The organism is Burkholderia metallica, assembly GCF_001718555.1.
Classification (GTDB): domain Bacteria; phylum Pseudomonadota; class Gammaproteobacteria; order Burkholderiales; family Burkholderiaceae; genus Burkholderia; species Burkholderia metallica.
This window is the reverse complement of record NZ_CP013401.1, coordinates 3,127,307-3,183,554: the sequence shown is the minus strand read 5'-3', so window position 1 is coordinate 3,183,554 and position 56,248 is coordinate 3,127,307. Positions and strand designations below refer to the sequence as shown.

At 66.8% G+C, this 56,248-nt stretch carries 56 protein-coding genes and 1 tRNA gene (2 of these 57 cut by a window edge); 27 read left to right on the top strand and 30 right to left on the bottom strand.

Going from position 1 to position 56,248, the window contains the following annotated elements; all coding sequences use genetic code 11:
- The 6 genes from WJ16_RS14385 to rpoH form a co-directional block, all read right to left on the bottom strand.
- A protein-coding gene (locus tag WJ16_RS14385) for a family 20 glycosylhydrolase (RefSeq protein WP_069257626.1) crosses the window boundary here: on the bottom strand, positions 1-1,197 show its 5' portion. The gene continues 1,299 nt to the left of window position 1, outside the view; 1,197 of the gene's 2,496 nt are visible here — the first part of the coding sequence; the start codon lies at positions 1,195-1,197; its stop codon lies off the left edge, out of view.
- A 618-nt stretch (positions 1,198-1,815) separates the two neighbouring features.
- On the bottom strand, positions 1,816-1,938 hold the full coding sequence (gene cydX, locus WJ16_RS14380; protein ID WP_069257625.1) for a cytochrome bd-I oxidase subunit CydX: 123 nt from the start codon (positions 1,936-1,938) through the stop codon (positions 1,816-1,818).
- Positions 1,939-2,001: 63 nt separating this feature from the next.
- On the bottom strand, positions 2,002-3,138 hold the full coding sequence (gene cydB / locus WJ16_RS14375; RefSeq protein ID WP_069257624.1) for a cytochrome d ubiquinol oxidase subunit II: 1,137 nt from the start codon (positions 3,136-3,138) through the stop codon (positions 2,002-2,004).
- A gap of 31 nt (positions 3,139-3,169) precedes the next feature.
- On the bottom strand, positions 3,170-4,750 hold the full coding sequence (locus tag WJ16_RS14370) for a cytochrome ubiquinol oxidase subunit I (protein WP_069257623.1): 1,581 nt from the start codon (positions 4,748-4,750) through the stop codon (positions 3,170-3,172).
- Positions 4,740-5,021 carry a cytochrome oxidase putative small subunit CydP gene (cydP, locus tag WJ16_RS14365; protein WP_175913802.1) on the bottom strand — a complete coding sequence of 94 codons (282 nt, stop codon included), beginning with the start codon at positions 5,019-5,021 and terminating at the stop codon, positions 4,740-4,742. Before cydP ends, WJ16_RS14370 begins: the two co-directional genes overlap by 11 nt.
- Before the next feature lie 363 nt (positions 5,022-5,384).
- Complete coding sequence (gene rpoH, locus WJ16_RS14360) at positions 5,385-6,320, bottom strand: RNA polymerase sigma factor RpoH (protein ID WP_069257621.1); 936 nt, start codon at positions 6,318-6,320, stop codon at positions 5,385-5,387.
- Between the two features lie 358 nt (positions 6,321-6,678).
- Between rpoH and WJ16_RS14355 the strand changes: the two genes are divergently transcribed.
- Positions 6,679-7,248 (top strand): acyloxyacyl hydrolase, encoded by a 570-nt coding sequence (locus WJ16_RS14355; protein ID WP_069257620.1) that lies wholly within the window; start codon positions 6,679-6,681, stop codon positions 7,246-7,248.
- A 45-nt stretch (positions 7,249-7,293) separates the two neighbouring features.
- Positions 7,294-7,677: a nuclear transport factor 2 family protein gene (locus WJ16_RS14350; RefSeq protein WP_069257619.1), complete on the top strand. Its 384-nt coding sequence runs from the start codon at positions 7,294-7,296 to the stop codon at positions 7,675-7,677.
- A gap of 143 nt (positions 7,678-7,820) precedes the next feature.
- Here the strand turns inward: WJ16_RS14350 and leuA are convergent, their stop codons facing one another.
- Positions 7,821-9,470, bottom strand: coding sequence for a 2-isopropylmalate synthase (leuA, locus tag WJ16_RS14345; protein WP_069257618.1), 1,650 nt, complete (start codon positions 9,468-9,470; stop codon positions 7,821-7,823).
- Positions 9,471-9,850: 380 nt separating this feature from the next.
- On the bottom strand, positions 9,851-10,825 hold the full coding sequence (gene ybiB, locus WJ16_RS14340; RefSeq protein ID WP_069258074.1) for a DNA-binding protein YbiB: 975 nt from the start codon (positions 10,823-10,825) through the stop codon (positions 9,851-9,853).
- A 194-nt stretch (positions 10,826-11,019) separates the two neighbouring features.
- On the opposite strand from ybiB, the gene maiA reads away from it, so the two are divergent.
- On the top strand, positions 11,020-11,664 hold the full coding sequence (maiA, locus tag WJ16_RS14335; RefSeq protein WP_069258073.1) for a maleylacetoacetate isomerase: 645 nt from the start codon (positions 11,020-11,022) through the stop codon (positions 11,662-11,664).
- Positions 11,665-11,749: 85 nt separating this feature from the next.
- Here the strand turns inward: maiA and ftsY are convergent, their stop codons facing one another.
- A complete protein-coding gene (gene ftsY / locus WJ16_RS14330; RefSeq protein ID WP_069257617.1) occupies positions 11,750-12,901 on the bottom strand; it encodes a signal recognition particle-docking protein FtsY in 1,152 nt (383 codons plus the stop codon).
- Positions 12,902-13,115: 214 nt separating this feature from the next.
- On the opposite strand from ftsY, the gene rsmD reads away from it, so the two are divergent.
- From rsmD to WJ16_RS14315, 3 genes are all read left to right on the top strand, one after another.
- The gene (gene rsmD / locus WJ16_RS14325) at positions 13,116-13,730 is read left to right on the top strand and encodes a 16S rRNA (guanine(966)-N(2))-methyltransferase RsmD (protein WP_069257616.1); all 615 of its coding nucleotides are present in this window, start codon (positions 13,116-13,118) and stop codon (positions 13,728-13,730) included.
- A 111-nt stretch (positions 13,731-13,841) separates the two neighbouring features.
- Positions 13,842-14,339: a pantetheine-phosphate adenylyltransferase gene (gene coaD, locus WJ16_RS14320; RefSeq protein WP_039346084.1), complete on the top strand. Its 498-nt coding sequence runs from the start codon at positions 13,842-13,844 to the stop codon at positions 14,337-14,339.
- A gap of 59 nt (positions 14,340-14,398) precedes the next feature.
- Positions 14,399-14,665, top strand: a complete 267-nt coding sequence (locus WJ16_RS14315) for a YfhL family 4Fe-4S dicluster ferredoxin (RefSeq protein WP_069257615.1) — start codon at positions 14,399-14,401, stop codon at positions 14,663-14,665.
- 82 nt (positions 14,666-14,747) lie between these two features.
- Here the strand turns inward: WJ16_RS14315 and hisC are convergent, their stop codons facing one another.
- The 8 genes from hisC to WJ16_RS14275 all read right to left on the bottom strand — a co-directional run bounded on the left by hisC (position 14,748) and on the right by WJ16_RS14275 (position 21,904).
- Positions 14,748-15,815 carry a histidinol-phosphate transaminase gene (gene hisC / locus WJ16_RS14310; protein WP_069257614.1) on the bottom strand — a complete coding sequence of 356 codons (1,068 nt, stop codon included), beginning with the start codon at positions 15,813-15,815 and terminating at the stop codon, positions 14,748-14,750.
- Positions 15,816-15,923: 108 nt separating this feature from the next.
- The gene (gene pth / locus WJ16_RS14305; protein WP_006477776.1) at positions 15,924-16,523 is read right to left on the bottom strand and encodes an aminoacyl-tRNA hydrolase; all 600 of its coding nucleotides are present in this window, start codon (positions 16,521-16,523) and stop codon (positions 15,924-15,926) included.
- Positions 16,524-16,644: 121 nt separating this feature from the next.
- A complete protein-coding gene (locus tag WJ16_RS14300; protein ID WP_069257613.1) occupies positions 16,645-17,250 on the bottom strand; it encodes a 50S ribosomal protein L25/general stress protein Ctc in 606 nt (201 codons plus the stop codon).
- A gap of 161 nt (positions 17,251-17,411) precedes the next feature.
- Entirely contained in the window at positions 17,412-18,374 is a 963-nt protein-coding gene (locus WJ16_RS14295) for a ribose-phosphate pyrophosphokinase (protein WP_069257612.1), read from the bottom strand.
- Positions 18,375-18,419: 45 nt separating this feature from the next.
- Positions 18,420-18,496, bottom strand: a tRNA-Gln gene (locus WJ16_RS14290).
- Between the two features lie 55 nt (positions 18,497-18,551).
- Positions 18,552-19,433 (bottom strand): 4-(cytidine 5'-diphospho)-2-C-methyl-D-erythritol kinase, encoded by an 882-nt coding sequence (gene ispE / locus WJ16_RS14285; protein ID WP_069257611.1) that lies wholly within the window; start codon positions 19,431-19,433, stop codon positions 18,552-18,554.
- Positions 19,434-19,460: 27 nt separating this feature from the next.
- Complete coding sequence (gene lolB, locus WJ16_RS14280; RefSeq protein WP_069257610.1) at positions 19,461-20,081, bottom strand: lipoprotein insertase outer membrane protein LolB; 621 nt, start codon at positions 20,079-20,081, stop codon at positions 19,461-19,463.
- Positions 20,081-21,904, bottom strand: a complete 1,824-nt coding sequence (locus WJ16_RS14275) for a tetratricopeptide repeat protein (protein ID WP_069257609.1) — start codon at positions 21,902-21,904, stop codon at positions 20,081-20,083. Before WJ16_RS14275 ends, lolB begins: the two co-directional genes overlap by 1 nt.
- 86 nt (positions 21,905-21,990) lie before the next feature.
- On the opposite strand from WJ16_RS14275, the gene mutM reads away from it, so the two are divergent.
- Together mutM and mutY are read left to right on the top strand one after the other, a co-directional pair.
- Positions 21,991-22,818 carry a bifunctional DNA-formamidopyrimidine glycosylase/DNA-(apurinic or apyrimidinic site) lyase gene (gene mutM / locus WJ16_RS14270; protein ID WP_069257608.1) on the top strand — a complete coding sequence of 276 codons (828 nt, stop codon included), beginning with the start codon at positions 21,991-21,993 and terminating at the stop codon, positions 22,816-22,818.
- Positions 22,819-22,842: 24 nt separating this feature from the next.
- Complete coding sequence (mutY, locus tag WJ16_RS14265; protein WP_069257607.1) at positions 22,843-23,949, top strand: A/G-specific adenine glycosylase; 1,107 nt, start codon at positions 22,843-22,845, stop codon at positions 23,947-23,949.
- A gap of 223 nt (positions 23,950-24,172) precedes the next feature.
- Here mutY and WJ16_RS14260 read toward each other — a convergent pair whose 3' ends face one another.
- The 11 genes from WJ16_RS14260 to kdsD form a co-directional block, all read right to left on the bottom strand.
- On the bottom strand, positions 24,173-24,811 hold the full coding sequence (locus WJ16_RS14260) for an LON peptidase substrate-binding domain-containing protein (protein ID WP_069257606.1): 639 nt from the start codon (positions 24,809-24,811) through the stop codon (positions 24,173-24,175).
- Between the two features lie 27 nt (positions 24,812-24,838).
- Positions 24,839-25,747, bottom strand: coding sequence for an RNase adapter RapZ (gene rapZ / locus WJ16_RS14255; protein WP_069257605.1), 909 nt, complete (start codon positions 25,745-25,747; stop codon positions 24,839-24,841).
- A 75-nt stretch (positions 25,748-25,822) separates the two neighbouring features.
- Entirely contained in the window at positions 25,823-26,791 is a 969-nt protein-coding gene (hprK, locus tag WJ16_RS14250) for an HPr(Ser) kinase/phosphatase (RefSeq protein ID WP_011353227.1), read from the bottom strand.
- Positions 26,792-26,920: 129 nt separating this feature from the next.
- Positions 26,921-27,433: a PTS sugar transporter subunit IIA gene (locus WJ16_RS14245; RefSeq protein WP_069257604.1), complete on the bottom strand. Its 513-nt coding sequence runs from the start codon at positions 27,431-27,433 to the stop codon at positions 26,921-26,923.
- A 195-nt stretch (positions 27,434-27,628) separates the two neighbouring features.
- Positions 27,629-27,988, bottom strand: coding sequence for a ribosome hibernation-promoting factor, HPF/YfiA family (hpf, locus tag WJ16_RS14240; protein WP_006477786.1), 360 nt, complete (start codon positions 27,986-27,988; stop codon positions 27,629-27,631).
- A gap of 158 nt (positions 27,989-28,146) precedes the next feature.
- Positions 28,147-29,652, bottom strand: coding sequence for an RNA polymerase factor sigma-54 (locus WJ16_RS14235; RefSeq protein WP_069257603.1), 1,506 nt, complete (start codon positions 29,650-29,652; stop codon positions 28,147-28,149).
- A 159-nt stretch (positions 29,653-29,811) separates the two neighbouring features.
- Entirely contained in the window at positions 29,812-30,588 is a 777-nt protein-coding gene (gene lptB, locus WJ16_RS14230; RefSeq protein WP_069257602.1) for an LPS export ABC transporter ATP-binding protein, read from the bottom strand.
- Positions 30,585-31,250, bottom strand: a complete 666-nt coding sequence (lptA, locus tag WJ16_RS14225; RefSeq protein WP_069257601.1) for a lipopolysaccharide transport periplasmic protein LptA — start codon at positions 31,248-31,250, stop codon at positions 30,585-30,587. The genes lptB and lptA overlap by 4 nt, the downstream gene beginning before the upstream one ends.
- A gap of 20 nt (positions 31,251-31,270) precedes the next feature.
- Positions 31,271-31,885, bottom strand: a complete 615-nt coding sequence (gene lptC, locus WJ16_RS14220; protein WP_069257600.1) for an LPS export ABC transporter periplasmic protein LptC — start codon at positions 31,883-31,885, stop codon at positions 31,271-31,273.
- A gap of 3 nt (positions 31,886-31,888) precedes the next feature.
- Entirely contained in the window at positions 31,889-32,425 is a 537-nt protein-coding gene (locus tag WJ16_RS14215; RefSeq protein ID WP_069257599.1) for a KdsC family phosphatase, read from the bottom strand.
- Positions 32,425-33,408 carry an arabinose 5-phosphate isomerase KdsD gene (gene kdsD, locus WJ16_RS14210; protein WP_069257598.1) on the bottom strand — a complete coding sequence of 328 codons (984 nt, stop codon included), beginning with the start codon at positions 33,406-33,408 and terminating at the stop codon, positions 32,425-32,427. Before kdsD ends, WJ16_RS14215 begins: the two co-directional genes overlap by 1 nt.
- 124 nt (positions 33,409-33,532) lie before the next feature.
- Between kdsD and WJ16_RS14205 the strand changes: the two genes are divergently transcribed.
- The 5 genes from WJ16_RS14205 (at position 33,533) to purU (ending at position 38,684) form a co-directional block, all read left to right on the top strand.
- The gene (locus tag WJ16_RS14205) at positions 33,533-35,539 is read left to right on the top strand and encodes a monovalent cation:proton antiporter family protein (RefSeq protein WP_069257597.1); all 2,007 of its coding nucleotides are present in this window, start codon (positions 33,533-33,535) and stop codon (positions 35,537-35,539) included.
- A 76-nt stretch (positions 35,540-35,615) separates the two neighbouring features.
- On the top strand, positions 35,616-36,182 hold the full coding sequence (locus WJ16_RS14200) for an adenine phosphoribosyltransferase (protein WP_069257596.1): 567 nt from the start codon (positions 35,616-35,618) through the stop codon (positions 36,180-36,182).
- A gap of 50 nt (positions 36,183-36,232) precedes the next feature.
- Entirely contained in the window at positions 36,233-36,847 is a 615-nt protein-coding gene (locus WJ16_RS14195) for a LysE family translocator (protein WP_069257595.1), read from the top strand.
- 5 nt (positions 36,848-36,852) lie between these two features.
- On the top strand, positions 36,853-37,719 hold the full coding sequence (locus WJ16_RS14190; protein ID WP_069257594.1) for an NUDIX hydrolase: 867 nt from the start codon (positions 36,853-36,855) through the stop codon (positions 37,717-37,719).
- A gap of 80 nt (positions 37,720-37,799) precedes the next feature.
- Positions 37,800-38,684 carry a formyltetrahydrofolate deformylase gene (gene purU / locus WJ16_RS14185; RefSeq protein ID WP_069258072.1) on the top strand — a complete coding sequence of 295 codons (885 nt, stop codon included), beginning with the start codon at positions 37,800-37,802 and terminating at the stop codon, positions 38,682-38,684.
- 90 nt (positions 38,685-38,774) lie between these two features.
- Here the strand turns inward: purU and WJ16_RS14180 are convergent, their stop codons facing one another.
- Both WJ16_RS14180 and uvrA read right to left on the bottom strand, forming a co-directional pair.
- Entirely contained in the window at positions 38,775-39,860 is a 1,086-nt protein-coding gene (locus tag WJ16_RS14180; RefSeq protein ID WP_069257593.1) for an AI-2E family transporter, read from the bottom strand.
- Between the two features lie 252 nt (positions 39,861-40,112).
- Positions 40,113-42,998 (bottom strand): excinuclease ABC subunit UvrA, encoded by a 2,886-nt coding sequence (gene uvrA, locus WJ16_RS14175; RefSeq protein ID WP_069257592.1) that lies wholly within the window; start codon positions 42,996-42,998, stop codon positions 40,113-40,115.
- Positions 42,999-43,261: 263 nt separating this feature from the next.
- Between uvrA and WJ16_RS14170 the strand changes: the two genes are divergently transcribed.
- The 14 genes from WJ16_RS14170 to WJ16_RS14095 form a co-directional block, all read left to right on the top strand.
- Positions 43,262-44,449 carry an MFS transporter gene (locus tag WJ16_RS14170; RefSeq protein ID WP_006483141.1) on the top strand — a complete coding sequence of 396 codons (1,188 nt, stop codon included), beginning with the start codon at positions 43,262-43,264 and terminating at the stop codon, positions 44,447-44,449.
- 100 nt (positions 44,450-44,549) lie between these two features.
- On the top strand, positions 44,550-45,107 hold the full coding sequence (locus WJ16_RS14165; RefSeq protein WP_021162583.1) for a single-stranded DNA-binding protein: 558 nt from the start codon (positions 44,550-44,552) through the stop codon (positions 45,105-45,107).
- 120 nt (positions 45,108-45,227) lie between these two features.
- The gene (gene mug, locus WJ16_RS14160) at positions 45,228-45,776 is read left to right on the top strand and encodes a G/U mismatch-specific DNA glycosylase (protein ID WP_069257591.1); all 549 of its coding nucleotides are present in this window, start codon (positions 45,228-45,230) and stop codon (positions 45,774-45,776) included.
- Entirely contained in the window at positions 45,763-46,386 is a 624-nt protein-coding gene (locus WJ16_RS14155; RefSeq protein ID WP_069257590.1) for a DNA-3-methyladenine glycosylase, read from the top strand. Before mug ends, WJ16_RS14155 begins: the two co-directional genes overlap by 14 nt.
- A 102-nt stretch (positions 46,387-46,488) precedes the next feature.
- Positions 46,489-47,253, top strand: a complete 765-nt coding sequence (locus tag WJ16_RS14150; protein ID WP_069257589.1) for a ParA family protein — start codon at positions 46,489-46,491, stop codon at positions 47,251-47,253.
- 508 nt (positions 47,254-47,761) lie between these two features.
- A complete protein-coding gene (phaP, locus tag WJ16_RS14145) occupies positions 47,762-48,346 on the top strand; it encodes a TIGR01841 family phasin (RefSeq protein WP_069257588.1) in 585 nt (194 codons plus the stop codon).
- Between the two features lie 289 nt (positions 48,347-48,635).
- The gene (locus WJ16_RS14135; RefSeq protein ID WP_069258071.1) at positions 48,636-49,817 is read left to right on the top strand and encodes an acetyl-CoA C-acetyltransferase; all 1,182 of its coding nucleotides are present in this window, start codon (positions 48,636-48,638) and stop codon (positions 49,815-49,817) included.
- A gap of 217 nt (positions 49,818-50,034) precedes the next feature.
- Complete coding sequence (gene phbB, locus WJ16_RS14130; RefSeq protein ID WP_069257586.1) at positions 50,035-50,778, top strand: acetoacetyl-CoA reductase; 744 nt, start codon at positions 50,035-50,037, stop codon at positions 50,776-50,778.
- Between the two features lie 109 nt (positions 50,779-50,887).
- Positions 50,888-51,094: a hypothetical protein gene (locus WJ16_RS14125; RefSeq protein ID WP_069257585.1), complete on the top strand. Its 207-nt coding sequence runs from the start codon at positions 50,888-50,890 to the stop codon at positions 51,092-51,094.
- Between the two features lie 285 nt (positions 51,095-51,379).
- Positions 51,380-52,141 carry a metalloprotease LoiP gene (loiP, locus tag WJ16_RS14120; RefSeq protein WP_069257584.1) on the top strand — a complete coding sequence of 254 codons (762 nt, stop codon included), beginning with the start codon at positions 51,380-51,382 and terminating at the stop codon, positions 52,139-52,141.
- A 349-nt stretch (positions 52,142-52,490) separates the two neighbouring features.
- The gene (locus tag WJ16_RS14110; RefSeq protein WP_157126764.1) at positions 52,491-54,116 is read left to right on the top strand and encodes a phospholipase D family protein; all 1,626 of its coding nucleotides are present in this window, start codon (positions 52,491-52,493) and stop codon (positions 54,114-54,116) included.
- A gap of 145 nt (positions 54,117-54,261) precedes the next feature.
- Complete coding sequence (locus tag WJ16_RS14105; protein WP_069257581.1) at positions 54,262-55,035, top strand: class II aldolase/adducin family protein; 774 nt, start codon at positions 54,262-54,264, stop codon at positions 55,033-55,035.
- A gap of 387 nt (positions 55,036-55,422) precedes the next feature.
- Complete coding sequence (locus WJ16_RS14100) at positions 55,423-55,857, top strand: CHRD domain-containing protein (RefSeq protein WP_069257580.1); 435 nt, start codon at positions 55,423-55,425, stop codon at positions 55,855-55,857.
- Between the two features lie 89 nt (positions 55,858-55,946).
- Positions 55,947-56,248, top strand: partial view of an alpha/beta hydrolase gene (locus WJ16_RS14095; protein ID WP_069257579.1) — the start only. 661 nt of this gene lie beyond the right edge of the window; the window shows 302 of its 963 coding nt (coding positions 1-302); it begins with the start codon at positions 55,947-55,949; its stop codon lies off the right edge, out of view.

Here is a 56,248-nt window from a genome sequence, read left to right as displayed (position 1 = left end):
TCCGCCGATCTCGGTCAGCTCGGGCAGGCCCGGAATCTCGATGCGCCACCCTTCGTCGTCGGACAGGTGCAGGTGCAGGCGGTTGAGCTTGTATGCGCTCATCTGGTCGATCAGGCGGCGCAGCGTCGCCGGATGCTTGAAGTTGCGGGCGAGATCGACGTGCATCCCGCGATGCGTGAAGCGCGGTGCATCCTCGACGAGCATCGCCGGGATCGGGCCGCCGCCGGCTGGCGCGAGCGAGTAGAGCGTCTGCACGCCGTAGTAGAGGCCGGCGCGATCGTAGCCTTCGATCAGCACGCCGCGCGGCCCGATCGCGAGCCGGTAGCCGCCCGGCGTCGCGATGTCGGCCGGCAGCCGGCGTGGCGCGACGACGCCGCGCACCGGCACGGGCGCGCCGTCGAGCCCGAGTGTCGTCGCGCGATCGCGCAGCGCCGCGACCTGCGCGTCCCGCAGATCGGGCAGCGCGAGCTCGACGCCGCGCAGGTCGAGCGCACCGGGCAGCGGCAGCTCGCGCTTCACGCTCGGCAGCGCGCGGCGTGCATCGGGCCGGGCGGCCACGGGCGGCGCATTGCCGGTCGAGTTGTTCTGCGCGTCGGCCGGCAGCGATTCGACATAGCGCAGCTCGTCGTCGGTGTCGTTGTAACGGAGCACGGCGGGCGGCGCGCCATCGACGACCACGTACGGGCGCGGGATCACGTCGCTGTAGCGCAGCAGCCAGTATTCGGCGACGAACGGCAGCTCGATGCGCTCGCCAGGGGCGAGCCGCACCGAGCCCGGCTGCGGCGTCAATTCGTACAGGTCGCCGGTGAGCCGCCGCAGCGCGAAGCCGGGGCGGTCGATCCGCAGCAGGCGGCGGATGCTGTGCAGATAGAGCTTCCAGCCGCCGTCGGCGATCACCTGATGGCCGCGGTTCTGCAGGATCAGGCGACCCGTCGCGCAGGCCGCGCCGTCGGCGCCGAGATCGGCGCACGGCACGCCGGCCGCGGCCGCGTGGTTGTTGTCGACGGCGACGCGCAGTGCGAGGCCGTTGGACAGCTGCGCCGCGAGACTGGCCGCCTGCGCGGCCGATTGCGTGGCTGATTGCGCGGTGCCGACGGGGGCGGCGGCGGTGACCGACGTCGGCTGCGCGGCGATCGCAGCGGGCGACAGCACCGCTACCAGCAGGCCGGCAACGAGGGAAGGCAGGGTACGCTTCATTCGAACTCCTGAGAAAAAAGGGGGCATGGCGGCGTCGTGAGGCGACGTCGCTGCGAGCGGGTCTTTCAGTGGAGCTGCGGGAGATACCGGCACGCAGGGCGATGCGGCCGCACTGCGCGCAATCTGCACGCCGGGGCGTGCGCTATGGAACGGGAGGCGGGCACGCGTGCCGGTCGGATCGGCGCGGGCGGGTGCGCGTCTTCATCGGCGGTGCACGGCGGCGAATGCAACGGCGCTTGCGGATGCAGCGGCGCTCGCAAGTGCTGCGGGCGAGGCGGCATGGCCAGCGGCACAGGCGCTCGCCCGACCGGCGCGAACGATTGCGGCACCGCGCGTCGGCCACGCGCAACCGGCCGCCGCGCGCCGACGGCGAAACGGCGCGCGCACGCGCGCCACAGACGGGATTCGCATGTCTCCCCCACCCAGAAGGAATCGGCCTGTCAGCGGCCGTGTCCAACGATCTTATGAAACCTTTTATTGGTATTCAAGTGGTATCAATCTGGCGCTAAATTGGCATCGACATGAAGCGCCTGCCGCGGGCGCCCGGGACGAAAAAAAACCTCGCGCGAGGCGAGGTTCGTTCCGGCCGGCGGCGCGATCGGCCGCGCGTGCCGCGCGTCAGTCGCGGCGTGCGCGTACGGGTGCCTGTTGCGTCTTCTGCCGCGCTTCGAGCCACATCGCGTTGACGATGCCGAACGACAGCGCGACGCCGATACCGAGAATCCAGCTGAAATACCACATGATCCGACTCCTTGCGAAACGGTGGGCGAGGGCGCATGCGCGCCCCGGCCCGGGTTCAATGCATCAATACATCGAATGCTTGTTCTCTTCGAGCACCTCGTGCGTGACCTTGCCGCGCATCACGCGATACACCCAGCTCGTGTAGAGCAGGATGATCGGCAGGAACACGATCACCGCGAACAGCATCACCTGCAGCGTCATGTGGCTCGACGTCGAATCCCACACGGTGAGGCTGCTGCGCGGGTCGAGCGACGACGGCATGATGAACGGGAACATCGAGAAGCCGGCGGTGAGGATCACGCCGACGATCATCAGGCCTGTGCAGAAGAACGCCGTCTTTTCCTGCTTCGAGCCCGCGAGCAGCAGCGCGAGCAGGCCGCCCGCGATCCCGACGACGGGCGCCGCGATCATCCACGGATACTCGCCGTAGTTCGCGAGCCACAGGCCTGAGCCGGCGGCGACGTCCTTGAGCAGCGGGTTCGCGACCGTATCGGTCGGCGCGGCGTGCGTGATGTGGAAGCCGCCGATGGTGAACGCGATCAGCACGCCGGCCAGCACGAATAGCACGACCGCGAGGAACGACGCCACGCGCAGCGCGACCGACGCGCGGCGTGCGATCACGCCTTCCGTCTTCATCTTGATGAAGGCCGCGCCGTGCGCGACGAGCATCGTGAGGCTGACGAGCCCGCACAGCAGCGCGAACGGGTTCAGCAGCGCCCAGAAGCCGCCGTAGTAGGTCACGCGCAGGTCGCTGTCGAACTTGAACGGCACGCCTTGCAGCAGGTTGCCGAACGCGACGCCGAACACGAGCGCCGGCACGAAGCCGCCGACGAACAGGCCCCAGTCCCAGCCCGCGCGCCAGCGCGGGTCGGGCCGCTTGCTGCGGTAGTCGAAGCCCACCGGCCGGAAGAACAGCGCGAACAGCACGAGCAGCATCGCGAAGTAGAAGCCGGAGAACGATGCCGCGTAGACGAGCGGCCAGGCCGCGAACATCGCGCCGCCGGCCGTGATCAGCCACACCTGGTTGCCTTCCCACGTCGCGCCGACCGTGTTGACGATGATGCGGCGTTCCTCGTCGGTCTTGCCGAGGAACGGCAGCAGCGCGGTCGCGCCCATGTCGAAGCCGTCGGTGACGGCGAAGCCGATCAGCAGCACGCCGACGAGCAGCCACCAGATCAGCTTGAGAGTTGCGTAGTCCATAGCGATTCCTTGTTCCGTTTCGGGTGCGTGCTCACGCCGGGGCGCGCTCGCTGGCGGCCGCGAGTTCGTGGTGATAGCGGCCGGTATGCAGCGACGACGGGCCGAGGCGCGCGTACTTGAACATCAGCTTGATCTCGATGACGAACAGCACCGTGTAGAAGGCAATGAAACCGGCGAGGCTCAGGTACAGATCGGTGGGCGTCAGGCTCGACGCGGAGAGATGCGTCGGCAGGATGCCTGCGATCGTCCACGGCTGGCGGCCGAGCTCGGCGACGACCCAGCCGAATTCCGCGGCGAGCCACGGCAGCGGGATCGCCCACACCGCATAGCGCAGGAACCAGCGGCGGTTGTCCTGCAGCAGTTCGCGGCGCGCGCAGAACCAGAACGCGGCAATGAAGGTCGCGAGGAACAGGATGCCGAGGAACACCATGATCCGGAACGAGAAGAACACGGGCGCGACCGGCGGGATCGTCTTCCTCGCGGCGGCCTTGATCTGCTCGGGCGTCGCGTCGACCACGTTCGGCGTGAACTGCTTGAGCATCAGCCCGTAGCCGAGATACTGCTTGTGCTGGTCGAACAGTTCGCGCGTGGCCGCGCTCGTGTCGCCTTCCTTCATCTTCTGCAGCGCGCCGTACGCGACCATCCCGCTCTGGATGTGCTCCTCGCTGTGCTTCGCGAGTTCGCGCAGGCCGACCACGGGTTCGTCGAGCGAGCGCGTCGCGATCAGGCCGAGCGCGTACGGAATCTTGATCGCGTAGTCGGTACGCTGTTCTTCCTGGTTCGGCAGGCCGATCAGCGTGAACGACGCGGGGGCCGGCTGCGTTTCCCATTCGGACTCGATCGCGGCGAGCTTCATCTTCTGCACTTCGCCGGTCGTGTAGCCCGACTCGTCGCCGAGCACGATCACGCACAGCGTCGACGCGAGGCCGAAGCCGGCCGCGACCGCGAACGAGCGCAGCGCGAAATCGGTGTCGCGCTTTTTCAGCAGATACCACGACGAGATGCCGAGCACGAACATCGCGGCTGTCACGTAGCCGGCCGACACCGTGTGCACGAATTTCACCTGCGCGACCGGGTTGAACAGCACGTCGAACAGGTTCGTCAGCTCCATGCGCATCGTCTGATAGTTGAACTCGGCGCCGACCGGGTTGTTCATCCAGCCGTTCGCGACGAGGATCCACAGCGCGGACAGGTTCGAGCCCAGCGCGACGAGGAACGTGACCATCAGGTGCTTGACCTTCGACAGTCGGTTCCAGCCGAAGAAGAACAGGCCGACGAACGTCGATTCGAGGAAGAACGCCATCAGCCCTTCGACCGCGAGCGGCACGCCGAAGATGTCGCCGACATAGTGCGAGTAGTACGACCAGTTCGTGCCGAACTGGAATTCGAGCGTGATGCCGGTCGTCACGCCCATCGCGAAGTTGATCCCGAACAGCTTGCCCCAGAACTGGGTCATGTCCTTGTAGACCTGTTTGCCGGTCATCACGTACACGGCTTCCATGATGACGAGCAGCCAGGACAGGCCGAGCGTCAGCGGCACGAACAGGAAGTGGTAGAGCGCCGTGATGCCGAACTGCAGACGCGACAGATCGACGACTTCGCTACTTATCATGGTGGTCTCCCTCGGTGGGTGCAGGCGCCGGTACCGAGAGCAGCTTCTCGGCGACGGCGGCAGGCGCAAGCGCCATGTGCTCGGCCTGCGGATGATTGAAGAATGCGTATTTGAGCGACATCAGGAGGATCAGCTTGACGATCAGCACCAGGGTGATGTCGCGGGCGAGGGTCGGGCCGCGTGCCCACGCGGCGATGCGCGCGCGCCAGCCGATCGTGCCGGCCGGCCGCGGGGGAGGCGCAGGCTCTTTATTGATCGAGATCAAGGCGATTATCCTGAATCGATTAGGTCGGGATTTTGGGGCGACTTTACGTCGGATTGGTGACGGCCGTGAAGCTGTTTTAATCCTTTTGCGCCTGACATGCCAATTTTAAAAGGATGGCTTTCCGATGCCGAGTGCTGCGCTGCGGCAGACCGTCGCGAAACGCGGGCCGAAACTTGAGGCAGATCAATGTTTTGCGGAAGGGGCCGGAAAACGACCGATTACCTGACGAATCAGGTCAATCAATCGGCGCGGAAACGGCCGTTGAAGCGAATGGAGAATTCAGGGATATACGGCGGATAAAACGGGCGAAAAAAAACCGCTGCCGGTCAGGCAGCGGTTTTCGATGAGGCGCTCTGAATCGTTACCGATTTACGCGTATTCGGCGAGGGCGGTGCGCATCTTTTTCATCGCGCTCGCTTCGATCTGGCGGATGCGTTCGGCCGACACGCCGAATTCGGCCGCGAGATCGTGCAGCGTCGAGCCGCCCGAGCCGTCGTCGTCGACGTGCAGCCAGCGCGCCTCGATGATGCGGCGGCTGCGTGCGTCGAGCGCGTCGAGCGCCTGCGCGATACCGTCCGTCTGCAGCGTATCGCGCTGACGCGCGGCGAGCACGGCGGTCGGTTCGTTGTGCGAGTCGGCCAGGTAGGCGATCGGCGCGTACGACTCCTCGCCGTCTTCGACCTGCCCTTCGAGCGCGACGTCGCCGCCCGACAGGCGCGTTTCCATTTCGGTCACGTCTTCGCGCTTGACGTTGAGCTCTTGCGCGAGGCCGTCGATTTCCTCGGGCGTCATCGCCTGCATGCTCTTCTTGTGGCTGCGCAGGTTGAAGAACAGCTTGCGCTGCGCCTTCGTCGTCGCGACCTTCACCATGCGCCAGTTGCGCAGGATGTACTCGTGGATCTCGGCCTTGATCCAGTGGATCGCATACGACACCAGGCGCACGTTTTGCGCCGGATCGAAACGCTTCACCGCTTTCATCAGGCCGATGTTGCCTTCCTGGATCAGGTCGCCGTGCGGCAGGCCGTAGCCGAGATAGTTGCGCGCGATCGACACGACGAGCCGCAGGTGCGACAGCACGAGGCGGCGTGCCGCGTCGAGGTTGTTGTCCTCGCGGAATTCGGTTGCGTACCGGCGTTCCTCTTCGGCGGTCAGCAGCGGAATGCGGTTGACGGCCTGGATGTACGCGTCGATGTTGCCGAGCTGGCCGGGCAACATCGAGTGGGCGGAGAGCGCCAGCGAGCCTGCCGATTCGGCCTTGGCCGGCGTCGGGCTCAGGGTGTTCGGGAGGGTCAGGGCGTTGCTCACTAAAAACTCCTTTGGAATCAGGGACAAACCCCCGGTCTCGAATGAGATTCCGTGGGCCATCTTAGCACTCCCGCAAGACGAGTGCTAATTCCTTAGAGCACGCGTGGGCATCGGAGTTCCCGTTTTTTCTATCGGGCTTGTCGAATCGATAGTCTAATCTGCGACACGGCGGGCGACACGAAGTTCCGTAAGTCATTGTTTCTGATGGTAATCAGTAGACGATTTCCATTTTTGTCGTTTTGGAAGCACGCTATTTCCCTTTGTGATGCCGATCCGAAAAGTCCTTTACCATACCATTCAGTTCGCTTGAGCCGGCGGGAGCGCGGGCTCCATTCAACCCCCCAAGTTGGAGTGTCAGATGAACAATAAGAAGAATCGCCGGCCCCGCAGCCGGCTTGTGCTGCAAGCGATGCTGGTTGCGTCCCTGCTGGGCGGATCGGGGGCGGCATGTGCGGATCGATGGGGCATTCAGGCGGGCGGCGGCTTTTCGGATCGCCGCGGGGTCGACAAGGCCGATCTGGGCGTGGTGTGGGATCCGGGCTGGAACTGGTGGGAAATCGGCGGCTGGCACTTCGCGTTCGTCGTCGAAGGGCACGCCGCTTACTGGCACACGGGCGGCAACGTCCACGGCAACATCGGCGAATTCGGCGTGACGCCGATGTTCCGCTTCATCAAGAGCGCCGGCGAGATCCGCCCGTTCATCGAGGCCGGCGGCGGCGTGCGGCTGCTGACGCACCCGACGATCTCGGATCATTTCTCGATGGGGACCGCGTTCCAGTTCGCGCCGACCGCGGGAGTAGGCGTGCAGTTCGGCCAACGGCAACAGTATCAGGTCGGCTACCGTTTTGAACATGTGTCTAACGCGGGTATCAAAGAGCCGAATCCTGGTATAAATTTCCACCAGTTCTACGTGCAGTACAACTTCTGATCCGCATGCCCGCGCACGGCGTGCGCGTTGCCGAGGAGTCAGGCGATGGCGAAGGTGGTCGATGCGATCCGCGCGCTCGAGCGCGATCGGTTCCGGGCGATGGTGGACGGGGACGGCGAAGCGCTCGACGCGCTGTTGTCGGACAAGGTGTTCTTCGTGCACACCAACGGCAAACGCGAAACCAAGCAGCAGTTCATCGACGCCATCGTCGCCGGCCGCCGCCGCTATCGCCAGATCGAAATCCAGTCGCAGGACGTGCTGCCCGTCGGCGGCGAAACCTGCGTCGTCACCGGGCGCGCGTTGATCGAGATGGAAACGAACAACGGCGGCCTGGTCTTCCCGATTGCCTATACGTCCGTCCATACCCACGAACAGGGCCGCTGGAGCCTGTTCGCGTGGCAGGCGACGCGGTGCGCGACCGAGACATGAGCGCGCGTGGCGCCCCTTTTCATGTCCCGACCGAAGCGGCCTTCTGAGCCGCTTTTTGCTGCCTCGTGCGGCGCGGATCGCGCGGCGCACGGGCGGTCACGCACCGCTCGCTGACGTTTGAACCCCGAGTCGAAGGCCGTCGGTCACGCTGCCGCGCGGCGGTCCGCGCAGTGCCAGGCCGAGCGGTTGATCGCGCTGACGACCGCATCGAGCGCCGCGCTCGCCGCATCGGCGTGCAGGCCGACGCCGTGCCGCAGCGGCGCATCGCCGATCCGGCAGCCGACCGATACCGCGATCCGGCCGTCCGTCGTGCGTGCGTGTTCGCACGACGCGACGTCGATCGCGGCGCCGGCGGCCGCTGCGAATGCCGCGGCGAAACGTCGCACGGCGTCCTCGGGCGCCGCATCGGCGTCGGGCGCGGCCGCCGCGATCTCGCGGTTCCGCCAACGCGCGCCGTGGCCGTGGCGCGCTGCCGGCCCGTCGGTCTCGAAGAATTCGCGCGCGAACAGTGCGCAGATCGCGTCGCCGGTCACTTCCTCGCCCGATGCGTCGGCCAGCGTCTGCACCGCATGGCTGAATTCGATCTGCACGCGGCGCGTCGGCGTGAAACCCATCCCGCGTTCGAGCAGGAACGTCGCGCCGCCCTTGCCGGACTGGCTGTTCACGCGGATCACCGCGTCATAGCTGCGGCCGAGGTCGGCCGGGTCGATCGGCAGGTACGGCACTTCCCAGACCGCGTCGGGGCGCTGCTGCGCGAAGCCCTTGCGGATCGCGTCCTGGTGCGAGCCCGAGAATGCGGTGAACACGAGGTCGCCCGCATACGGATGGCGCGGATGCACGGGAATCTGGTTGCAGCGTTCGACGACGCGGCGCACGGCGTCGATGTCGGAGAAGTCGAGGCCCGGATCGATGCCCTGCGTGTAGAGATTCAGCGCGAGCGTGACGAGATCGACGTTGCCGGTGCGCTCGCCGTTGCCGAACAGGCAGCCCTCGATGCGGTCGGCGCCCGCGAGCAGCGCGAGTTCGGCCGCGGCGACCGCGGTGCCGCGGTCGTTGTGCGGATGCACGGACAACACGATGCTGTCGCGGTACGCGAGGTTGCGGTCCATCCACTCGATCTGGTCGGCGAACACGTTCGGGCTCGCGGCTTCGACGGTGGCGGGCAGGTTGACGATCATCTTGTGATCGCGGGTCGGACGCCAGGTCTGCGCGACCGCGTCGCAGATCTCGCGCGCGAACGTCAGCTCGGTCATGCTGAAGGTTTCAGGCGAGTACTGGAAGGTCCACTGCGTGTCGGGGCGCGCGGCGGCGTGTTCCTTGATCATGCGCGTGCCGTCGATCGCGAGCGCCTTCACGTCGGCCTTCGACATTCCGAACACGATACGGCGGAACGACGGGCAGACCGCGTTGTACAGGTGCACGATCGCGCGCGGCACGCCCTTGAGCGCGTCGAACGTGCGGGCGATCAGGTCTTCGCGCGCCTGCACGAGCACCTCGATCGTCACGTCGTCGGGAATCCGCTTGTCGTCGATCAGCTTGCGGACGAAATCGAAGTCGGTTTGCGACGCCGACGGAAAACCGACTTCGATCTCCTTGAACCCGATCGCCACCAGCATCTCGAAGAATTCGAGCTTCTGCTCGATGCTCATCGGCTCGATCAGCGACTGGTTGCCGTCGCGCAGGTCGGTGCTCATCCAGACGGGCGCGCGCTCGATGGTGCGCGACGGCCATTTGCGGCCATTGAGGCGGACGGGCTCGAACGGGCGGTACTTGTCTTGCGGATTGCGCTGCATCTTCTGGACCTCGGGTCTCAAGTCGCGAGCGAAGACGGGCGGCATGGCGACGGTTGGCGCTGCCTCGCTCCGCGGCACGTACGCGCGCTGCGGATGCGGATGATCTTCGCGAATCGGCCGACGGATAGACGGACGAGTGCTGACGACTTCGGGTTGTAAAAACTACGAGAGGGGTACTGCGAGGAACTGCTGGGAGGGACCGTGCGGACAGCACACGGCGCTACGACAGCCTTAGGCTAGTCGTAGCGATAGCGACCGCGCTAGGCGGCCGGAGGTAATTCGGAGGGTGTTCGGAAAGGAACGCATGGCGACAACTCTATGCCAGGATGCGCCCGCCTGTCAAATGCACGCCCAAGCGGGGCCGCATCGCGCGTGTGGCGTCAGCGCGCGATGCGGGCGATCCGCACGATCGTCGCGACCTGCCGGGCGACCGTGTCGGGTACCGGCAGCTCGCCGCGCAGCACGCCGTCCGTCCATGCGGCGGTGGTCGTCGCATCGCGCGATTCGGGCAGCGCGACGGGCGGCGCATCGGTCGACGAGCGTTCGGCCTCGATCAGCGTGTCGCACACGCCGTCGTGCAGCCAGTCGACCTGCACCTGGCGCCGCGTGTCGGCAACCGCTTCGCCCTCGGTGCCGCGCGCCAGCAGCGCGCCGCCGAGCGCGGCGTCCGGATGGTCGCGGAACAATTGCGCGAGGCTGTCGCGGTACGGCGGGTGCGTGTAGTTGACGAGCCGCAGGCCGGCCGGCGCGAACGGCTGCAGGATCTTCACGAGCGTATGCGTCGAGTTGCGCACGCCGAGCACCCTGCGCATCGCCAGCAGATGCGCGATGCGCGGCGCGAGCACGTCGATCGGCGCGAACGCGACGCGGCGCTCGGCGAGCATGTCCTCGATCGCGTCGTGCGACGTCGACGGCGGAAGCGACAGCGCCGAGAAAATCTCGGCGCTCGTCACGCGGCCCGGATCCTGCTCGACGCCATGCACGAGCACCGGCACGCCTTCGCGCGCGAGCAGCAGCGCGAGCAGCGGCACGAGGTTCGGCTGCTTGCGCGCGCCGTTGTAGCTCGGGATCGACACGGGGCGGAAGGCCGAGTCCTGCACGTGCACCGGCGCGAACGACGCCTGCGCGGCGGCGAGCATCGCGGCCAGTTCGTCGGCGGATTCGCCCTTCAGCCGATAGGCGATCAGGATCGCGCCGAGTTCGACGTCCGACACGCGCGCATCGAGCATCGCGCGGTAGAGCTCGAAGGTGTCTTCGGCGGACAGCGCGCGCGCGCCGTTCGGGCCGCGGCCGATTTCCTTGATGAAGCGGGCGCACGGGAACGGAACGGCGGCGGGATCGTGGGAAGCGGTCATCGGGGCGTTGGGGCGGGCGGCCGGCATCGGGCCGCGCTGTGAGCGGTGAGGAATGCCCGAGTATCGCACGGGTGCGGCCGGCGCAAGCGAGGCCGCGCATCGCGGCGCGCTACACTCTGGTTCCCGGCGGTGCGCGCGCCGGCTGCGCCGCGCCCGTGCCGTCGCCGGCCGAATACGACTACGAGAGACATCCCATGAAGCTTTACAGCTATTTCCGCAGTTCCGCGTCGTACCGCGTGCGGATCGCCCTGAACCTGAAGCAGCTGCCGTTCGACTACGTTCCCGTGCACATGCTGCGCGACGGCGGCGAGCAGCTGAAGGACGCGTACCGTGCGCTGAATCCGGACGCGGTCGTGCCGACGCTGATCGACGGCGACGCGACGCTGCAGCAGTCGCTCGCGATCATCGAATATCTCGACGAAACCCATCCGGAACCGGCGCTGCTGCCGAAGCAGCCGGTCGATCGCGCGTATGTGCGTGCGGTCGCGCTGCAGATCGCGTGCGAAATCCATCCGCTCAACAACCTGCGCGTGCTGAAGTATCTGAAACACACGCTGAAGGTGCCCGAAGACGCGAAGAACGCGTGGTACCGGCACTGGATCGAGGCGGGCTTCGACACGCTCGAGACGCGTCTCGCGAGCGATCCGCGCACCGGCAAGCTGTGCTTCGGCGACACGCCGACGCTCGCCGACGTATGCCTCGTGCCGCAGGTGTTCAACGCGAACCGCTTTTCGATCGACACGACGCGCTATCCGACGATCCAGCGGATCGCCGACCATGCGTCGACGCTCGACGCGTTCAAGGCCGCCGAGCCGGGCGCGCAGCCCGACGCCGAATGAGCGCGTGGCGCCCGGGGCACGCATGACCGGGCGCGCATGAAAAAGGGCGCCCGAAGGCGCCCCGTGCGATGCGTGCCGGCGGCGTTCAGCCGAGCAGTGCGTCCGCGAATTCCACCGCGCTGAACGGCTGCAGATCCTCGACCTTCTCGCCGACGCCGATGAAGTAGACCGGCACCGGGCGCTGCCGTGCGATCGCGGCGAGAATCCCGCCCTTCGCGGTGCCGTCGAGCTTCGTGACGATCAGGCCCGTGAGGCCGAGCGCGTCGTCGAATGCCTTGACCTGCGTGAGCGCGTTCTGACCGGTGTTCGCGTCGATCACCAGCAGCACTTCGTGCGGCGCGCCGTCGTGCGCCTTCGCGATCACGCGCTTCACCTTCTTCAGCTCTTCCATCAGATGGAGCTGCGTCGGCAGGCGGCCGGCCGTGTCGGCCATCATCACGTCGATCTTGCGCGCGCGCGCGGCGCTGACCGCGTCGAAGATCACCGCGGCCGGATCGCCGCTTTCCTGCTGCACGACCGTCACGTTGTTGCGCTCGCCCCAGACCGCCAGCTGTTCGCGCGCGGCCGCGCGGAACGTGTCGCCCGCGGCCAGCAGCACCGACTGGTCGAAGCTCTGCAGATGTTTCGCGAGCTTGCCGATGCTGGTCGTCTTGCCCGCGCCGTTCACGCCGGTGATCATCATCACGAGAGGCTGCGCGCGGCCGAGCATCAGCGATTTCTCGAGCGGCGTCAGCAGCTCGACGAGCAGGTCGTGCAGCGCGGCCTTCACCTGCTGCGGGTCGGTCAGGCGGCCCGCGCGCACCTTTTCGCGCAGCGCGCCGAGCAGGTACTCGGTTGCATCGACGCCCGCGTCGGACATCAGCAGCGCGCTTTCGAGCTCTTCGTACAGATCCTCGTCGATCTTCGTGTTGACGAAGACGCCGGTGATGCTCGTGCCCGTTTTCGCGAGCCCCGTTTTCAGGCGCGCGAGCCACGACTTCTTCGCGGTGGCGTCCTGCAGCGGCGGCGGGACGATTTCGACGGTCTCGACGACTTCGTCGCGGCCGTCGTTGGTCGGCGTGACCGTCATCACGACGGCCGGCGCCGCCGGTGGTTGCGCGGGCGCTTGCGGCACGTCGGCCGCAGGCGCGGCAGTGGGCGCATCGGACGGCTCGTCCGGCTGCTGCGCATCGGCCGACTGCGATTCCGCCGGATCGGGCTCCTGCGTTTTCTTGAATCGTTTGAAGAAGCTGAACATGGTCTGACGTCGGGAAGAGGGCGGGCCGCCGCCAGGGGCGGGCACCGGACGGGCCGTTCTGCGTTCGCGCGGGCGCGGCGCACGGCGGCCGAAACCGAGCATTTTATCAGTGCGGCGTGGCGCTCGCGTCAGTGCGCGCCGCCGCTGTGGTAACGTGCGCCTGTTTAGCGGTGCGCCCCGCGCGCACCCGGTCCCTCCGTCGTCGATATTCCGTATGTCCCGTTCCTCTCCCGGCCGCCCGGCGGCCCCTTCCGGCCGCGGCAAGCCGCACACGATCCGCATCATCGGCGGTGACTGGAAACGCACGCCGCTCGCGGTGCTCGATCTCGACGGCCTGCGGCCGACGCCCGATCGCGTGCGCGAGACGCTGTTCAACTGGCTCGGCCAGGATCTCGAAGGCCGGCGCTGCCTCGACCTGTTCGCGGGCACCGGCGCGCTTGGCTTCGAGGCCGCGTCGCGCGGCGCGGCGAGCGTCGTGATGGTCGAGCGCCATCCGCGCGCCGCGCAGCAGCTTCGGGCGATCAAGGACAAGCTCGGCGCCCGTTCGGTCGAGGTCGCCGAAGCCGACGCGCTGCGCCTCGCGGCCGGGCTCACGCCGGGCGCGTTCGACGTCGTGTTTCTCGATCCGCCGTTCGGCGATCCGGCCGCGCTGGAGCGCGCGATCGCGCTGGCCGCGCCGCTCGTCGCGGCCGATGGCGCGCTGTACGTCGAGACGGGCGCGGAACTCGATCCGGCCGCGCACGATGCGCTCGCCGGCTGGCAGGTGGTCAAGCACGGCAAGGCCGGCGCGGTTCACTATCATTTGCTGCGGCGCGAAAATGATGAATAATGCGCGTTCCATACGAGGCGGCGCGCCGCAAAGGCGACGCATGCCCATCTCGGCAGCGGCGTGTGCATCGCACGGCTGCCATCCCGTTTGCGTGATGACAGGAGGAGCGACATGGTAGTCGCCGTGTATCCCGGTACGTTCGATCCGCTGACGCGCGGGCACGAAGACCTCGTGCGGCGTGCGTCGAGCATTTTTGATACGCTGGTGGTCGGTGTGGCCGACAGCCGCGCGAAAAAGCCGTTCTTCTCGCTGGAAGAACGTCTGACGATTGCGAACGAGGTGCTCGGCCATTATCCGAACGTGAAGGTGATGAGTTTCACCGGTCTCCTGAAGGATTTCGTCCGCACCAACAATGCGCGCGTGATCGTGCGCGGGCTGCGCGCCGTGTCCGATTTCGAATATGAGTTCCAGATGGCGGGGATGAACCGCTACCTGCTGCCCGACGTCGAGACGATGTTCATGACGCCGTCCGATCAGTACCAGTTCATCTCGGGGACGATCGTGCGCGAAATCGCGCAGTTGGGCGGCGATGTCAGCAAGTTCGTGTTCCCGTCCGTCGAGAAGTGGCTGACCGAGAAAGTCGCCGCGATAGGAGGCCCTGCCGCGTGACGCGGCGCCGGCCGGTTTCGTTGCGAAGCCGGCCGTCGGCCTGAAGAAGTGAGATCAGAATGGCTTTGATGATTACCGACGAGTGCATCAATTGCGACGTGTGCGAGCCCGAGTGCCCGAACGGCGCGATTTCGATGGGCCCGGACATCTACGTGATCGACCCGAACAAGTGCACCGAGTGCGTCGGCCATTTCGACGAGCCGCAGTGCCAGCAGGTGTGTCCGGTCGAATGCATTCCGCGCGATCCGCAGCATGACGAATCGCACGCGCAGTTGATGGAGAAGTATCACGCGTTGACTGCCGCGAAAGGCGACGACGCGTCGTGACCGGCGGTGACGCGCGCGCGTCGACGAGTTGCGCGCCCGTCCCGTTTTCGGATCGGCACCGCCCGGTGCCGGTTCCTCCGTTTCAGGCCAGCAGCTCGCGCAACGCCGCGACGAGCGCGTCGCATTCGGCGTCGGTGCCGACGGTGATGCGCAGGTGCTGGTCGATCCGCGGCAGCCGGAAGTGCCGCACGAAAATTTCCCGTTCCTTCAGTTTCGCCGCGATCGCGCCCGCGTCGTGCGCGGGATGGCGCGCGAACACGAAATTCGCGGCCGACGGCACGATGTCGAAGCCGAGTGCGTCGAGCGCATGCGTGAGCCGCGCCCGGCTGTCGATCACGCGCCGGCAGGTTGCGTTGAAATAATCGGTGTCTTCGTACGCGGCCTGCGCGGCGACCTGCGCGAGCCGGTCGAGCGGATACGAGTTGAAGCTGTCCTTCACGCGGTTCAGCGCGTCGATCAGCGCCGCATCGCCGAACGCGAAACCGACGCGCATGCCCGCCAGCGAGCGCGCCTTCGACGTCGTGTGCACGACGAGCAGGTTCGGGTAGCGGTCGATCAGCGTAATCGCGGACTGCGCGCCGAAATCGACATAGGCTTCGTCGATCACGACGACCGACGACGGGTTCGCGGCCGCGATCCGTTCGACGTCCGCGAGCGGCAGCGCGCGCCCGGTCGGCGCGTTCGGGTTCGGAAACAGCACGCCACCGGCGTCGTCGAGGTAGTCGTCGACGCGGATCGAGAAATCGTCCGCGAGCGGAACGATCGACGTCTGAACGCCGTACAGGCGCGCATAGGTCGGATAGAAGCTGTACGTGATGTCGGGAAAGCGCAGCGGCCGGTCGTGCTTGAGCAGTGCCTGGAATGCGTGTGCGAGCACCTCGTCGGAGCCGTTGCCGACGAACACCTGCGCGGGCTCGATACGGTGATGGGCCGCGACCGTCTCGCGCAGCGCGCGCGCGACCGGATCGGGATAGCGGCGCAGCGTGTCGCCGGTCTCGCCGAGTTCGCGTGCGATCGCCGCGACGACGCGCGGCGACGGCGGATAGGGATTCTCGTTGGTGTTCAGCTTGACGGGGTGTGCGAGCGCGGGCTGTTCGCCCGGCACGTAAGGCACGAGTTGCTGAACGACGTCGCTCCAGTAACGGCTCACCGTTTGGCTCCTGTCGGGCAAAGCGACCAGATTACCGCATGTATGCGCACGACGTCGCCGTCCGGCGACGCCGGACGGCTCGATGCACCGTCGCGGTGCGATCGTGGGTCAGTTGCGATGCAGCTGCATCGTCGCGCGGTCGAGTTCGCCCTTGACGACCATCGGCATCACGGCGAGCGCGCGTTCGATCGACGCGTCGATCACGTCCTGTTCCTCGCGGCGCGGCGGCTTCAGCACGAAGTTCGCGACGTCGGGCTTCGCGCCGGCGCGTGCGCTTTCCGGAATCAGGTCGCGCGGATGGCCGATGCCGATCCGCAGCCGCCAGTATTGCTGCGACGACAGGTGCGCGGTGATGTCCTTCAGGCCGTTGTGGCCGCCGCTGCCGCCGCCGAGCTTCAGCTTCACGGTGCCGGGCGGCAGGTCGAGCTCGTCGTGCGCGACGAGGATCTGGTCGGGCAGGATCTTGAAGAATTGCGCGAGCGCGACGACCGACTGGCCGGAGCGGTTCATGTAGGTTTGCGGCTCGAGCAGGTGGACTTCCTCGCCGTGCAGGCGCGCTTTCGCGTAGAAGCCATGGAAGCGGCGTTCGTCGCGCAGCGTCGTGCCGGCTTCGCGGGCGAGCTGGTCGATCAGCCAGAAGCCGGCGTTGTGGCGCGTCGCGGTGTATTCCGCCCCGGGATTGCCGAGGCCGACGATCAGTTTGATCATGACGTTTCGAAGGCGGCAACGGCCGCCTGGGCGCAGAAAAAGAAAAACCCGCCGGGCAAGCCGCGGCGGGTTGCGTCGACCGTTTCGTGAAACGGATCGATGGGGTGCGTAGGCAGCCCGCTTAAGCAGCCGGCGTTTCGCCTTCTGCTGCGTCCGACACGGCACCAGCCGGGATCGTCGCCGAGGCGATGACCGGATTTTCCGCATCGATGTGCGCGACCAGCGCGACGCCCTTCGGCAGCGCGATGTCCTTCGCGTGCAGCGACTGACCGGCTTCGATCTTCGACAGGTCGACTTCGAGGAACTCCGGCAGGGAAGCCGGCAGGCACTCGATTTCGATTTCCGTCGCGACGTGCGAAACGATCGCGCTCGACAGCTTCACGGCCGGGCTGACTTCAGCGTTCAGGAAGTGCAGCGGCACCTTCGTGTGCAGCTTCTTCTTCGCGTCGACGCGCTGGAAGTCCACGTGCAGCACCAGTTGCTTGAACGGGTGGTATTGCACGTCGCGCAGCAGAACCTGTTGCGACTGGCCAGCCACTTCGAGGTCGAGGATCGACGAGTGGAAGGCTTCCTTCTTCAGGGCATGCCACAGGGCGTTGTGATCGAGTTCGATCTTTTGCGGAGCGGCTTCGCCACCGTAAACGATACCCGTGGTCTTGCCAGCGTTGCGCAGGCGGCGGCTCGCACCCGTACCTTGCTGTTGGCGCTCGAAAGCGACGACTTTCATGTGATTCTCCAATGGCTGCCCGCGACCAGGCAGTAAAACGGGGCCGTCAGACGGCGGCCCCCGATGAAACGGACGGGGTTTCGTCTATCCCGTCCGATTGTGCAAAAAGCGAAGCGTCGCCGCTTCGCTTTCTGCGCATGCTTGGTTCAGTCGATTCGCGATCAGGATTCCGCGAACAGCGACATCACCGAATCGCCGCGGCGGATCCGCGAGAACGTTTCGGCCAGCAGGCTCGCGCTCGTCAGCGCACGGATTTTCGAGCAGCCGAGCGATTCGGCGGACAGCGGGATCGTGTCGGTGACGACCAGTTCGTCGAGTGCCGATGCGGCGATGCGATCGCCTGCGCCGCCCGACAGCACCGGGTGCGTCGCGTATGCGAATACCTGCTTCGCGCCGCGCTCCTTCAGCACTTGCGCGGCCTTGCAGAGCGTGCCTGCCGTATCGACCATGTCGTCCATGATCACGCAGGTGCGGCCTTCGACTTCACCGATGATGTTCATCACTTCGGAGACGTTCGCCTTCGGGCGACGCTTGTCGATGATCGCGAGATCGCAGTTGAGCTGCTTCGCGAGTGCCCGGGCACGCACCACGCCGCCGACGTCCGGCGACACGACGAGCAGATCCGCGTAGTTCTGCTTGCGCAGGTCGCCCAGCAGGATCGGCGTTGCGTAGATGTTGTCGACCGGGATGTCGAAGAAGCCCTGAATCTGGTCGGCGTGCAGATCCATCGTGATGATCCGCTCGACGCCGGCGATTTCCAGCATGTTCGCGACGACCTTCGCCGAGATCGCGACGCGCGCCGAACGCGGGCGGCGATCCTGACGGGCGTAGCCGAAGTAGGGGATGGCTGCGGTGATCCGGCCGGCGGATGCGCGCTTGAGCGCATCGACCATGATCATCAGTTCCATCAGGTTGTCGTTCGTCGGTGCGCACGTGGATTGCAGGACGAAGACGTCCTTGCCGCGCACGTTTTCCTGGATCTCGACCTGGATCTCGCCGTCGGAGAAACGGCTGACCATTGCTTTGCCGAGGGGGATACCAAGGATCTTGACGACTTCCTGGGCGAGCGCGGGATTCGCGTTGCCAGTAAAGACCATCAGGCCATCATGGCTGTGGCTGCTCATCGTGCACCTGCTTCAGGCTTGGGCGGGAAATGCGGGAAAATTTTTTGGCAGGGGAGGAAGGACTCGAACCCTCGCATGCCGGAATCAAAATCCGGTGCCTTGACCAACTTGGCGACTCCCCTACACTTAACTGACAACTTCATCGAACGCGTGTAGGCCATTCGACAAAGTAAAACTTCATGACGCGAAAGCGAAGAGCGGATGCTCGTTCAGACTCTCGGCAACTGCGCCATTCCAACTGGCGGGCAGTTTGGCTTTCGCCGCTTCTGCCTCGTGCTTGCTGTGAAACGCTGCAAACACGCTAGCTCCGGAGCCGGTCATCCTCGCGGGGGTCACATTATACAACCATTTGACCGCCTGCGCAACTTCCGCGTACTTCCTTGTTACAACTTCCTGCATATCGTTCCGGCCGAAGCTATCTGGCCATCCCGCATCGCTGGTTTGCTGTGCAAGAAAGTCAGCAATTGTGACGGGCTTCGTATCTCTTGTCAACAACTCATCTGAAAATATTTCAGCGGTCGGGACATGAACGCTTGGCGTCACAACCAGGAACCAGCGAGTCGGCAATTCTACCTCAGCTAATTCTTCTCCGATACCCTCCGCGAACGCATTTTTCCCAAAAATAAAAAACGGGACGTCCGCGCCGAGTTTGACCGCAAGCGACTGGAGTTCGGCACGCGGTAGATCGAGTTGCCACAGGCGGTTCAGTGCGAGCAGCGTCGTCGCCGCGTCGGAGCTGCCGCCGCCGAGGCCGGCGCCCATCGGCAGGCACTTGTCGATCTCGATGTCGACACCGTGCGCGGTGCCCGTATGCGCTTTCAGCAGGTTGGCGGCGCGCACGACGAGATCGCTTTCCTCGGGCACGCCGGGGACGTCGGTCACACGCGCGACGCGACCGTCGTCGCGCAGCGTGAAGTGCAGCGTGTCGCCCCAGTTCAGCAGTTGGAACACGCTCTGCAGATCGTGATAGCCGTTCGGGCGGCGGCCGGTGATGTGCAGGAACAGGTTGAGTTTCGCGGGCGCAAGGCAGTTGCGCAGCGAGCGGGTCGAATCGGTCATGCGTATGTCGGGACTAGGCGCGCGTGCTCACTGATCGAGCACGAGCTTGATGTCGAGCGGCGGGGTCGCACGCACGAGGTTGACGCGTTTGACGCCCGTGGCCGGGGCATCCGCGTAGGCAAGGTAGTCGATCGTCCAGCCGTCCTGGCGGATCTGCTTGACGCGTGTGCCATCCGCCGGGTCGCGCACGGTCTGCGCGGGCGACGTGGGGGCGGGCGTCGGCAGCAGCCAGTAGCGCAGGCCCGCGAGCGGCAGTTCGAAGCCGAGCGTTTTCTGCATCAGGCCGCCGACGTCCGGCGCATATTGCGTCGGACGATTCGGCAGTTCGAGCGACGCCGCCTGCGGCGTCGACTTCACGACCGCGAGCGTCTGGCCGAGCGGGCTGCGCAGCTCGAGCGACACGTCGTCGCCGTGCTCCTGCCAGTCGAAGTTGCCGTACACGTTCTGCTGCTTGCCGAGACGGTCGTCGTACTGCACCGCGAAGCGGCCGTGGTAAGCGTGGGTGGTGGCGGTCTGCAGCGCCGCGCCCGGCGGCACGCTGGCCGACGGCGGCGTGCTTGCACAGCCGGCGAGCGCGAGCGCCGCGCCGGCTGCGGCCAGCGTGCGCTGCGCACGCGAGGACAGGGAAGACGTCGGGACCATCTGCATCAGAGACCGTTGATCTGGAGGCGTTTGAGCGTCTGTACGAGCGTCTCGTTGTCAGGCTCGAGCTTCTGCGCGGCGCGCCACGCGGAACGCGCGTCGTCCTGCGCGCCGCTCTTCCACAGCACTTCGCCGAGATGCGCGCCGATTTCGGCGTTCGGCTGCAGTTCGTACGCGCGCCGCAGCACCTTCGCCGCACCCGCCGTATCGCCCATCCGGTACTTCACCCAGCCGAGGCTGTCCATGATGTACGCGTCGTTCGGCGCGAGCGTCATCGCCTTGTCGATCAGCTTGCTGGCTTCGGGCAGCCGCTGGTTGCGGTCGGCGAGCGAATAGCCGAGCGCGTTGTACGCCTGCGGATTGTCGGGCTGCGTGCGGATCAACTCGCGGAGCTGTTTTTCCATCGTCGCGTAGTGGCCGGTTTTTTCTGCCGCCATCGCGTAGTCGTAGCGCAGGTCGGGATCGTCCGGGAAGTCCTGGACCGCCTGCCCGAGCCGGGCCTCGGCTTCCGGATAGCGCTTCGCGGTGAACAGGATCGACGCGTCGGTGCGTGCGACCACGGCCGCGTCGCGCGGATCCGTGATCGGCAGGTCGTCGAGCACCTTGCGCGCGTCGTCGGTCTTGCCCTGTTTCTGCAGCAGCTGCGCGCGCGTGATTTGCGCGGGGAGGTAGTGCTGGCTCGTCTGGTCGACCTTGTCGAGCCATTGCGACGCCTGCGCGTCGTTGTTCTGGTCGATCGCGATCTGCGCGAGGTAGATGTAGCCCTGGCCGACGTCGAGGTTCGGCTGCTTGTCGCCGAGCTGCACGTACTGCTTCAGGTAGGCGGTCGCTTCGTCGAGCTTCTTCTGCTGGATCTTGATCAGCGCGAGCGCCATCAGCGGCGTCGGATCCTTCGAGTCGAGCTTGCGCATCGTTTCGAACTGCTTCTGCGCGTCGTCGAGGCGATCGTCGGCGAGATAGAGCTGCGACAGCGCGAGCCGCGCATCGCGCGACTTCGGATTCTGCTGAACATACTTCTCGAACGACACGATGCCCGCCGCGCGTTCCGCCGGCCCCATCTGCGACAGCATCAGGGCCGCCGGCAGGTAGTCGGGGCGAATCTGCAGCGCCTGCTTCAGCGACTGCGCGGCGCCGTCCTTGTCGTCGACCGCGAGCTGCTGGCGCGCGATCGCGAGCTGGGCTTCGGGCCGGTTCAGGTCGTTCTTCAGCATGTCCTTCAGCACCGCGAGGCCGCCGACGCGGTCGGGGCCGCGCACGAGCAGCGCCTGCAGCGCGAGGATCGCCGGGCCGCGGGTTTCGCCGGTCGCGCGGGCCAGCTCGCGCGCGAGCATCGGCTGCGCGTCGGCCGGCTTGCCGGCGAGCACCAGCAGCGCGGCGTCGACCTGCGACGCGCGATTCGAATCCGGCGCGTACTGGCGCCACAGGTTCGCGGCGGACAGCGCGTCGGCCGGGCTCTGCGCGCCGAGCGCGATCTCGGTCGCGCGCTGCGCCATGCGCGGATCGCGCGTGTCGCGGGCGAGCGCGAGGTAGGTCTGGTAAGCCGGCGCGGGCTGGTTGCGCTGGAGCGCGACCTCGGCGGCGAGCACCTGGTAGACGATCTGGCTCGTCAGCGGCACGCCCGGGAGATCTTTCTTCTCGTCGGGCATCACATGCTCGAACGCGCCTTGCGACTCCGCGTCGTCCGATGCCGGATCCTGCGCGTGAGCCGGGAAGGCGGTGAGGGTCCAGGCGGCGAACAGCGCGGCGCCGAGTGCACGACGGACCGGGAAGGCACGCGCGCCGCGCACGGCGGCGGGGCGCTTCTGAAGCAGCTTCGAGGGCAGGGTCATGGAAATCCGTTCGATGTTTCAACCAATTGTAACGCGCTCGCTACAATACACGCACGATCGGTAATCCAGTCTCAGACCCGTAAAACATGCCAGAGTTGCCAGAAGTCGAAGTCACGCGCCGGGGCATCGAACCCTTTGTCGCGGGCCGCCGCGTCGAGCGTGTCGACGTCCGTACCGCGATGCTGCGCTGGCCTGTGCCGGCGGGGCTCGCCGAACAATTGCGCGCGCGCGAGGTGCTCGCCGTCGAGCGCCGCGGCAAGTACCTGCTGTTCGAGGTCGACGCGGGCTGGTTCATCGTCCATCTCGGCATGACGGGCACGCTGCGCGTGCTGCCCGCGGCCGGCGTGCCGGTCGCCGCGAAGCACGACCACATCGACTGGATCTTCGACGAATTCGTGCTGCGGTTCCGCGATCCGCGGCGTTTCGGCGCGGTGCTGTGGCACCCGCGCGAAGCGGGCGACGTGCATGCGCATCCGCTCCTCGCGAGCCTCGGCGTCGAGCCGTTCTCGCCGGCCTTTACCGGCGCGCTGCTGCACGCACGCACGCGCGGCCGCACCGTGTCGGTCAAGCAGGCGCTGCTCGCGGGCGACATGGTCGTCGGCGTCGGCAACATTTATGCATCGGAGAGCCTGTTTCGCGCCGGCATCCGGCCGACGACGGCCGCCGGCAAGGTCTCGCTGCCGCGCTACGAGCGGCTGGCCGATGCGGTGCGCGCGACGCTCGCCGATGCGATCGAGCGCGGCGGCAGCACGTTGCGCGATTTCGTCGGCAGCAACGGCGAAAGCGGCTACTTCCAGCTCGACTGCTTCGTCTACGATCGTGCCGGCCTGCCTTGCCGCGTCTGCGGCACGCCGGTCCGCCAGATCGTGCAGGGCCAGCGGTCGACCTATTTCTGTGCGACCTGCCAGCGTTGAAACCCCTTTCCCCGATTACATAACTTGAAGCCGCCCCGCATCGCCCCCGCTCCGTTCCCCGTCACGCCGCTGCACCGCACGTTCGCCACGCGTCTGGTCGCGTGGCAGCGCGAGCACGGCCGCCACGACCTGCCCTGGCAGAACACCCGCGATCCGTACCGGATCTGGCTGTCGGAAATCATGCTGCAGCAGACGCAGGTATCGACCGTCATCCCCTACTACACGCGCTTTCTCGAACGCTATCCCGACGTCGCCGCGCTCGCGGCCGCGCCGAGCGACGACGTGATGGCGCTGTGGGCGGGGCTCGGCTACTACTCGCGCGCGCGCAACCTGCACCGCTGCGCGCAGGTCGTCGTCGCCGAGCACGGCGGCGCGTTCCCGGCGACGCCCGATGCGCTGGCCGAACTGCCGGGTATCGGCCGCTCGACGGCCGCGGCGATCGCGTCGTTCGCTTACGGCGCGCGCGCGACGATCCTCGACGGCAACGTGAAGCGCGTGCTTGCGCGGGTGTTCGGCGTCGAGGGCTTTCCGGGCGAGAAGCGCGTCGAGAACGACATGTGGGCGCTCGCCGAATCGCTGTTGCCCGACGCCGCGAACCCGGCCGACGTGAGCGCGTACACGCAGGGGCTGATGGATCTCGGCGCGACGCTGTGCATGCGCGGCAAGCCCGATTGCGCGCGCTGCCCGTTCGCGGGCGACTGCGTCGCGCAATCGACGGGCCGCCAGCGCGAACTGCCGGCCGCGCGGCCGAAGAAGGCCGTGCCGACGCGCAGGACCTGGATGCTCGTGCTGCGCGACGGCGACGCCGTGCTGCTCGAGCGGCGGCCGCCGACCGGCATCTGGGGCGGGCTGTGGAGCCTTCCGCAAGCGGACGGCGACGCCGCGCTCGCGGAACTCGCGCGCGGTTTCGGCGGCGGCGGGACGGTGCCGCTCGCGCCGCTCACGCACACGTTCACGCATTTCCGGCTGGAGATCGAACCGCGGCTGAGCGACATCGCCGACGGCGGCGGGCTGCCTGCGGGCGCGCGGGATGCGGATACCGCGTGGGTGCCGCTGAGCCGGCTCGACGCGTATGGCGTGCCGGCGCCCGTGCGCAAGCTGCTCGATGCATTGAGCGGGCCGCTGCTGTAACGAAGGGGGAGGGGCGGCGCATGCCGCGCTTTCAACGAGGCTTCGGATGCCTGGGGTTTTCAATGCCGAGGGAGATCCGCCTCCATGACCTGGCGCGAAGCGGCAAGGCTGAGGAGCGCGCTATGGAAAGCGCCGGGCCGACCCGTGTTTCCCGAACCGATGGAAGCCCCTCGCGGGATGCCGCTTCCGGATGTCTCGCGCGAAGCGAAAGGTCCCGGGCGCGCTACAGCCAGCCGTGCCGGTCGAGCACGTGGTGCACGGCGTCGATGCGCGCACCGACGTCCGGAAACTCCATCAGCTTCTGCCGCGCACGCAGATCGAGCGGCAGCAACTCCGCGAGACGGTTCGACACCCAGCTCGGGTCGTCGAGGCGGAACGGTTCGCCGAACGGCAGCTTGCCCGGTTCGGACTTCTTCTTCAGTGCGTCGATGATGCGCTCGAGCACCTCGGCGCACGAGCCGAACTGCGCGAGCGCCTGCTCGCCTTCGAGCGGGATGTCGTCGGGCAGCGGCTCCGCAATGCCGACCAGCAGCCCGTTGCTTTCGACGCGATACGACAGCAGCTCGAAGCGCTGCGTGCCGACCGCCTGCAGATAAAGCATCCCGAATTCACCGGTGTCGCACTCGGTGATGCGCGCCATGCAGCCGATGGTCTCGGGCACCGACACGGCGCCGTCCTGCGCGACCTCGGGCCCGCTCTTCAGCAGGCACACGCCGAACGGCGCATCGTCGCGCAGGCACGCGCGGGCCATGTCGAGATAGCGTGCCTCGAACACCTTGAGCGGGAGCAGCCCCCCCGGAAACAGCACCGTGTGCAGCGGGAACAGCGGGAGGTCGATCAGGGTGGTCGATAGGGAGGACATGGCGCGCCGATGAAGGGGCGGGCGTCGTCAGGGTCGGTCGACCTCGGAGACGAGCCGCGACGACGCGTCGACATCCACTGGCGCGTCACGATGCCGCACGATCACGTTCGCGTCGTGCGCGAGGCGCGCGGCGAGCGTTTCCGCGATGAACACCGAACGATGCTGCCCGCCCGTGCAGCCGATGGCGACGGTCAGGTAGCTGCGGTTGTCATCGCGGAAGTGCGGCAGCCATTTCATCAGGAACGCATGGATGTCGTCGATCATCTGGTGGACGATCGGCAGTGCGTCGAGAAAGGCGATGACCGGCTGGTCGAGCCCGGTGAGCGGGCGCAACTCGTGGTCGTAGTACGGATTCGGCAGCGCGCGCACGTCGAACATCAGGTCGGCGTCGAGTGGCACGCCGCGCTTGAAGCCGAACGACTCGAACATCACCATCAGGTCGTTGTTCTTCTGCTCGATGAAGCGCTTGACCCACGTGCGCAGCACGTTCGCGCGCAGCGTGCTTGTATCGATCTGGTGACCGAACTCCGCGAGCGGCGCGACGAGGTGGCGCTCGCGCTCGATCGCTTCCTCGAGCGACGACAGCAGGCCGACGTCGGCGTCGTGCGACAGCGAGCCGGACAGCGGGTGGCGGCGGCGCGTTTCGGAGAAGCGCTGGATCAGCGCCTGGGTGCTCGCGTTGAGGAACAGCACGCGCACGTCGTGCTCGCGTGACAGCTCGCGGATCAGGCCGGGCATTTCGTCGAGCGATGCGCTCGAGCGCGCGTCGATCGCGACCGCGAGCCGACGCTTTCCGTCCTCGGCGAGGTAGCGGGCGAGTTCGGGGAGCACGTGCGGCGGCAGGTTGTCGACGCAGTAATAGCCTGCGTCTTCGAGCGCGTTCAGCGCGACGGACTTGCCTGAGCCGGAGATGCCGGTGATGAGGACGATGCGCATGGGAAGCAGAGAATCCTGACGTTTCATCATAGCACCGGCTCGACGCGTCGGCGTTGCGTGGCCGGCGCGTGCGGGTTACACGAGTTTGCCGGGGAACTGACTGTCGGGATCTTGCATCGCGAGTCGTTGCCGATCCATGAAATCGCGCAACGTGTCGATTCCGCGCAACTGCAGGATCGTGTTCCGCACGGCCGCCTCGACGAGCACCGCGAGGTTGCGGCCGGCCGCAACCTGGATCGTGACCTTGCTGATCGGCAAGCCGAGCACGTCGACGGTCTGGCTTTCGAGCGGCAGGCGCTGGAATTCTCCGTCCGGGCGCCGCACGAGCTGGACGATCAGCTTCAGCTTCATTTTCCGCCGCACGGCCGTCTCGCCGAAGATCGTCTTGATGTCGAGCAGGCCGAGGCCGCGCACTTCGAGCAGGTTCTGCAGCAGTGGCGGGCAGCGCCCTTCGACGAAATCGGGGCCAAGTCGGACGAAATCGACCGCGTCGTCGGCGACGAGGCCGTGGCCGCGGCTGATCAGCTCGAGACCGAGTTCGCTCTTGCCGAGGCCCGAATCGCCGGTGAGCAGCACGCCCATCCCGAGGATGTCGATGAACACGCCGTGCAGCGTCGCGCGCGGCGCGAGGATGCGCGACATGTAGAGCCGCAGGCTGTCGATCACCGCGGCGGCCGACATCGGGGTGGTGAACAGCGGGGTCGACGAGCGCGTACAGCGCAGCACGAGTTCGGGCGGGGCCGCGGCGCCGCCGGCGACGACGAGGAACGGCGGTTCGAGTGCGATCAGCTCCGCCATGTGGCGCGAGCGGTCTTCGTCGGTCTGCCGCTGGTAGTAGTCGATTTCGGCTTCGCCGAGCACCTGGATCCGGTTCGGGTGGATCAGGTTCAGGTGGCCGACGAGGTCGGCGCTCGACGTTGCATTGCCGACGGTGTCGGCCGAAAAGCCGCGCTCCCAGCCTTCATGCCCCGTCAGCCAACTCAGTTTCAGCGTGGCCGCGTTGTCGTCGAAGATGCTCTGGGCGTTGATGCTGGACGTATCCATGACTCTCGTCACTCCAATGAGCCGGTGCGTGCGCGCGGCGACGGACGTCGCCATGCCGGGCCGGCGCCGGGCGGCCCTGAACGGCGGCGTGTGCCGCCGCGTACGGGAAAATATACCGCCCGGATCAACTCAAGGTTGCCACTGAGTGAGCAGGCGATGCAACTCGGCGATATCCGTTTCGTTGTGCAGACGCTCGCGCGCGTCGCGATCGGACAGCAGTTGCGCGATTTCCGACAGGATCTCGAGGTGCTGCTGGGTGGCTTGCTCGGGCACGAGCAGGAAGATCAGGAGGCCGACCGGCTGGCCGTCGGGGGCTTCGAACGGGATCGCGTCGGCGAGCCGGACGAACGCGGCGAGCGGGTGCTTGAGGCCCTTGATGCGCCCGTGCGGGATCGCGACGCCTTCGCCGAGCCCGGTCGAGCCGAGGCGCTCGCGCGCGAACAGATTGTCCGTGACGGTGCTGCGGGCGATGCCGTTCTGATTCTCGAACATCAGCCCGGCTTGTTCGAACACGCGTTTCTTGCTGGTGACTGAGAGGTCGATGACGACGTTCTCTATGGGCAGGATTTTGGCTAGGCGATTCATGTTGGCAGGCGGTTGGGCGGCCTGGGGTCTCCTTGCTGCGGCAGACTGATTTTCCATGTTCGGCGATATCAAGGCATGTGGCATCGGCAACCTGCAACGCAGCTACCGCATCCAACGCCCCCCGGCGATAACCGGAACATTATAGAGCACAGCCGCGTGCGTGGCGCAGCGCGGACGGACCGGTTGCACCACTGCGCTCAGTCGCAAAAAAAACGCCCGGCGAACCGGGCGACGTGTGTGCTGCAGTGAAGTTTACTGCGGCGGCAGTTCGATCTGGTCGATCGACGGTTGAAGCTTGATCGGGTCGTGCGCGTGCGTTTGCAGGCGCTCCATGTGCTTGACGACCTGGCGGTCCAGCTTGTCGATCAGCAGGTCGATCGCCGCGTACAGGTTACCGTTCGCGCTTTCGACGAAGATGTCCTTGCCCTTCAGGTGCAGGTTGATTTCCGCACGCTGCTGCTTGTCCTTTTCCTTGTGGTTGTCGACCGAGAGGATCACAGTGCCATCGATCACCTGATCGCTATGCCGTAGCACCCGGTCCAGCTTGGTGATCACGTATTCGCGAATGGCAGGCGTGACTTCGAGATGATGTCCACTGATCTTCAGGTTCATAGTGCTTCTCCAAGCGAGTGACCACCCGGCCGCATCGAGGCGGCGCTCCGGTCGACTTGCCCATGCCGCACGTGGCGGCATATCGCGGACAGGTCGCCCGGCCTGTTCCCCGTGTGCGCGGTGGCCGGAACACGCCTGCCGCCGGGCAGGCAGCAGGCTTAAAGAGACTTGCGCAGATTCACTGCCGGGATCTTGAGGGCTTCGCGATATTTCGCAACCGTGCGGCGTGCGACCACGAAACCCTGTTCTGCCAGCAGCTCGGCAATGCGGCTGTCCGAAAGTGGCGATTTTGGGTCTTCAGCTCCTATCAGTTGCTTGATGAGGGCTCGGATGGCGGTCGACGAAGCGGCGCCACCGGTGTCGGTCGAAACGTGAGATCCGAAGAAGTACTTAAATTCAAGCGTCCCGAACGGGGTCAGCATGTACTTCCCGGTTGTCACACGGCTGACAGTCGACTCGTGTAGGCCCAGCGTATCAGCTATTTCCCGCAAAACCAAGGGGCGCATGGCAATTTCACCGTGCGCAAAGAAGTTCTTCTGACGCTCGACAATGGCCTGCGCGACACGCAGGATCGTGTCGAATCGCTGCTGGATGTTCTTGATCAGCCAGCGTGCTTCCTGCAGCTGTTGCTTGAGCGAACCGGCCGACGGATCGCCGCGGCTGTTGCGCAGGATGTTCGCGTAGAGGCTGTTGATCCGCAGGCGCGGCACGACGTCCGGATTGAGCTCCGCGAGCCATCCCTGGCCGGCCTTCTTCACGATGATGTCGGGCACGACGTAGTCGGCCTCGGCCCTGCCGTAGGCGGCGCCGGGGAACGGCTCCAGCGAGCGGATCAGCGCGTGCGCGTCGCGCAGCGCGTCGTCGCTCGCCTTCAGGTGCTTGCGCAGCCGCGTGAAATCGCGGGCGGCGAGCAGTTCGAGATGCTGCGACACGATCTCGAGCGCGAGCGTGCGTGTCGGGGACGGATCGAGGCGCACCAGCTGCAGCTTCAGGCATTCGGAGGCCGAGCGGGCGCCGACGCCGGCCGGGTCGAAGCTGTGCAGCAGCGCGAGCGCCGCGTTCAGTTCGTCGCAGTCGATTTCCAGCTCGGGCGGCAGGTCGGCGAGCACTTCGTCGAGCGTCGCGGTCAGGTAGCCGTCGTCGTCGAGCGACTCGATCAGGAACATCACGAGCGCGCGATCGCGCGGGCTGGCCTGCGTGACGCGCAACTGCGCGGACAGATGGTCGCGCAGCGACGTCGCCGCTTCCTGTACCTGCAGCGGCGGGAGGTCGTCGTCGTCGGACGCGCCGCTCGAGCGGCCGAATTCATCGAGGTTCCACTGCGGGCCGTCGTTGCCGTCGCCGGACGCGTAACCGTCGTATTCATCCGCGCCGGCCGGCTCGTCGCGCTCGTTGCGATCGCTCGACGAACTGCTGCCGTTCGTCGCGGCGGGCTCGGTGTTCGATGCGGGCGGTGTCTGCGCGATCAGCGATCCGTCTGCCGCGACCCGCAACGGGCTCGCGATCCATTCGTCGTCGTTCTCGAGCAGCGGGTTCTGCGCGACGGCCATCGCGACTTCCTGCTGCAATTCGAGCGTCGACAACTGCAGGAGCCGGATCGACTGCTGTAGCTGGGGCGTCAGCGCCAGATGTTGCGACAGGCGGAGTTGAAGGCTGGCTTTCATGGCGAGGAGGGAGTCATACCGGCAGTTTGCCACGACCCAGGCGCGTTGAGCCATCCGCGATTACGCGCGGCGCGCCGCCCGGCCGCGGGCATGGCCGCGAAGCGGCACGCGGCCCCGCGCGGCGACGCCGGGCGGGGTGCAGCCAGCGACGAGGGAGAGTTACATGCGGAAGTGTTCGCCGAGGTACACGCGGCGCACGCTTTCGTTTTCGATGATTTCGCTCGGTGCGCCGGCGGCGAGCACCGAACCGTCGCTGATGATGTACGCGTGGTCGCAGATGCCGAGCGTTTCGCGGACGTTGTGATCGGTGATCAGCACGCCGATGTTGCGCTGCTTCAGGAACTTGACGATCTTCTGGATCTCGAGCACCGCGATCGGGTCGACGCCGGCGAACGGCTCGTCGAGCAGGATGAAGTTCGGGTTGGTGGCCAGCGCACGCGCGATTTCGACGCGGCGCCGCTCGCCGCCCGACAGCGACAGCGCGGGGTTCTCGCGCAGGTGGGCGATCTGCAGCTCGTCGAGCAGCGCCTCGGCGCGCGACGAGATCGCGTCCTTCGACAGCCGCTTGCCGTCGTCGCCGTGCTGCAGCTCGAGCACCGCGCGGATGTTTTCCTCGACGGTCAGCTTGCGGAACACCGACGCTTCCTGCGGCAGATATGACAGGCCGAGCGATGCGCGCTTGTGGATCGGCAGCAGGCTGATCGAGCTGCCGTTCAGCGAGATCTCGCCCGCGTCGAGCGGCACGAGGCCGACGATCATGTAGAACGACGTGGTCTTGCCCGCGCCGTTCGGGCCGAGCAGGCCGACGACTTCGCCGCTCTTCACGTCGAGCGACACGTCCTTGACGACCGTGCGCGAGCCGTAGCGCTTTTTCAGATTGCGGACGACGAGCGAGCTCGTCGTGCCGGCCGGCTGGCGGTTCGGTAGCGCGTTCATTGGCCGGGCGCTCCCTGGATCGTGGTCGACGGCGACAGCTTCGCCGGCGCGCCGTTCAGCGGCGCGGCGCCGCCGCTCTTCGGCGACAGCATCGCGCGCACGCGGCCGTTCGGGTTGCCCGGCGCGGCGACGTCCTTGCCGCCCTTCGCGGTGTAGAAGTCGCGCTGGCCGTCGTACGTGATCACGCTGCCGTGCACCGTATCGGCGACGGTCGACGTGCCCTGCAGGCGGCGCACGGTCGCGGCGGTGGTCAGCGTGGTCAGGTCCTGCTTGCCGTCGTAGTCGATGCGCTCGGCGTCGCCGTCGATATACTCGTCGAGGCCTTCGCGCTTCTGGCGGAACGTCGCGTGCTTCTTGCCGCTGCCGAACGAGGTCGCGTACTGATAGCCTTCCGGGTCCTGGCGCACTTCGACGCGATCGCCCTTGATGATGATCGTGCCCTTCGTGATCACGACGTTGCCGGTCGCGACCGTGACCTGCTTCAGATCGTCATAGGTCAGGTTGTCGGCCTCGACGTTGATCGGCTTGTTCTGGTCGGCCTTCTCGGCATGGGCGAGCGGCGCCAGCCCGGCCAGCGGGAGCGCCACGAGCGTCGCGACGAGCGCGGCGCGGACGGCGCGCGCAGCGCCGCCGGAAATCTGTCGAGGGAACGGTTCGTTCATGCAGTCACGTGAGGGATGCGTCACTTGGGTTGACCTTTCGAGCCGCCGGATGCGTCCTGCGCGGCAATCGTGCCGCGCACGTTGCCGTAAAGCTCGATGACCCGGGTGACGTTGTTGTACTTCATGCCGTCGGTCGCGTTGACGAGCGACAGGCCGCGCTGAAGTTTAACCGGCTTTTCAGTCTGGATCACATCGTCATTGACGAAGATCCGGAAATGCTGCGAATCGGCCTGCATCTGCGGATCGCCGCCGCCGGCCGCGCGCAGGATCCGCGCGTCGTCGTACAAGTCGACGATCGACACGTCGCCGTTGACGGTGCCGCGCTTCGCGGTGGTCGTCACGACCGGCTTGCCGGGCTGGAATGCGCGCATGGCCGGATCGGTCAGGTCGCTGGCTTCGGTGTCTTCGTAATGGATCAGCTTCGCGGCCGTCAGCCGGTACTGGGTCGAGCCCGACTGGTCGAGCTCGGTGACCGAGAAGTTTTCCGCGAAATAGTCGGGCGTATGGCGCTTGGGCTGCGCGACGCCCTCGCCGGGCGGCGGCAGCGTGGCCTGCAGCAGCCACCAGGTGATGCCCGCGAGCGCGGCGACCGCGACGAGCGGCAGCAGCTGGGTCCAGCGGAAATGCGTGTTCATCCGTCAGGCTCCGCAGGCGGCTGCGAGCAGCGCGTCGTAGCGGCGCTGCGCGCGCAGGATCGCGTCGCAGACTTCGCGCACCGCGCCGTGGCCGCCGCGGGCTTCGGCCACCCAGTGCGCGCGGGCGATCACCTCGGGGTGCGCATTCGCGGGGGCGGTCGCGAAGCCGCAGCGCAGCATCACGGGCAGGTCGGGCCAGTCGTCGCCCATGTAGCCGCACTGGTCGGCGCCGACGCCGAGCGATGCGATCAGGTCGGCGAACACTGTGAGCTTGTTCTCGACGCCCTGGAACAGATGTGCGATCTTCATTTCCTTCGCGCGCGCCGCGACGATGTCGGAGCGGCGGCCCGTGATGATCGCGGTCGCGATGCCGGCTTCGCCGAGCAGCTTCACACCGTGGCCGTCGAGCGAATTGAACGACTTCATCGTGTCGCCGGCCGCGGTAAACAGCAGGCCGCCGTCGGTCAGTACGCCGTCGACGTCGAAAATCATCAGCTTCACGCGGCTTGCGCGTTCGGCCGCAGTCAGTGCCGCGCTCATCAGATCACCTTCTTCGAAAACAGGTCGTGCATGTTCAGCGCGCCGATCAGCACGCCGTCGGCATCGACCACGAGCATCTGGTTGATCCGGTGGCGCTCCATCAGTTCCACGGCCTCGACCGCCAGGTGATCCGGCGCGATCGTGCGCGGGTCGCGCGTCATCACTTCGGTGATCGGCAGCGTGCGGAAGTCGCCGTCGCGCGCGAGCACGCGGCGCAGGTCGCCGTCCGTGAAGATGCCGGCGACCTTGCCGCCGGCGTCGACCACGGCCGTCATGCCGAGGCGCTTCGCGGTGATCTGGAACAGCGCGTCCGACAGCGTCGCGTCGAGCCCGACGGACGGGACGTCGTCGCCCGAGCGCATCACGTCGCGCACGTAGGTGAGCAGGCGCCGGCCGAGCGCGCCGCCCGGGTGCGAGCGCGCGAAATCTTCCGAACCGAAGCCGCGCGCGTCGAGTACCGCGACGGCGAGCGCGTCGCCGAGCGCGAGCGCGGCGGTCGTGCTCGCGGTGGGCGCGAGGTTCAGCGGGCACGCCTCTTTCGAGACCGCGGCGTTCAGGTTCACGTCGGCAAGCGTGCCGAGGCTCGACCCCGCGCGGCCCGTGATTGCGATCAGCTTCGCGCCGATCCGCTTCACGAGCGGCAGGATCGCGACGAGTTCTTCGGATTCGCCCGAATAGGAAATGCCGATGAAGACGTCGTCGGAGGTGACCATCCCGAGGTCGCCGTGGCTGGCCTCGGCAGGGTGGACGAAGAAGGCCGGCGTGCCGGTGCTGGCCAGCGTGGCCGCGATCTTGCGGGCGATATGCCCCGATTTGCCGATGCCGGACACCACCACGCGGCCGCGGCAGCCGAGCAGCAGCGCGACGGCCTGGACGAAGCCGCCGTCGAGCTGGTCGCGCAGCGCGCGCACGGCGTCCGCCTCGATGTCGAGCACGTCGCGGGCGAGCGCGAGCGCCCGATCATCATTGATTTTCGCTATCATGCGCGGAGTATAGCAAAGGCGTTTGTTCGCCGCGCCGGGCTTCGGACTTGTCCGATTGTGCCCGTCCACCGCCACCACCCGCGCCCGCATTGCCGTGGCCCCGACGAACGAGGACGCTTCGCCTGTGATTTCCCCGCTCGAAATGACCCTGCTGCTGCTGCTGGCCTCAGTGGTGGGCGTCGTCGTATTCCGCTCGTTGAACCTGCCGCCGATGCTCGGCTATCTGACCGTCGGCATCCTGGTCGGCCCGCACGCGTTTGGCGTCGCGGCGGACCTCGAGCGCGCCGAGCATCTCGCCGAATTCGGCGTGGTATTCCTGATGTTTTCGATCGGTCTCGAATTCTCGCTGGCGAAGCTGAGAGCGATGCAGCGGCTCGTGTTCGGGCTCGGGTTGCTGCAGGTCGTCGCGACGCTCGTGCTCGCGCTCGTGCTGGGCACGCTGTTCGAGCACTGGGTGCACATCACGTGGCAGGGCAGCATCGCGCTCGGCGGCGCGCTGGCGATGTCGTCGACGGCGATCGTGTCGAAGATGCTCGCCGAGCGGCTCGAGATCGAGACCGAGCACGGCCGCAACATCTTCGGCGTGCTGCTGTTCCAGGATCTCGCGGTGGTGCCGCTGCTGATCGTGATTGCCGCGTTCGGCGCCGAATCGTCGAAGGACCTCGCGCTCACGCTCGGCTTCGCGGCCGTCAAGATCGTGATCGCGCTCACGCTGCTGCTGGTGATCGGCCAGCGCTTCATGACGCGCTGGCTCAACGTCGTCGCGCGGCGCCGCTCGCAGGAACTGTTCGTGCTGAACCTGCTGCTCGTCACGCTCGGCGCCGCGTTCATCACCGACCGCTTCGGGCTGTCGCTCGCGCTCGGTGCGTTCATCGCGGGGATGCTCATTTCCGAGACGCCGTTCCGCCATCAGGTGGAGGAGGACATCAAGCCGTTCCGCGACGTGCTGCTCGGCCTGTTCTTCGTGACGACGGGCATGCTGCTCGATCCGCGCGTGATCTGGGAGCACCCGCTCCTCGTGTTCGGTTTCTTCATCGGGCAGATCCTGTTCAAAGGAACGATGATCGCCGGGCTCGCGCGACTGTTCGGCGCGACGCCGGGCGTGGCGATGCGCACCGGCATCGGGCTCGCGCAGGCCGGCGAATTCGGCTTCGTGCTGCTGAACCTGATCCTCGACCGGCATCTCGTCGATTCGACGCTGCTGCAGGCGATCCTCGCGTCGATGCTGCTGTCGATGCTCGCCGCGCCGTTCCTGATCCAGAACGCGGACCGGATCGTGATGCGGCTGTCGTCGACCGAATGGATGCAGCAGTCGCTGCAGATGACGCGGATCGCGACGCAAAGCCTGAAGCAGCGCGGCCACGTGATCATCTGCGGGTACGGCCGCGCGGGCCAGAACCTCGCGCGCATGCTCGAACAGGAGGGCATTTCGTACGTCGCGCTCGACCTCGACCCCGATCGCGTGAGCGCGGCCGCGGCGGCCGGCGAATCGGTCGTGTTCGGCGACGCGGCGCGCCGCGAGTCGCTGCTCGCGGCCGGTATCCACCGCGCGGCGGCGGTGGCGATCACCTATGCGAACACGCCGTCCGCGCTGCGCGTGCTGCATCACGTGCACGAACTCGAGCCGACGCTGCCGGCGATCGTGCGTACCGTCGACGACGCCGATCTCGAGAAGCTGCTCGCGGCCGGCGCGACCGAGGTGATTCCGGAGATCGTCGAGGGCAGCCTGATGCTCGCGTCGCACACGCTGGTGCTGGTCGGCGTGCCGATGCGCAAGGTCGTGCGGCGCGTCGAGGAAATGCGTGACGAGCGCTACAGCCTGCTGCGCGGCTATTTCCGCGGCGCGGACGACGCGGACGACGACGACCACGAGCAGGTGCGGCTACAATCGGTGCCGGTCGATGCGCGCGCGGACGCGGTCGGGCGTTCGCTGGAAGAACTCGGGCTGTATGCGCTCGGGCTGGAAGTCACGGCGATCCGCCGGCACGGCATCCGCGGCGTCGAACCCGATCCGCAGACCAAGCTGCGCGCGAGCGACATCGTCGTGCTGCGCGGGCTGCCCGAGGCGCTCGCGCTCGCGGAGGAGCGGCTGTCGCGCCATCGGCGCGATCCGCCGGCTGCGGCCGCCTGAGTCGCGATTCATAACCTGACCCGTATTTTCAGAAACGGTGCCCGATCTTCGCGCACCGTTTTTTTCGGAGAGTTTCATGCCGCATTCGTCGTCGGGCGCGCCGCTCGATCCGGTCGCCTTCATCCACAGCCAGATCCGCACGGTGCCGGACTGGCCGCAGCCGGGCGTGATGTTCCGCGACATCACGACGCTGCTGCAGAGCCCGAAGGCGCTGCGCATCCTCGTCGACCTGTTCGTCGAACGCTATGTCGATGCGAAGCTCGACTACGTCGCGGGCCTCGACGCGCGCGGCTTCATCATCGCGCCGATCGTCGCGTACGAGCTGAGCGTCGGCTTCGTGCCGATCCGCAAGGTCGGCAAGCTGCCGTACAAGACGCGCTCGGAATCGTACGACCTCGAATACGGCAGCGCGACGGTCGAGATTCACGAAGACGCATGCAAGCCCGGCGACCGCGTGATCATCATGGACGACCTGATCGCGACCGGCGGCACGATGATGGCGGGGCGCAACCTGCTGCAGCGGCTCGGCGCGGAAGTGGTCGAAGGCGCGGCGATCATCGACCTGCCCGATCTCGGCGGCTCGGCGCTGCTGCGCAACGCGGGACTGCCCGTCTATACCGTTACCGAATTCGCCGGCCACTGAACGCCGCCCCGGCTCACCCGCCCCGGTTCACGCTTCGCAGCGAGGTCACGATGCCCAACTTCATGCTGTTTCTCGCCACGTCGGTCGCGATCACGTTCGCGCCCGGTCCCGACAATCTGCAGGTGCTCGCACGCGGTATCTCGCAGGGTCGCGCGGCCGGTTTCGTCGCCGCGCTCGGATTCACCGCCGGGATCCTGTTCCACACGACGCTCGCGGCGCTCGGCGTCGCGGCCGTGCTGCGTTCGTCGCCGGTCGCGTTCCAGATCCTGAAGCTCGCGGGCGCCGCCTACCTCGTGTGGATCGGGATCAAGGCGCTGCGCAGCCAGGGGCTCTCGAATGCGCACGCGCGCCCGCCGCAACCGCTCGGCACGATCTTCCGGCAGAGCGTGATCGGCAACCTGATGAATCCGAAGGTCACGCTGTTCTTCGTCGTGTTCCTGCCGCAGTTCGTCGATCCGCACGGCGCGCAGAGCGTGACGCTGCAGATGTTCGAGCTCGGCGCGCTGTTCATGCTGCAGACGGCCGCGGTGTTCTCGCTGTTCGGCGTCGGCGCGGGCATGATCGGCGCGTGGCTGAAGCGTCGCCCGAAGGCCGGTGTGTGGCTCGACCGGATCGCCGGCGCGACGTTCATCGCGATCGGCATTCGCGTGGCGCTAAAGGACTGACCGCGATGACGTTTCCGTGCATTGCGGCCGCGCGCCGCTTCGATCCGGTCCCGCACCTGCGTTTCGAGATCGCCGGCCAGGCGGTCGGCTGGGTGCGCCGCCAGGACGTCGCGAAGCTCGCGCGTTGGCCCGACGTGTTCGAGCTGGGCCGCGAGCGCGTCGTGCTGTCGGCGCGCTACGACTCGGTGGATGCGCGCAGCATGGCGCTGGCCAGTGCGATCGGCGCGCTCGCGGCCGAAGGCGCGATTCCGGGCTGGCGCGACGAGATTTACGCGATCCGGAACCGCTTCGACGATCCGCCGCTCGCGTACATCGAGCGCGCGGCGTCGCGCTTCTTCGGCACGCAGACCTATGCGGTGCACGTGAACGGCATCGTAGAATATGGGGTTACGCCGGGCGAGCCGCCCGCCGCGTCCGTGCCGAAGATGTGGCTCGGCCGTCGCAGCGAGACCAAGGCGACCGACCCCGGCATGCTCGACAACGTCGTCGCCGGCGGCATCGGCTGGGGCCTGGGCGTTCACGAGACGCTCGCGAAGGAGTGCTGGGAAGAGGCCGGCATCCCGCCCGAACTGGCGGCGCGCGCGATCGCGGGCCGCGCGGTGCAGGTGCTGAACTCGCTGCCGGAAGGCACGCAGTCCGAACTGATCTTCGTGTACGACCTGCCGCTGCCGCACGATTTCGCGCCGCGCAACCAGGACGGCGAAGTGGCCGAGCACCTGCTGGCCGGCGTGCCCGAGGTGATCGGCTGGCTGCGCGCAGGCCGCGCGACGATGGATGCAAGCCTCGCGACGCTCGACACGCTGTTGCGCCACCGCTGGATTGCGGCGGCCGACGCGGCCGGCATCGACGCACTGTTCGCACCGGCCGCGTGACACGTGCCGCGCGCCGCGCGCGGATCGCGGCGGCGCGAACGGACAATTTGACGAATACGGAAACGAAGGGAGTAGCGGTCATGCCGACCGATCACAGCTTTATCTTGAAACTGTCGTGCCCCGACCGGCACGGCATCGTCCATGCGGTCTCGGGCTTCCTGTTCGAGCGCAGCAACAACATCCTCGATTCGGCGCAGTTCGGCGACAGCCGCACCAGCGAGTTCTTCATGCGCGTGCACTTCGAGCAGGACGGCGGCGGCGCGGATGCCGCGACCGCGCTCGACACGCTGCGCCGCGAATTCGCGCCGCTCGCCGAGCAATTCTCGATGCGCTGGGAACTGCACGACGCGGCGGTGAAGCCGCGCGTCGTGATCATGGTGTCGAAGATCGGCCACTGCCTGAACGACCTGCTGTTCCGCTATCGCACCGGCCAGCTGCCGATCGAGATCCCGGCGATCGTGTCGAACCACAAGGAGTTCTATCAGCTCGCCGCGAGCTACAACATTCCGTTCCATCACTTCCCGCTGATCGGCGGCTCCTCCGATGCCGCGAAGGCCGCGCAGGAAGCGCGCGTGCTGGAAGTGATCGATGAGCACCAGGCCGATCTGGTCGTGCTCGCGCGCTACATGCAGATCCTGTCGCCGAACCTGTGCCAGCAGCTCGCCGGCCGCGCGATCAACATCCACCATTCGTTCCTGCCGAGCTTCAAGGGCGCGAAGCCTTACTACCAGGCGTTCGATCGCGGCGTGAAGCTGATCGGCGCGACCGCGCACTACGTGACGACCGATCTCGACGAAGGCCCGATCATCGAGCAGGAAGTGGAGCGCGTCGACCACAGCATGACGCCCGACCAGTTGACCGCGATCGGCCGCGACGTCGAATGCGTGACGCTGGCACGCGCGGTGAAGTGGCACGTCGAGCACCGGATCGTGCTGAACGGGACGAAGACTGTCGTGTTCCGCTGATTCGCCGGGCGCCGCACGGCGCGCCTCGAAACGAAAACGCCGCGCCCTTCACGGGGCGCGGCGTTTTTTATTCCGGCTGTGCGGGCGTTTTCAGATCAGCCGCAGCAGGTACAACTCGCGCTTCAGGTACGCATAGAAGATCGGCGCGGCGATCACGCCGGGCAGCCCGAACGCGGCTTCCATGATCAGCATCGCGAGCAGCAGCTCCCACGCGCGCGACTCGATCTGGCCGCCGATGATCTTCGCGTTCAGGAAGTATTCGAGCTTGTGGATGACCACGAGGAACGCCAGCGATGCAATCGCGGTGCCCATGCTGACCGACAGCGACACCGCGACGATCAGCGTGTTCGAGATCAGGTTGCCGATCACCGGCAGCAGGCCGACGATGAACGTGACGAGCACGAGCGTTTTCGACAGCGGCAGCCGCTGGTGAAAGATCGGCAGCGCGACGAGCAGGTAGAGGCCCGTGAACGCCGCGTTGATCGCCGAGATCTTGATCTGCGCGAACACGATGCGGCGGAATGCATCGGCGAAACGCGACACGCGCGTGACGAGCGCGGTCGACAGCGGCCGGCGCACCTTGCCGTGCTCGACGCCGATCGCGATCATCGCGCCGATGATCATCCCGAACAGCACGTGGCCGAAGCCGCGCGCGACGCTCTTGCCGCTTTGCTGGAGCTGGTCCATGTGCGAGTGCATCAGCACGGCGGCCTTCGTCTTCATCTGCTCGACGTCGACGGGCAGCAGGTTCGCGATCCAGGCCGGCGTGCGGGCGCGGGTCTGCTCGACGATCTGCATCAGCTGGTCGAGCAGGCTCTGCAGGTTCGGCACCGTGCGCTCGAAGTGTTCGATGATGCCGATCGTCAGGCCCGTCAGCGCGCCGACGATCGCGATCGCCAGCAGCACGACCGCGACCCAGCGCGCGCGCATGCTGGTGGTGTGACGTTCGATGACGGGGGCGATCGTGTGGATCAGCTGGTAGACGAGCAGGCCGGCTAGCAGCCCGCCGAGCAGCTTGAGTTCGATCACGAGCCACATGGCGAGGATCGCGAACACATAGCTGCCGATTTCGAGCGCCGACAGCTTCGGCAGGCTGAAGTCGCTCGTCAGCCGCACGCTGCGCAGGTGCGGTTCGCGATTCTGCGCATCGCGCGACGAGTCTGGTTGCTTCTCCATCGTGGATTCCTGTCGTTCGTGTGTCATGCCGCGGCATGCGCAGCAGAGCCGTGTTCGCCCGGCGTTGCACCGGATTGGTGCGTACGGCGAACCTTACGACCGTAAAGTATAGCCGCCATTATGGTCCGCAACGGGGCCGTTTGGCGCATGGTGTAAACGCAGAAGGGAAAACGAGAGGAAGCCGGCCGCGCGGTGCGCGAAGGGGCGCGCGGCCGGGCGGCCGCGCGCGGGAAGGGAGCCGGGTGGGAGGCGTCAGCCCGCCGCGACCTTGCGGGTCGAACGCTTGAGCAGCGGCGCGAGGTACTTGCCGGTGAAGCTCGCCTTCGTCTTCGCGACCTGCTCGGGCGTGCCCTGCGCGATGATCTGGCCGCCGCCGGCGCCGCCTTCGGGGCCGAGGTCGATCACCCAGTCGGCCGTCTTGATCACGTCGAGGTTGTGCTCGATGATCACGACCGTGTTGCCCTGGTCGCGCAGCCGGTGGATCACTTCCAGCAGCAGCGCGATGTCGTGGAAGTGCAGGCCGGTGGTCGGCTCGTCGAGGATGTACAGCGTGCGGCCGGTGTCGCGCTTCGAGAGTTCGAGCGACAGCTTCACGCGCTGCGCCTCGCCGCCCGACAGCGTCGTGGCCGACTGGCCGAGGCGGATGTAGCCGAGGCCCACGTCGAGCAGCGTCTTCAGCTTGCGCGCGATGACCGGCACCGCGCTGAAGAACTCGTACGCGTGCTCGACGGTCATGTCGAGCACTTCGCTGATGTTCTTGCCCTTGTACTGCACTTCGAGCGTTTCGCGGTTGTAGCGCTTGCCGTGGCACACGTCGCACGGCACGTAGACGTCCGGCAGGAAGTGCATCTCGACCTTCAGCACGCCGTCGCCCTGGCACGATTCGCAGCGGCCGCCCTTCACGTTGAACGAGAAGCGGCCCGGATCGTAGCCGCGCTCCTTCGAGGTCGGCACGCCCGAGAACAGCTCGCGGATCGGCGTGAACAGGCCCGTATACGTGGCCGGGTTCGAGCGCGGCGTGCGGCCGATCGGCGACTGGTCGACGTTGATCACCTTGTCGAAGTGCTCGAGGCCCTCGATCGCCTCGTGCGGCGCCGGCTCGGCCGACGAACCGTACAGGTGGCGCGCGACCGCGTGGTACAGCGTGTCGTTGATCAGCGTCGACTTGCCGGAGCCCGACACGCCGGTGATGCAGGTCAGCAGGCCGACCGGCAGCTCGAGATCGACGTGCTTCAGGTTGTTGCCGTGCGCGTCGACGATGCGCAGCATCCGCTCGGGATCGGGCGCGAGCCGCTCGTCCGGATACTCGATCGTGCGCTTGCCGACCAGGTACTGACCGGTGAGCGACTGCGGGTTCGACTGTACCTGCTTCGGTGTGCCTTCGGCCACGATCACGCCGCCGTGCTCGCCCGCGCCCGGGCCCATGTCGACGACGTAGTCGGCCGTGCGGATCATGTCCTCGTCGTGCTCGACGACGATCACCGAGTTGCCGAGGTCGCGCAGGTGCTTGAGGGTTGCGATCAGGCGGTCGTTGTCGCGCTGGTGCAGGCCGATCGACGGCTCGTCGAGCACGTACATCACGCCGGTCAGGCCCGAGCCGATCTGCGACGCGAGCCGGATGCGCTGCGCCTCGCCGCCCGACAGCGTCTCTGCGCTGCGCTCGAGCGACAGGTAGTCGAGACCGACGTTGTTCAGGAACGTGAGGCGCGCGACGATTTCCTTGATCACCTTGTCGGCGATCTCGCGCTTCGCGCCTTCGAGCGTCAGGCCGTCGAAATAGCCGAGCGCGTCGCGCAGCGGCCAGCCGCTGATCTCGAAGATGCCGCGCGCGTGGTCGCCGGTGCCGATCCGCACGTGGCGCGCTTCGCGGCGCAGGCGAGTGCCGTCGCACGACGGGCACGGCTGGTTGTTCTGGTACTTCGACAGCTCTTCGCGCACCGCGACCGAATCGGTCTCGCGGTAGCGACGCTCGAGGTTCGGGATGATCCCTTCGAACACGTGCTCGCGGATCGTCGTGCGGCCGCGCTCGTTGATGTACGAGAACGGGATCGTTTGCTTGCCCGAGCCGAACAGCAGCACCTTCCGGATCTTTTCCGGCAGATCCTCGAATGCGGCGTCGATGTCGAATTCATAGAATGCCGCGAGACTCTGCAGCATCTGGAAGTAGAACTGGTTGCGGCGATCCCAGCCTTTCACGGCGCCGGCCGCGAGCGACAGCGACGGGTGCGCGACGACCCGCTTCGGGTCGAAGAACGTGATCTGGCCGAGGCCGTCGCATTCCGGGCACGCGCCCATCGGGTTGTTGAACGAGAACAGCCGCGGCTCGAGCTCCTGCAGCGAGTACGAGCAGATCGGGCACGCGAACTTCGAGCTGAACAGGTACTCGCGGTCGGTGTCCATCTCGAGCGCGATCGCGCGGCCGTCGGCGAGGCGCAGCGCCGTCTCGAACGATTCGGCGAGCCGCTGCTTCATGTCCGGGCGCACCTTCAGGCGGTCGACGACGACGTCGATCGAGTGCTTGTCGTTCTTCTTCAGCTTCGGCAGCGACTCGACCTCGTAGATCTTCGCGACGCCTTCGTTCGCGGCGCCGCCGCCCGAGCGCACGCGAAAGCGCACGAAACCCTGTGCCTGCATGTCCTCGAACAGCTCGGCGTGCTCGCCCTTGCGGTCGGCGACCACGGGCGCGAGGATCATCAGCTTGGTTTCCTCGGGCAGCGCGAGCGCCGCGTCGACCATCTGCGACACGCTCTGCGCTTCCAGCGGGATGTCGTGGTCGGGGCAGTACGGCGTGCCGACACGTGCGTACAAAAGTCGCAGGTAGTCGTGGATTTCCGTGACCGTGCCGACGGTCGAACGCGGGTTGTGGGACGTCGCCTTCTGCTCGATCGAGATCGCCGGCGACAGGCCTTCGATCAGGTCGACGTCGGGTTTCTCCATCAGCTGCAGGAACTGGCGGGCATACGCGGACAGGCTTTCGACGTAGCGGCGCTGGCCTTCGGCATAAAGGGTGTCGAACGCGAGCGACGACTTGCCCGACCCGGACAACCCGGTAATCACGATCAGCTTGTGGCGCGGCAGGTCGAGATTGACGTTTTTCAGGTTGTGGGTACGAGCCCCACGAATACGGATCTGTTCCATGACCTGGCGAAAATGGAGGGAACCAAACCTGCTACTATAACGGCTTTTCGAGGCCGTCGTTTGGGGCCCCCAGCCTGAGCAGCAGGTGGCAGCAAGGTGGCGCCGGCGCCGGGAAAGCGGCCGCGCCGCGCGGTTCCGGGCGGCCAGCGGGCTGCCTGAATCCTGTCCCGACGTGTCGCCCGCCAAGCCTCCCGGGCCGCTGGTCCTGATCTTCCGCCGCCCGGTGCCGGGCGGACATTCCGATCATTCGAAATACATTCCCGATGTCCAATCCGTCTGCCACGTCTTCCCGCATGACCGCGCCCGAATTGCGCGCGACCACGTCGCTCGCGGCGATCTTCGCGCTGCGCATGCTCGGCCTGTTCATGATCATGCCGGTGTTCTCGGTCTACGCGAAAACCATCCCGGGCGGCGACAACGTGCTGCTCGTCGGCATCGCGCTCGGGGCCTACGGCGTCACGCAGTCGCTGTTCTACATCTTCTACGGCTGGGCGTCCGACAAGTTCGGCCGCAAGCCGGTGATCGCCACGGGCCTCGTGATCTTCGCGCTCGGCAGCTTCGTCGCCGCGTTCGCGCACGACATCACGTGGATCATCGTCGGCCGCGTGATCCAGGGGATGGGCGCGGTGTCGTCCGCGGTGCTCGCGTTCATCGCCGATCTCACGTCCGAGCAGAACCGCACGAAGGCGATGGCGATGGTCGGCGGCTCGATCGGCGTGTCGTTCGCGGTGGCGATCGTCGGCGCGCCGATCGTGTTCCACTGGGTCGGGATGAGCGGGCTGTTCGCGATCGTCGGCGTGCTGTCGATCCTCGCGATCGGCGTCGTGCTGTGGATCGTGCCCGACGCGGCGAAGCCCGTGCACGTGCCCGCGCCGTTCGCCGAGGTGCTGCACAACGTCGAGCTGCTGCGCCTGAACTTCGGCGTGCTGGTGCTGCATGCGACGCAGACGGCGCTGTTCCTCGTCGTGCCGCGCCTGCTGGTCGACGGCGGCCTGCCGGTCGCCGCGCACTGGAAGGTCTACCTGCCGGTGATGGGGCTCGCGTTCGTGATGATGGTCCCGGCGATCATCGTCGCGGAAAAACGGGGCAAGATGAAGCCGGTGCTGCTCGGCGGCATCCTGGCTATCCTGATCGGCCAATTGCTGCTGGGCAGCGCGCCGCATACCATCCTGATTGTGGCGGCGATTCTGTTCGTCTACTTCCTCGGGTTCAACATCCTGGAAGCGTCGCAGCCGTCGCTCGTGTCGAAGCTCGCGCCCGGTTCGCGCAAGGGTGCGGCCACGGGCGTCTACAACACCACGCAGTCGATCGGGCTCGCGCTCGGCGGCATCGTGGGCGGCTGGCTGCTGAAGCACGGTGGCGCCAATACGGTGTTCTACACGTGTTCGGGGCTCGTTGCCGCGTGGCTTATAATCGCGGCCAACATGAAAGCGCCGCCGCGCAAGGCCTGAACCTGTTTCGGGCAGGCCCGGCGGCGCTCGCCGGCCTGGCCGACGGGCCGCACCGGCAGCATGCGCGGGCGGCCCGGCATCGAATTTACTGGAGAAACACATGGCATCCGTCAACAAGGTCATCCTCGTCGGCAATCTCGGCGCCGATCCTGAAGTCCGTTACCTGCCGAGCGGCGACGCGGTTGCGAACATCCGTCTCGCGACGACCGACCGCTACAAGGACAAGGCAAGCGGCGATTTCAAGGAAATGACCGAGTGGCATCGCGTCGCGTTCTTCGGCCGCCTGGCGGAAATCGTCAGCGAATATCTGAAGAAGGGTTCGTCGGTCTATATCGAAGGCCGCATCCGCACGCGCAAGTGGCAGGGCCAGGACGGCCAGGATCGTTACTCGACGGAAATCGTCGCCGACCAGATGCAGATGCTCGGCGGCCGCGGTGGTGCGGGCGGCGGCGGTGGCGGCGGTGACGAAGGCGGTTACGGCGGCGGCTACGGTGGTGGTGGTGGCGGCGGCCGCGGCGAGCAGATGGAGCGCGGCGGTGGCGGCGGCGGTCGTGCCGGCGGCGCGGCGCGCGGCGGTGCAGGCGGCGGCGCGCAAAGCCGTCCGAGCGCACCGGCAGGCGGCGGCTTCGACGAGATGGACGACGATATCCCGTTCTGATCGACAAGCCGGCACCGCGCATCACGATGGGCCCGAATGTCCGTGTCAAGCCAGTCGCTTGGCCCGGGCCTTCGGGCCTTCTTCCGTTTACGTAGATGGTCCATGCATGCCAGGCAAAACGTGGCTGACGAACTTCCCGACCTCATCGCTCCATATCTCGACGTGCTGTTCTGCGGGATCAACCCCGGCCTGACCGCGGCCGCGACCGGGCATCACTTCGCGGGGAGAAACAACCGCTTCTGGCGCGTGATTCATCTCGCGGGCTTCACGCCGGTGGAAATTTCGCCGCAGGACGATCACGCGCTACTCGGATATCGCTGCGGCCTGACGGCAGTGGTGAAGCGCCCGACCGCGAGTGCCGATCATCTTTCGCGCGCGGAATTCATTGCTGCGGCTGCGGAATTCGAACACAAGGTCGCGCGTTACGGGCCGCGCTTCGTCGCTTTTCTCGGCAAGGCGGCGTACGCAGCGCTTTCCGGGCAGCGAGAAGTCGGCTGGGGATTGCAACCGGCCCGCATGCAGGGGGCGGGCGTCTGGGTGCTGCCCAATCCGAGCGGCAGAAACCTCGCGTTCGGCCTCGACGATCTGGTCGCCGCATATCGTCAGCTTCGTCTGCACGTGCAGGCTGTTGCCGGCCTTCAACCCGAGGGACAGGATGCGGCGCAGTGAAACCGCGCCCCGGTGGCCGGGCGCCGTGCTGCCGCGCGTCTTCTTCAACCGGTCGGCCGTCGACGTCGCGCCGCAACTGCTCAACAAGATCCTCGCGGCAGCGGACGGGCGGGCCGGCCGCATCGTCGAAGTCGAAGCCTATGTCGGCGCGATCGACCCGGCCGCGCATACCTACCGCGGCAAGACGCCGCGCAATGCGACGATGTTCGGGCCGCCCGGGCACCTGTACGTCTATTTCACTTACGGCATGCACTGGTGCTGCAACTGCGTGTGCGGCCCGGACGGCGCGGGAACGGGTGTGCTGATTCGTGCGCTCGAGCCGTTGCACGGGCTCGAACGGATGCGCGCGGCACGGCCGCCGCAGACGCCCGATCGCGACCTGTGCCGGGGGCCCGCGCGGCTGACCCAGGCGATGGGGATCGGCGGCGCGCACGATGGTGTCGACCTGATCGGCGCGCACGAAGGGTTCGCGATCGTCGACGACGGCGTCGCGCCACCCGTCGATCCGGCGGGCGGGCCGCGCATCGGGATTCGCGTCGGCACGGACCTGCCGTGGCGGTGGAGCGTGCCGGGCAACCGCTACGTGTCGGGGCCGGTGACGCGCCGCTGATACACATCGCGCCCGTTTGCGCACAATTCGACCTGCGTCACGCGACCGCCATTATTGACCGGCTAAGCTTGTCCTTTCGACGTTCTCGATCGAGGAGACGCCATGCGGCGGGTCGTATTCAATCAGAAGGGCGGCGTGGGCAAATCGACGATCGTCTGCAACCTGGCGGCGATCAGCGCGAACGAAGGGCTGCGCACGCTCGTGATCGACCTCGATGCGCAGGCGAACTCCACGCGCTACCTGCTCGGCGACGCCGCGGCCGACGCGCAGCCGGGCGCCGCCGGGTTCTTCGAAACCGCGCTGACCTTCAACTTCCGTCCGGTCGACGTCGCGTCGTTCATCCATCCGACCCCGTTCGAAGGGCTCGACGTGATGCCCGCGCATCCCGATCTCGACACGCTGCACGGCAAGCTCGAATCGCGTTACAAGATCTACAAGCTGCGCGACGCGCTCAACGAACTCGACGCGTACGACGCCGTATACATCGACACGCCGCCCGCGCTGAATTTCTATACGCGCTCGGCGCTGATCGCGGTCGAGCGCTGCCTGATCCCGTTCGACTGCGACGATTTCTCGCGCCGCGCGCTGTACGCGCTGCTCGAGAACGTGAAGGAAATCCAGCAGGACCACAACGAGGCGCTCGAAGTGGAAGGGATCGTCATCAACCAGTTCCAGCCGCGGGCGAGCCTGCCGCAGCGGCTGGTCGACGAACTCGTCGAAGAAGGGTTGCCGGTGCTCGCGTCGAAGCTGTCGGCGTCGGTGAAGATCCGCGAGTCGCATCAGCAGTCCACGCCGGTGATCCATCTGGAACCCGGGCACAAGCTCGCGCAGGAGTTCCTCGCGCTGCATCGGGAACTGGCCGGCTGATCCGGCCCGCGCCCGACGGATACGCGGCCGCATGATGCGGCCTTTTTTATTTTAATCCGTCATTCGTCGGATTATTGATTTATTCATTAGTAATACCGAAAACGATTTCATAATAAATCCAGAAAAAACGATTACATCAGTGACCGCTCCATTTTCAATGTGCGCCGGTTTTCTAATAAACGGAATAATGAATTGGTGAATGTTGCCCGACGTCATGAACCGTTATCCTGTAAAAAGGTAAAAAGGCATTGCGGGGCAGAATGAATTGCCGCCCCCGTTTGCGACGTCGGCGCATCGCTGGGTTCGGTGGGCACTCCGGAGTCTAATAAGGGTTTACACCTACTATTAATGCCATTTAATTGACAATTAATCGATCTAGAATGGGTGCCTTCCTCTTCCCGTGCTCAAATAAGTGACGGGTAGTCGGTAGTCAATAAGGAGGCCTGCTGTCGATCCGGCTTCCAATTTCTTTGCGTCGTCTCTCGCATAGCTAACAGGAGCGTGCCCGATGTCCGTATTTGCCCCCGAAAAACTCAGCGCCGATTATCAATCCGGTATCGCGGCGTGGTTTGCGATCGCCCGTCCGGCGATCCAAGGTTTCGAGGCTGTCGTCGAACTCAACCTGCAGGCGGCCCGGACGGCGCTCGAGGAATACGAGGACAAGCTGAAGAACGCGTTCAACAGCGGCCACCCGGCCGCGGGCTTCGCGCAGCAGGTCGCCGCGCCGCAGGAGGCGGCCGGCAAGGTCGTGTCGTACGGCCGTCATCTGTTCGACATCGCGGTGTCGACGCAGTCCGAATGGGCGAAGGTCGCGCAAGCGCAATACGAACAGAACGACAAGCGCCTGAAGGACGTGCTGGGCGAACTGTCGAAGCACGCGCCGGCCGGCTCGGCGCCGGTGGTGGCCGCGCTGAACTCGGCGCTGTCCGCGGCGACCGCCGCGGCCGACTCCGTGCGCGCAGCGACGGGCCAGGCGATCGAAGCCGCCCAGAGCGGTTTCGACGCGGTCAGCGAAACGGCCACGCGCGGCGCGAAGCAAACGGCTGCCGCCGCACGCAAGGACGCAGCGGCCTCACGCGAATCGGCTGCGTAATCGCGTAGCCGCGCAAGCACGTGTCGCACGAGAGCGCGGCACGATCGAGCGGCGCCGAAGGGCGCCTGACGCCGCGTGTGCCGCGCGGTGTCCGGCGAACGTCCGGATTGCCGCAAGGCGCCGGTGAACCGGCGAACCGTGCCGGCGTGCCGCCCGTGCGAACGGGTGCCGTGCGCCGGACGACGGCGTGCGACCGCCATCTCGCCGAACGGCTCGGGATGGGCTCGCCTGCCGGGGCCGGCTCGGGCGGCGTCAGAACGACGAACTGATTTCGATGCAGGAACTGGACATGACGGAAGTAGTGATCGTATCGGCCGCGCGGACCGCGGTCGGCAAATTCGGCGGTTCGCTTGCGAAGATTGCGGCGCCCGAGCTGGGCGCGACGGTGATTCGCGCGGTGCTGGAGCGTGCGGGCGTGAAGCCCGATCAGGTCAGCGAAGTGATCATGGGACAGGTGCTGACGGCCGGCTCCGGGCAGAACCCGGCGCGGCAGTCGCTGATCAAGGCCGGCCTGCCGAACGCGGTGCCGGGCATGACGATCAACAAGGTGTGCGGCTCGGGCCTGAAGGCCGTGATGCTGGCGGCGAACGCGATCGTCGCGGGCGACGCGGACATCGTGATCGCGGGCGGGCAGGAGAACATGAGCGCGTCGCCGCACGTGCTGCCGGGCTCGCGCGACGGGTTCCGGATGGGCGACGCGAAGCTGGTCGACACGATGATCGTCGACGGCCTGTGGGACGTGTACAACCAGTACCACATGGGCATCACGGCGGAGAACGTCGCGAAGGAATACGGGATCACGCGCGAAGAGCAGGACGCGTTCGCGGCGCTGTCGCAGAACAAGGCGGAAGCCGCGCAGAAGGCCGGGCGCTTCAACGACGAGATCGTGCCGGTGTCGATTCCGCAACGCAAGGGCGAGCCGCTGCAGTTCGCGACCGACGAGTTCGTGCGTCACGGCGTGACGGCGGAATCGCTGGCGGGGCTGAAGCCGGCGTTCTCGAAGGACGGCTCGGTGACGGCGGCGAACGCGTCGGGGCTGAACGACGGCGCGGCGGCGGTGCTGGTGATGTCGGCGCAGAAGGCGGCGGCGCTGGGCCTGACGCCGCTCGCGCGAATCAAGGCGTACGCGAACGCGGGCGTCGATCCGAGCGTGATGGGCATGGGCCCGGTGCCGGCCTCGCGCCGGTGCCTGGAGCGCGCGGGCTGGACGCCGGGCGACCTGGACCTGATGGAAATCAACGAAGCGTTTGCGGCGCAGGCGCTGGCGGTGCACAAGCAGATGGGCTGGGACACGTCGAAGGTGAACGTGAACGGCGGGGCGATCGCGATCGGTCACCCGATCGGCGCGTCGGGCTGCCGGATCCTGGTGACGCTGCTGCACGAGATGGTCAAGCGCGATGCGAAGCGCGGGCTGGCGTCGCTGTGCATCGGCGGCGGGATGGGTGTCGCGCTCGCGGTCGAGCGCGCGTGAGCAGGGTCTGACGTCCGCTGCACGTGCGGCGCCGGTGAGCGCCGCACGTGCGGCGAAACGGTTTTCGCGCACGACAAGCATTCAACAACAAGCGCGAGGTGCCGGTGCGTGCCGCGTCCGCGACGCGGGCGGTTGCGCATCGAAGCGGTGGGGCGGCAGCATGTGCGATGCCGTCGCCCCGCTTTCATCGATTACTTTTTTGTCGGTAATTAATAGGATGACTAAGCGAATTGCGGTTGTGACAGGTGGAATGGGCGGCCTCGGCGAAGCGGTCAGCATCAGGTTGAACGACGCGGGCCACCGGGTCGTCGTCACGTATTCGCCGAACAACACCGGCGCGGATCGCTGGCTGACCGAGATGCATGCGGCCGGCCGCGAGTTTCATGCGTATCCGGTGGACGTGGCCGATCACGATTCGTGCCAGCAATGCATCGAGAAGATCGCGCGAGATGTCGGCCCGGTCGACATTCTCGTGAACAATGCGGGCATCACGCGTGACATGACGCTGCGCAAGCTCGACAAGGTCAACTGGGATGCGGTGATCCGCACGAACCTCGATTCCGTGTTCAACATGACGAAGCCGGTCTGCGAAAGCATGATCGAGCGCGGCTGGGGCCGCATCGTCAACATCTCGTCGGTGAACGGCTCGAAGGGATCGGTCGGCCAGACCAACTACGCGGCCGCGAAAGCCGGCATGCACGGCTTCACGAAATCGCTCGCGCTCGAGGTCGCGCGCAAGGGCGTGACGGTGAACACGGTGTCGCCGGGCTACCTCGCGACGAAGATGGTCACGGCGATTCCGCAGGACATCCTCGACTCGAAGATCCTCCCGCAGATTCCGGTGGGCCGGCTCGGCAAGCCCGAGGAAGTCGCGGCGCTGGTCGCGTACCTGTGCTCCGAGGAGGCCGGCTTCGTGACTGGCTCCAACATCGCGATCAACGGCGGCCAGCACATGCACTGACGCGCGGCGGCCCGGCCGGCGTGCGCGCGCATGCCGGGCCGCGTTCCGCAATATCCCGTGCCGGGGCGGCGGCAGGCGCGCCGCTTCGGCTTCGCATTCCGGAGAAGGCATGGGCGACACCTGGATGGGACTCGTGATCGGCGGCACGGCACTGGCCGTCGCGCTGACGATGGCGGTCGCGCTCCACTGGCTCGAGCGGCGCCGCGCGCGGCTGCTGCGGAATTTCGATCATCGCGATTGCTGGCTCGTCGCGTACGGCAGGTGTTTCGCGCGCGGGCGCGGCGGGCCGGCACGCCGCATGCGCGGCGCGCGCTGACGGCGGCTTCGCGGCCGTGACGCGTCACGGTCGACGAGCGCTCTCGCATCGCGCGCATGGGTCGGGCAATGCGCGCGATGCGGCGCGACCGGCCCCCTGAGCGGGCCCGTTTCCCGATCCGATGCTCGCGGCCTGGGCGATTGCGCCGTTTTTCGTCGGCCATCTGGCCCCGGCACGTCGCTTCATCCCCGTAATGAAGGTGTCATCTGATGTAAACATCTGGTAATTTTCTGCCGGATTATGCAAAATCGCCGCTCCCAAATACAACTATCGAGGGATAACGGGATGCAACTCAAGAAAGCGGTGGCAGCGTGTGGCGTGGCGTTTCTGTTGAGCGCATGCGGCGGGGTGCAGAGCCTTGACGCGAACAGCCTGACGTCGGCGGGGGCCAGCCTGTACAAAGCAGCGACGCTGTCGGATGCCGACATCGCCGCACTGTCGAACGAATCGTGCAAGTCGAGCGATGCCGAATCGAAGGTCGCGCCGGCGAACAGCGCGTACGCGAAGCGTCTGACCAAGGTGATGAAGGGCTTCGGCGACATGACGCTGAACGGCCAGAAGATCAACTACAAGGTCTACATGACCAAGGACGTCAACGCGTGGGCGATGGGCAACGGCTGCGTGCGCGTCTACAGCGGCCTGATGGACATGATGAACGACGACGAGCTGCGCGGCGTGATCGGCCATGAAATGGGCCACGTTGCACTCGGTCACTCGAAGAAGGCGATGCAGACGGCCTACGCGGTCAGCGCGGCGCGCACCGCGGCCGGTGCGGCTTCGCCCGGCGTGGCGGCGCTGACGAGCTCGCAGCTCGGCGACATCACCGAGAAGTTCATCAACGCGCAGTTCTCGCAGACGCAGGAAAGCGCGGCCGACGACTACTCGTTCGACCTGATGAAACAGAAGGGCATGCCGCAGAAGGGCCTCGTCACCGCGTTCCAGAAGCTGGCGAAGCTCGACGGCGGCCAAAGCTCGATGATGAGCTCGCACCCGTCGTCGACGAGCCGCGCGCAGCACATCGAGGATCGCATCGCGAAGGGCAGCTGATCGCACGACCGGTCGCCTGCCGAAGCGGGCGACCGGCCGGCGAAATGAAGACCCCACGCTCTTCGGGCGTGGGGTCTTGTTTCTTGTGCGTCTCGCCGAACGTGACGAGCGCGTCGCGCAGCTTCATCCGCAGCAGCGCCCCCGAGATCAGCGCGGTCACGAGGATCGCGCTGCCCACCCCCGAGACCAGGTCGGCGAGTGCGGCGGCGCCGCCCGACGCGACGAGGCCGCCGGCCGCCCGCGCGATTGACCGGTTCATCGGGCGCCCTCTAGAATCGGCCGGAACCGTGCGCGAGCCGCGCGTCGCGGCGCATGCGGGCATTGTGTTCCGCCAGACGAGGAAGCTTCCGTGTTCATGTCTTTGATCCGGCGCGCGCCGGCCGCGCTGTCGTGGCGCGCTGCGTACCGCCCGGCCCGCGCGCTCGCCGTCTGCGCGCTGTTGTCGACCGTCGCCGCGTGCGCGACGCATCCGCCCGCCACCTCGCTCGATCGCCCGGTTTCCCACGCGTTGCCCGCCGACACCGCGACGCCGCTGCACGACGCGCTGGCCGCGCCCGAGGCCGCGCACCCCGGCCAGTCGGGCTTCCGGCTGCTGCCGGAAGGCGCCGAGGCGCTGCAGATGCGCATCGCGCTCGCACGGGCCGCGACGAAAACGCTCGACATGCAGTATTACATCGCGACCGAGGACACGACGGGCAAGCTGCTGCTTGGCGCGGCGCTGTACGCGGCCGATCGCGGCGTGCGCGTGCGGATGCTGGTCGACGACCTGAACTTCCGCGACATCGATCGCATCATGGCCGCGCTGAACACCCACCCGAACATCGAGATCCGCGTGTTCAATCCGTTCGGCGCGTCGCAGCAGCGGATGGTCGAGCGGACGGCCAACTTCTTCACGCGGATCGACAGCTTCACGCGCCGGATGCACAACAAGGCGATGATCGCGGACAACCAGCTCGCGATCGTCGGCGGCCGCAATCTTGGCGACGAATACTTCAGCGCGAGCCCGACGCTGCAGTTCCGCGATCTCGACGTGCTCGCCGCGGGCCCCGTGACGAACGACATCTCGGCGAGCTTCGACACCTACTGGTCGAGCGCGAGCAGCTATCCGCTGCGTGTGCTGAATCACCAGTCGTTCGACCCGAAGGACCTCGACGCGACACGCGACGAGCTGCGCAGCCACTGGCGCGAGAACGCGGAGCCGTACAACGCGAAGCCGCTGAACGCGACGCCGCTCGCGCAGCAGATCGCGCGCGACGAGCTCGCGCTCGTGTGGGCGCCCGCCGAGTTCAAGGTGGACGCGCCCGACAAGATCGCGCGCCCGACCGACGCGTACGTGAGCCCGCCGATGCAGCGCCTGGTCGAGCTGATGCGCGGCGCGCAGCGTGAATTCCTCGCGTTCTCGCCCTACTTCGTGCCGCACGACGCGGGCGTGAAGATCCTCGGCGACACGACCGCGCGCGGCGTGCGCGTCGCGATCCTGACCAATTCGCTCGCGGCGACCGACGCGATCGCCGTGCAGGCCGGCTATGGGCCGTACCGCGTGCCGCTGCTGCAGCACGGCGTCGAGCTGTACGAGTTCAAGGCGCAGCCGGGCCGGCCGCGCCCGCGCCTCTTCGGAACCCGCTCGCGCGCGAGCCTGCATGCGAAGGCGTATGTGATCGACCGGAAGATCCTCGTGATCGGTTCGATGAACCTCGATCCGCGCTCCGCGCACCTGAACACCGAGCTGGCGCTCGTGATCCACAGCCCGACGCTGGCCGAGCAGGTCGCGACGATCTTCGCGCGCGTGACGCAGCCGGACGAAAGCTATCGCGTGAGCCTCGTCACGCTGGCGGGCGGCGGGTCACCCGAACTCGAATGGACGGGCACGGACAACGGCCAGACGGCCGTCTATCACGTCGATCCGCACGCGGGCCTGATGCGCAACCTGATGACTGGCGTCTTCATGCTGCTGCCGGTGGACGACCAGCTTTAAGGGGCCGGAAGCGCTCCGGCTAAACCCGCGTTACCGGGGTGCGGGGAAGATGATATGGTTGTGCGCGCAACCATTGTGACAGGTGTGGCGCCGCACGGCGGCTCGTGCCGCGTGCGCCGCGCACATCCGCAACCGGAGTTCACCCATGCAACGTGTCCCGAACCAGCCGTTCACGCGTCCCGCCCGTTTCTCCGAACCCGAATGGCAGGCGCGCGTGCAGCTCGCGGCGGCCTACCGCATCTTCGACCATCTCGGCTGGACCGAGCTGATCTACAACCATATCTCGCTGCGCGTGCCGGGCGAGGACGGGCATTTCCTGATCAACCCGTTCGGGCTTCATTACCGCGAGGTGTGTGCGTCGAACCTCGTGAAGATCGACATCGACGGCAACGTGATCGGCCATTCCGACTGGCCGATCAATCCGGCCGGCTTCACGTTCCACAGCGCGATCCACGCGGCGCTGCCCGATGCGCACTGCGTGATGCACGTGCATACGACGCCGACGATGGCCGTTTGCTGTTCGCGCGACGGGCTGTCGTTCTCGAATTTCTATTCGGCGCAGCTGTACGGGAAGGTCGCGTATCACGACTTCGAGGGCATTACCGTGCATCTCGAAGAAGGGCGGCGCATTGTCGAGAGCGCCGGCGGGCGGCCCGTGCTGCTGTTGCGCAACCACGGGCCCGTGACGATCGGCGCGACGCTCGCGCAGACGTTCTCGCTGATGTGGCTGCTCAATCGTGCGTGCGAGGTGCAGGTCGCGACGCATGCGATCGGTGACGCGCTGCCGATCGCACCGCCCGTGCTCGAAGGGTGCGTGCGCGATTCGCTGAATTTCGATCCGAAGCATGGGGCGGGGCAGGATGCGTTCGACGCACTGCAGCGCATCGTCGATCGCATTGATCCCGGCTATCGCGCGTGACGGGAAGCGGGGCGGTTGCCGGCGGCGCGACCGTTTCGTCCTGCCCGATACGGCGCGGGCCGTAACTGGCGGCGCGCGCAAAAAAAACGCGGCCGGGCGGCCGCGTGAATACTCGCAGACTCCTTCGGACGAAGGAAACAAGCAACTGTGAGACGGAGTGTAGCGAAAGGTCGCGCGCGGATTCAGTCATCCGGCTGCAAAGGTCCCTTCCAGGTCGACGCAGACTGATGCGGCGCGCACCGTTCGCCGCGCGACCCGGCCGCCGTGCGCGCGATGCGGCGATTCGCTGCATGGCCGTTCGGCGGACTGCCGGCGCGGCGGCGATCGACTACCATCATGTGTGGCGCCCCCGTTCGGGCGGCGTACAACGTCGTACAAGGAGAGCCCATGCTCAAGCTGCGTATGCTCCAGGTCGCGTTACTCGCGGGCATGCTCGCCGCCGGCAGCGCCGCTGCCGAAACGGTGCGCCTGTCCGCCAATCTCCAGCCGTCGAGCGAAGTGCCGCCGACGGCCACCAAGGGTTCGGGCGACGTCGAGGCCACCTACGACACGGCCACGCACCTGCTGCGGTGGAAAATCACTTACGAACACCTCACGGGGCCGGCCACCGCCGCGCACTTCCACGGGCCGGCGCCGGTCGGCCAGAACGCGGGCGTGCAGGTGCCGATTCCGAAGGACGAGCTGGCGAGCCCGATCGAGGGCTCGAAGGAACTCACCGACGCGCAGGTCACCGACCTGATGGGCGGCAAGTGGTACTTCAACGTCCATACGAAGGAGCACCCGGCCGGCGAGATCCGCGGCCAGGTGATGCCGGCGAACTGAGTGCCGGCGTTTGATATAGAGGCACCTGTCGAGCGGTGCGGGAACGATCGCACGTACCATCGTCACACTGCGACTACGGAGTGCGTCCGATGAGTTGGCAAAGCAAGTTCGCCTGCTGGCTGCTGCGCTGGCAGTTCCGTCCCGAGACCACGCGCGAGGTGCTCGATCCGGTCCGCGCGCGGCGCTTTACCGACCTGCGGATGATCGTGCCGCGCCGTGCGCCAGCGGGCTACCGGCTGCGCGAGTGCTACGGCCCGGGCGACGCGCCGCTGCGCGGCGAATGGCTCGAACGCACCGATGCGGGCGCGGGTCGCGGGCCCGGCCGCACGCTGCTGTACTTCCACGGCGGCGGCTATTACTTCTGTTCGACGAAGACCCACCGTCCGCTCGT

Coding starts and splice junctions, on each gene's coding strand:
- hprK (WP_011353227.1), bottom strand. CDS start 26,791: ATGGATACGTCCAGCATCAACGCCCAGAGCATCTTCGACGACAACGCG.
- hpf (WP_006477786.1), bottom strand. CDS start 27,988: ATGAACCTGAAGATCAGTGGACATCATCTCGAAGTCACGCCTGCCATT.
- phaP (WP_069257588.1), top strand. CDS start 47,762: ATGTCCGTATTTGCCCCCGAAAAACTCAGCGCCGATTATCAATCCGGT.
- mutM (WP_069257608.1), top strand. CDS start 21,991: ATGCCAGAGTTGCCAGAAGTCGAAGTCACGCGCCGGGGCATCGAACCC.
- WJ16_RS14150 (WP_069257589.1), top strand. CDS start 46,489: ATGCGGCGGGTCGTATTCAATCAGAAGGGCGGCGTGGGCAAATCGACG.
- lolB (WP_069257610.1), bottom strand. CDS start 20,081: ATGCAGATGGTCCCGACGTCTTCCCTGTCCTCGCGTGCGCAGCGCACG.
- WJ16_RS14190 (WP_069257594.1), top strand. CDS start 36,853: ATGACGTTTCCGTGCATTGCGGCCGCGCGCCGCTTCGATCCGGTCCCG.
- WJ16_RS14165 (WP_021162583.1), top strand. CDS start 44,550: ATGGCATCCGTCAACAAGGTCATCCTCGTCGGCAATCTCGGCGCCGAT.
- WJ16_RS14200 (WP_069257596.1), top strand. CDS start 35,616: ATGCCGCATTCGTCGTCGGGCGCGCCGCTCGATCCGGTCGCCTTCATC.
- WJ16_RS14355 (WP_069257620.1), top strand. CDS start 6,679: ATGAACAATAAGAAGAATCGCCGGCCCCGCAGCCGGCTTGTGCTGCAA.
- lptC (WP_069257600.1), bottom strand. CDS start 31,885: ATGAACACGCATTTCCGCTGGACCCAGCTGCTGCCGCTCGTCGCGGTC.
- ispE (WP_069257611.1), bottom strand. CDS start 19,433: ATGACCGATTCGACCCGCTCGCTGCGCAACTGCCTTGCGCCCGCGAAA.
- WJ16_RS14155 (WP_069257590.1), top strand. CDS start 45,763: ATGCGGCGCAGTGAAACCGCGCCCCGGTGGCCGGGCGCCGTGCTGCCG.
- purU (WP_069258072.1), top strand. CDS start 37,800: ATGCCGACCGATCACAGCTTTATCTTGAAACTGTCGTGCCCCGACCGG.
- WJ16_RS14295 (WP_069257612.1), bottom strand. CDS start 18,374: ATGAGCAGCCACAGCCATGATGGCCTGATGGTCTTTACTGGCAACGCG.
- cydX (WP_069257625.1), bottom strand. CDS start 1,938: ATGTGGTATTTCAGCTGGATTCTCGGTATCGGCGTCGCGCTGTCGTTC.
- kdsD (WP_069257598.1), bottom strand. CDS start 33,408: ATGATAGCGAAAATCAATGATGATCGGGCGCTCGCGCTCGCCCGCGAC.
- rapZ (WP_069257605.1), bottom strand. CDS start 25,747: ATGCGCATCGTCCTCATCACCGGCATCTCCGGCTCAGGCAAGTCCGTC.
- WJ16_RS14135 (WP_069258071.1), top strand. CDS start 48,636: ATGACGGAAGTAGTGATCGTATCGGCCGCGCGGACCGCGGTCGGCAAA.
- lptA (WP_069257601.1), bottom strand. CDS start 31,250: ATGAACGAACCGTTCCCTCGACAGATTTCCGGCGGCGCTGCGCGCGCC.
- WJ16_RS14245 (WP_069257604.1), bottom strand. CDS start 27,433: ATGGAAAATCAGTCTGCCGCAGCAAGGAGACCCCAGGCCGCCCAACCG.
- coaD (WP_039346084.1), top strand. CDS start 13,842: ATGGTAGTCGCCGTGTATCCCGGTACGTTCGATCCGCTGACGCGCGGG.
- leuA (WP_069257618.1), bottom strand. CDS start 9,470: ATGCAGCGCAATCCGCAAGACAAGTACCGCCCGTTCGAGCCCGTCCGC.
- maiA (WP_069258073.1), top strand. CDS start 11,020: ATGAAGCTTTACAGCTATTTCCGCAGTTCCGCGTCGTACCGCGTGCGG.
- WJ16_RS14180 (WP_069257593.1), bottom strand. CDS start 39,860: ATGGAGAAGCAACCAGACTCGTCGCGCGATGCGCAGAATCGCGAACCG.
- WJ16_RS14100 (WP_069257580.1), top strand. CDS start 55,423: ATGCTCAAGCTGCGTATGCTCCAGGTCGCGTTACTCGCGGGCATGCTC.
- WJ16_RS14170 (WP_006483141.1), top strand. CDS start 43,262: ATGTCCAATCCGTCTGCCACGTCTTCCCGCATGACCGCGCCCGAATTG.
- WJ16_RS14300 (WP_069257613.1), bottom strand. CDS start 17,250: ATGAAAGTCGTCGCTTTCGAGCGCCAACAGCAAGGTACGGGTGCGAGC.
- WJ16_RS14260 (WP_069257606.1), bottom strand. CDS start 24,811: ATGTCCTCCCTATCGACCACCCTGATCGACCTCCCGCTGTTCCCGCTG.
- WJ16_RS14215 (WP_069257599.1), bottom strand. CDS start 32,425: ATGAGCGCGGCACTGACTGCGGCCGAACGCGCAAGCCGCGTGAAGCTG.
- WJ16_RS14105 (WP_069257581.1), top strand. CDS start 54,262: ATGCAACGTGTCCCGAACCAGCCGTTCACGCGTCCCGCCCGTTTCTCC.
- pth (WP_006477776.1), bottom strand. CDS start 16,523: ATGATCAAACTGATCGTCGGCCTCGGCAATCCCGGGGCGGAATACACC.
- phbB (WP_069257586.1), top strand. CDS start 50,035: ATGACTAAGCGAATTGCGGTTGTGACAGGTGGAATGGGCGGCCTCGGC.
- uvrA (WP_069257592.1), bottom strand. CDS start 42,998: ATGGAACAGATCCGTATTCGTGGGGCTCGTACCCACAACCTGAAAAAC.
- cydB (WP_069257624.1), bottom strand. CDS start 3,138: ATGGACTACGCAACTCTCAAGCTGATCTGGTGGCTGCTCGTCGGCGTG.
- WJ16_RS14195 (WP_069257595.1), top strand. CDS start 36,233: ATGCCCAACTTCATGCTGTTTCTCGCCACGTCGGTCGCGATCACGTTC.
- lptB (WP_069257602.1), bottom strand. CDS start 30,588: ATGAACGCGCTACCGAACCGCCAGCCGGCCGGCACGACGAGCTCGCTC.
- ftsY (WP_069257617.1), bottom strand. CDS start 12,901: ATGTTCAGCTTCTTCAAACGATTCAAGAAAACGCAGGAGCCCGATCCG.
- WJ16_RS14315 (WP_069257615.1), top strand. CDS start 14,399: ATGGCTTTGATGATTACCGACGAGTGCATCAATTGCGACGTGTGCGAG.
- WJ16_RS14125 (WP_069257585.1), top strand. CDS start 50,888: ATGGGCGACACCTGGATGGGACTCGTGATCGGCGGCACGGCACTGGCC.
- loiP (WP_069257584.1), top strand. CDS start 51,380: ATGCAACTCAAGAAAGCGGTGGCAGCGTGTGGCGTGGCGTTTCTGTTG.
- WJ16_RS14235 (WP_069257603.1), bottom strand. CDS start 29,652: ATGAAAGCCAGCCTTCAACTCCGCCTGTCGCAACATCTGGCGCTGACG.
- WJ16_RS14275 (WP_069257609.1), bottom strand. CDS start 21,904: ATGACCCTGCCCTCGAAGCTGCTTCAGAAGCGCCCCGCCGCCGTGCGC.
- WJ16_RS14370 (WP_069257623.1), bottom strand. CDS start 4,750: ATGATAAGTAGCGAAGTCGTCGATCTGTCGCGTCTGCAGTTCGGCATC.
- WJ16_RS14350 (WP_069257619.1), top strand. CDS start 7,294: ATGGCGAAGGTGGTCGATGCGATCCGCGCGCTCGAGCGCGATCGGTTC.
- rsmD (WP_069257616.1), top strand. CDS start 13,116: ATGTCCCGTTCCTCTCCCGGCCGCCCGGCGGCCCCTTCCGGCCGCGGC.
- ybiB (WP_069258074.1), bottom strand. CDS start 10,825: ATGACCGCTTCCCACGATCCCGCCGCCGTTCCGTTCCCGTGCGCCCGC.